Genomic DNA, 57,671 nt, shown 5'->3' with positions numbered 1-57,671 from the left:
TGCCGGAATTCCTGGGTGGCTCCGCTGACCTGGCGCCTTCTAACCTGACTCTCTGGTCTGGTTCTAAAGCGATTAACGAAGATACCGCCGGGAACTACATCCACTACGGCGTGCGCGAATTCGGTATGACCGCTATCGCCAACGGTATCTCCCTGCACGGCGGTTTCCTGCCGTACACCTCTACCTTCCTGATGTTCGTAGAATACGCCCGTAACGCGGTGCGTATGGCTGCGCTGATGAAACAGCGTCAGGTGATGGTGTATACCCACGACTCCATCGGCCTGGGCGAAGATGGCCCGACTCACCAGCCGGTTGAGCAGGTTGCTTCCCTGCGTGTTACCCCGAACATGAGCACCTGGCGCCCATGTGACCAGGTTGAGTCCGCAGTCGCGTGGAAGTACGGCGTTGAGCGTCACGACGGCCCGACCGCGCTGATCCTTTCCCGCCAGAACCTGGCTCAGCAGGATCGTACCGAGCAGCAGCTGAAAGACATCGCTCGCGGCGGCTACGTGCTGAAAGATTGCGCAGGTCAGCCAGAGCTTATCTTCATCGCTACCGGCTCTGAAGTTGAGCTGGCGGTGGCCGCATGGGACAAGCTGACTGCCGAAGGCGTGAAAGCGCGCGTGGTGTCCATGCCGTCTACCGACGCGTTCGACAAGCAGGATGCGGCTTACCGTGAATCCGTGCTGCCGAAAGCCGTTTCTGCTCGTGTGGCTATCGAAGCTGGCATCGCTGACTACTGGTACAAATACGTTGGCCTGAATGGCGCTATCGTTGGCATGACCACCTTCGGTGAGTCTGCACCAGCGGAACTGCTGTTCGAAGAGTTTGGCTTCACCGTGGAAAACGTGGTGAAACAGGCTAAAGCGATTCTGTAATCCGTCTCGCTAACTATCAGGGTCGCTTCGGCGGCCCTTTTTTATGCCGATTATTCCACTTATACCCTGTTCTTTATTCCACCATCGGGGCGCTCAGTTGCAGTTATTCCACCAAAACTGTGATGTACGTCAGAAGTTGAGCGGAGCATGTTGGGGTATCGTTCCTTTTATTCCCGCTTTCGCTTAACATAGCTGAAGCGTTTCAGTCGAATAAATGTTCGACAATTAAGCAAACAAGTGCAGTTTCATGAGTGCGAGGATTCCCCTCAGGCGGTTGCTGGATTACTCTGTCAGCCACTAAATCCCAGGGATTCTGGCAGGAGAGATATGACCGTACGCATCGCTATTAATGGCTTCGGTCGCATTGGGCGCAACGTGGTACGTGCTTTGTACGAATCTGGTCGCCGTGCGGAAATTACCGTGGTAGCAATCAACGAACTGGCAGACGCTGCGGGTATCGCGCATCTGTTGAAGTACGATACCAGCCACGGTCGCTTTGTCTGGGATGTTCGCCAGGAGCGTGAAGTCCTGTTTGTGGGCGACGACAGCATTCGCCTGCTGCATGAACCGACCATTGAAGCGCTCCCGTGGCGTGAACTGGGCGTTGATATCGTGCTGGACTGTACCGGCGTGTTCGGCTCCCGCGCTGACGGTGAAGCCCACCTTGCGGCAGGGGCGAAGAAAGTCCTGTTCTCACACCCTGGCGGTAACGACCTCGATACAACCGTCGTCTACGGCGTGAACCATGAGCAGGTCGAAGACAGCCACCGTATCGTCTCCAATGCCTCCTGCACCACAAACTGTATTATTCCAATCATTAAACTGCTGGATGAAGCGTTTGGCATTGAGTCCGGGACGGTCACTACCATCCACTCGGCCATGCACGATCAGCAGGTGATTGACGCTTACCACCCTGATTTGCGACGCACTCGTGCGGCGAGTCAGTCGATCATTCCGGTGGATACGCGTCTTGCGGCCGGTATCACGCGTATTTTCCCACAATTTAATGACCGTTTTGAGGCGATCGCGGTACGCGTTCCCACGATAAACGTGACGGCCATTGATTTGAGCGTGACGGTCAGAAATTCAGTAAATGCATGTGAAGTCAACCACTTGCTGCAAAAAGCGGCACAGGAAGCATTTCATGGTATAGTTGACTATACGGAATTACCGTTGGTCTCTACTGATTTTAACCACGATCCGCACAGTGCAATCGTCGACGGCACGCAAACGCGGGTCAGTGGGCAACATCTGATTAAAACTCTAGTCTGGTGTGATAACGAATGGGGCTTTGCCAACAGGATGCTCGACACCACGTTGGTTATGGCTCAATGGATTTCAGGTAAGGCGCACGTTGCGTCTGCAAAACTTTAAGAATCAACGAGAGGATTCACCATGTCTGTAATTAAGATGACCGATCTGGATCTGGCGGGCAAACGCGTATTCATCCGTGCCGATCTGAACGTGCCGGTTAAAGACGGGAAAGTCACCAGCGATGCGCGTATCCGTGCATCTCTGCCGACCATTGAACTGGCGCTGAAACAGGGTGCTAAAGTCATGGTGACTTCTCACCTGGGTCGTCCGACCGAAGGCGAGTACAACGAAGAATTCTCTCTGCTGCCAGTGGTTAACTACCTGAAAGACAAGCTGTCTAACCCGGTTCGTCTGGTAAAAGATTACCTGGACGGCGTAGAGGTTGCTGCCGGTGAGCTGGTTGTTCTGGAAAACGTTCGCTTCAACAAAGGCGAGAAAAAAGACGACGAAGCACTGTCCAAAAAATACGCTGCACTGTGCGACGTGTTCGTGATGGATGCTTTCGGGACTGCACACCGTGCGCAGGCTTCTACTCACGGCATCGCTAAATTTGCTGACGTTGCTTGTGCAGGCCCGCTGCTGGCTGACGAACTGGAAGCACTGGGCAAAGCTCTGAAAGAGCCGGCTCGCCCAATGGTTGCTATCGTTGGCGGTTCTAAAGTTTCTACCAAACTGACCGTGCTGGACTCCCTGTCCAAAATCGCTGACCAGCTGATTGTTGGCGGCGGCATCGCGAACACCTTCGTTGCAGCCCAGGGCCACAACGTAGGTAAATCCCTGTACGAAGCAGACCTGGTTGATACCGCTAAAGATCTGCTGACCCGTTGCGACATCCCAGTACCAACCGACGTGCGTGTGGCCACTGAGTTCTCCGAAACTGCGACCGCAACCCTGAAGTCTGTGAACGACATCAAAGACGAAGAGCAGATTCTGGACATGGGCGACGTTTCCGCTGAGAAACTGGCCGTGATCCTGAAAAACGCGAAAACCATTCTGTGGAACGGCCCGGTTGGCGTGTTCGAATTCCCTAACTTCCGTAAAGGGACCGAAATCGTTGCCCGTGCTATCGCAGACAGCGAAGCCTTCTCTATCGCAGGCGGCGGCGACACTCTGGCCGCTATCGACCTGTTCGGTATCGCAGACAAAATTTCCTACATCTCTACCGGTGGCGGCGCATTCCTTGAGTTCGTGGAAGGCAAAGTACTGCCAGCTGTAGCAATGCTCGAAGAGCGCGCTAAGAAGTAATTCCTACGGGCAGGGTAACCTGCCCGTTGATTTATTGCCGCCCGGCAAGATTCAGGACGGTGATTCGATTTTTCCAAGGCCTACAGGACACATCAACATGTCTAAAATTTTTGATTTCGTAAAACCAGGTGTTGTAACTGGCGACGACGTACAGAAAATCTTCCAGGTAGCAAAAGAGAACAACTTTGCTCTTCCAGCCGTTAACTGCGTCGGTACCGACTCTATTAACGCCGTTCTGGAAACCGCTGCGAAAGTAAAATCTCCGGTTATCGTTCAGTTCTCTAACGGCGGTGCTGCATTCATCGCTGGTAAAGGCGTGAAAACTGATGTTCCACAGGGTGCTGCTATCCTGGGCGCAATCTCTGGTGCACACCACGTACATCAGATGGCTGAACACTACGGCGTGCCGGTTATTCTGCACACTGACCACTGCGCTAAGAAACTGCTGCCGTGGATCGACGGCCTGCTGGACGCGGGTGAAAAACACTTTGCCGCTACCGGTAAACCACTGTTCTCTTCCCACATGATTGACCTGTCCGAAGAGTCTCTGGAAGAAAACATCGAAATCAGCTCCAAATACCTGGCTCGCATGTCCAAACTGGGCATGACCCTGGAAATCGAACTGGGCTGCACCGGCGGTGAAGAAGATGGCGTGGACAACAGCCACATGGACGCTTCTGCTCTGTACACCCAGCCAGAAGACGTTGATTACGCTTACACCGAACTGAGCAAAATCAGCCCACGTTTCACCATCGCAGCTTCCTTCGGTAACGTACACGGCGTGTACAAACCAGGTAACGTGGTTCTGACCCCGACCATCCTGCGTGATTCTCAGGAATACGTTTCTAAGAAACACAACCTGCCGCACAACAGCCTGAACTTCGTCTTCCACGGCGGTTCCGGTTCTTCTGCTCAGGAAATCAAAGACTCCGTAAGCTACGGCGTAATCAAAATGAACATCGATACCGATACCCAGTGGGCAACCTGGGACGGCATCCTGAACTACTACAAAGAAAACGAAGCTTACCTGCAGGGTCAGCTGGGTAACCCGAAAGGCGCTGACCAGCCGAACAAAAAATACTACGATCCACGTGTCTGGCTGCGCGCAGCTCAGACCTCTATGATCGTTCGCCTGGAGCAGGCATTCAAAGAGCTGAACGCGGTAGACGTTCTGTAATTTGAGCTAATATTTGCTTCGATAAAAACCCGCCTTGGCGGGTTTTTTTATATTCAAATATAAGCGTAATATTTGCAGCCATTTTTAATTCTTTGTTTTATGCACCTTACTCTGAGTAAATAAACGTCAATATTGATAAGTTTTCAGTCTGAATAAGAGTTTATGGCTGGTTATATGAATTTATTATCTCCATAAATTTCTTTTATTCAGGATGTTTAGGTTGACCTTAATCATGGAAATAGCAAATTATAAAAAATTAACTCATTGTTATTTATGGGTTTATATTCATTTGGTTGCTTGTTGTACTGATGAGGGTTGAGCTCTTGTGAGTCGCCGCACATAACATAGTAGGGAGAATACGTAAGATCGCCGCCATTGATAACTTATTAGGCATGGCGCTTTATGGATAATACGACATTACCTAAAACACAGCACCTGGTTGTATTTCAGGAAGTGGTAAGAAGTGGTTCATTTGGCTCTGCGGCGAAGCAGCTAAGATTGACTCAGCCTGCGGTAAGTAAAATTATCAGCGATATGGAAGCCTTGTTTGGTCTGGAGCTTATCATTCGCAAAAATACCGGTGTTCAGCTTACGGCTGCCGGTAAAGTACTGCTCGGTTACGCCGAGTCGATTACCCGCGAAATGCGCAACATGTGCAACGAAATGAACAGTCTGGTCGGTAGCGAAGCGGTAGATGTTTCATTCGGCTATCCTTCACTTATCGGTTTTACCTTCCTGCCGGGCATGATGAAAGCCTTTAAAGAGCAGTATCCACAGGCTGAAGTTTCAATGTTTGAAGCTCAACTTTGCTCCTTCTTACCGGCGATACGTGACGGCAGGCTGGATTTTGCCATCGGTACGCTGAGCGATGAGATGCTGCTTCAGGATTTGCATATCGAACCCCTGTTTGAATCAGAGTTTGTTCTGGTAGCCGGACGAACACGAACGCGCGGAGGCGTGATGACGCTCCGCTCATTAAGCCATGAGCAGTGGGTGTTGCCTCAAACCGAAATGGGCTACTACAGTGAACTTCTGACCATCCTGCAACAGAACCATATCACCAGCGATAAAATCATTAAAACCGACTCAGTTGTCACCATTTATAACATGGTGTTGACCGCCGGTTTCCTGACGATTATTCCCCGTGAAATGATCGCACCTTTTGGCTCTCAGGAGTTTGTTCAAATTCCATTAACGGATGAATTACCTGTTGCACGCTATGCTGCGGTATGGTCGAAAAATTGCCGTATAAAAAAATCAGCGGCGACTCTGGTTGAATTAGCCAAAGTGCATTCAGTGCGTAGTAAATATCAATTTAATAAATTAACGGTGGTGGCTTAGCTTACTTAGCATAATCACTTTTTATCACTCATTAAATTAAAAAGGCGAGTTTTTTATTATTCGCTACGAATATCTTTTATTGCTTTGATGCGGAGATCAACATGCATATAGATAATGAATTGCCAGTCACAATTAACGATGTTCTTGAAGCGAAAAAAAGAATATCTGGATTTGTGTATAAAACCGGGATGCCTCGCTCTAATTATCTTAGCGAATGCTGTAAGGGCGACATCTATTTGAAATTTGAAAACATGCAACGTACCGGTTCGTTTAAAATGCGCGGTGCTTTCAATAAACTCAGTTCACTGAGTGAAGAAGAAAGAGCCCGGGGCGTGGTGGCCTGTTCTGCGGGTAACCATGCTCAGGGTGTTTCATTGTCATGTGCGCTGCTCGGTATTAACGGCAAAGTGGTGATGCCTAAAGGTGCACCGAAGTCAAAAGTTGCCGCCACGACTGACTATTCAGCTCAAGTGATTATCCACGGCGATAATTTTAACGAAACCATCGCCAAGGTCAGCGAAATTGTTGAGACGGAAGGGCGTATCTTTATCCCACCTTACGATGATGAAAAAGTCATTGCCGGGCAGGGGACGATTGGCCTGGAAATTCTTGAAGACCTTTACGACGTCGATAACGTGATTGTGCCGATTGGCGGCGGCGGCCTGATTGCTGGCATTGCGGTAGCCATTAAATCCATTAATCCGACGATTAATATTATTGGCGTACAGGCAGAAAACGTCCACGGCATGGCGTCTTCTTTCCGTACTGGTGAAATTACCGCGTATCGAGCAAGCAGTACATTAGCTGACGGTTGTGATGTTGCCCGACCAGGAAAGCTAACCTTCGAAATCGTTAAGAAATTAGTCACCGATATTATTTTGGTTAGCGAAGAAGAGATCAGAAACAGTATGGTCGCGCTTATTCAGAGAAATAAAATTGTCACTGAAGGTGCTGGGGCACTGGCTTCCGCTGCATTATTAAGCGGCAAGCTCGACCAGTACATTAAAGGCCGTAAAACCGTGAGTATTATTTCTGGTGGAAATATCGATTTGTCTCGTGTCTCTGAAATTACTGGCGCAGCGGAAGCCTGCCTGGTCTAAATAAGGATCTTCATTATGAGTAATGTAGAAACAACCCTTGTTGGTCAAAAAGAGTCCTCCCTGTGGCGTAAGTCCGATACCACCTGGACTTTAGGTCTGTTTGGTACCGCCATTGGCGCTGGGGTCCTGTTTTTCCCGATTCGCGCGGGCTACGGCGGGCTTATCCCAATACTTATCATGCTTGTTCTTGCCTATCCGATAGCCTTCCTTTGCCACCGCGCGCTGGCACGACTGTGCCTTTCCGGCAGCAATCCGTCGGGGAATATCACCGAAGTTGTCGAGGAGCATTTTGGTAAAACGGGGGGCGTCGTTATCACCTTCCTTTATTTCTTCGCGATTTGCCCGCTGCTGTGGATTTACGGCGTCACCATTACTAACACCTTCATGACCTTCTGGGAAAATCAGCTCCAGCTGATGCCCTTAAATCGTGGGCTGGTAGCGCTATTCCTGCTGATGCTGATGGCCTTTGTCATCTTCTTTGGTAAGGATCTGATGGTGAAGGTGATGAGCTGGCTTGTGTTCCCGTTTATCGCCAGCCTGGTCATTATTTCCCTGTCGCTTATTCCCTACTGGAATTCAGCGGTTATCGATCAGGTGAACCTGAGTGAAATCGCGTTGACCGGCCATGACGGCATCCTGGTGACCGTGTGGCTCGGGATCTCCATCATGGTGTTCTCCTTTAACTTCTCGCCGATCGTCTCTTCCTTTGTGGTGTCGAAGCGTGAAGAGTACGAAGCGGACTTCGGGAAAGCCTATACCGAAGACAAGTGCTCAAAAATCATCTCGCGTGCCAGCATGTTGATGGTTGGCGTGGTGATGTTCTTCGCCTTTAGCTGCCTGTTCACGCTGTCGCCACAGAATATGGCCGAAGCAAAAGCGCAGAACATCCCGGTGCTCTCCTATCTTGCTAACCATTTCTCTTCACTCTCTGGTTCGAAGTCTACTTTTGCCACGGTGCTGGAATATGGCGCGTCGATTATTGCCCTGGTCGCTATTTTCAAATCTTTCTTCGGCCACTATCTGGGCACGCTGGAAGGGTTGAATGGCCTGGTCCTGAAGTTTGGCTATAAGAGTGACAAAACGAAGGTTTCCGAGGGCAAACTTAATCTGATCAGCATGGTGTTTATCATGGGGTCAACCTGGGTTGTCGCCTACGCCAACCCAAATATTCTTGACCTGATTGAAGCGATGGGCGCCCCGATCATTGCCTCGTTGCTTTGCCTGCTGCCGATGTACGCGATTCGCAAAGTGCCGGCGCTGAGCAAATACAAAGGCAGAAGTGAAAATATCTTTGTTACCGTGATCGGCTTACTGACGATCCTTAACATCGTATACAAAATCTTGTAATTAACTGTCATTGGCTCAGGATGAGTGAACGTTAATATGAATGAATATCCGGTAATATTAACCATAAATTGCGGTTCATCTTCGGTTAAATTCTCCGTGCTGGATGAATTAACCATGGAGCCACTTTTAACGGGTATTTGCGAAGGTATAAATACCGAAGCCGCAATGCTTATCGTTAATAGCGGTGAGCCGGTAAAGCTGGCGCATTCTGATTATGAGGATGCGCTGGCGGCAATCTCCCTCGAGCTTGAAAGACGTCATTTGACCGAAAGCGTGGCCTATATAGGCCACCGCATTGCTCACGGCGGGGCGATTTTTGGCGAGTCGGTATTGCTTACGGACGACGTCGTGGAGCAAATCCGCGCGGTCTCGCCTCTCGCGCCGCTGCACAACTATGCCAATCTCAGTGGCGTGGCTTCGGCCAGGCTGCGCTTCCCTGGCGTGCCGCAGGTTGCCGTGTTTGATACCAGCTTTCACCAGACGATGAAACCTGAAGCCTATCTTTACGGCCTGCCATACCGCTATTTCAACGAGCACGGCGTCAGGCGTTATGGATTCCACGGGACCTCTCACCGCTATGTTTCCATGCAGGCAAGCGAGCTACCTGAACTGCAAGGGCGTTCATTGGGGCTGGTGATTGCTCATCTGGGCAACGGGGCTTCAGTGTGCGCGGTTGTTGACGGGCAAAGCGCTGATACCTCGATGGGGATGACGCCGCTGGAAGGTTTGATCATGGGGACACGCTGCGGCGATGTCGACTTTGGGGCGATGGTGTGGCTGGCAAGGCAGACCGGGCAGTCGCTGGACGATCTTGAGCAGGTGGCAAATACCGAGTCAGGGTTGTTGGGGCTTTCAGGTATATCTTCTGACTTACGGACGCTGGAAAAAGCCTGGCAGCAGGGGGATACCCGCGCGGAGTTGGCTATCAACACGTTTGTACATCGTATTGCCAAAACCATCGGCGGGCACGCAACTTCGCTGCCACATTTTGATGGGCTAATTTTTACTGGCGGCATTGGTGAAAACTCAGCTCTTATTCGCCGTCTGGTTATTCAACATTTAAGGGTATTCGGTTTCGAACTGAATGAAGAAAAAAATATGCGGCCTAATTCTGACGGCGAGCGTGTTATTTCAACCCAGAACTCGGCAGTACTGTGTGCAGTTATTCCGACCAACGAAGAAAAAATGATTGCTCTTGATGCCCGTGAATTGGGCAAGGCATCGGAGCTTGCGGCATTCGCTTAATTTTATTTGCGGTACAGAGGATTGAATGCATGAAAATGGATATTGATATTTCCCATGATAATTATGCTCAGGCCTGGCAGCAGTTTCGTGGGGAATGCTGGCAGCATGAAATTAATGTTCGGGATTTTATCCAGCAAAACTACACACCGTATGAGGGGGATGATGCGTTTCTGGCGAGCGCAACATCTGAGACGACGGCGCTCTGGGAAAAGGTGATGGAGGGTATTCGCGTTGAAAATGCCACTCATGCCCCGGTCGATTTTGATACTAACGTGGCCACGTCCATTACCGCCCATGCCCCCGGTTACATTATCCAGCAGCATGAGAAAATTGTTGGCCTTCAGACGGACCAGCCGCTAAAGCGCGCGCTGCATCCTTTCGGCGGCATCAATATGATCAAAAGTTCGTTTGAAGCCTATGGCCGCAAAATGGACCCTGAGTTTGAGTATCAGTTTACCGAGCTGAGGAAAACGCACAATCAGGGCGTGTTCGACGTTTATTCGCCGGATATTCTGCGCTGCCGCAAGTCCGGCGTACTGACTGGGCTGCCTGATGGTTACGGGCGTGGCCGAATCATCGGCGATTACCGCCGCGTGGCGCTGTACGGCATTGCTTATCTGGTTCGCGAACGTGAGCTACAGTTTGCCGATCTGCAGCAAAAGCTTGAACGCGGCGAGGATCTTGAGGCAACGATTCGCCTGCGAGAAGAACTGTCGGAGCATCGCCACGCACTGCTGCAAATACAGGACATGGCCGCTGGCTACGGTTTCGATATCTCGAGGCCGGCGAGCAACGCACAGGAGGCGATTCAGTGGCTTTATTTCGCCTATCTGGCGGCGGTGAAGTCGCAAAACGGCGGAGCGATGTCGCTGGGGCGCACCGCAACCTTTATCGATGTTTATATTGAGCGCGATCTTCGCTCTGGCCTGCTCAATGAGCAACAGGCGCAGGAGCTTATTGACCACTTCATTATGAAAATCCGCATGGTGCGCTTCCTGCGCACGCCGGAGTTTGATTCGCTGTTCTCCGGGGATCCTATTTGGGCAACGGAAGTGTTAGGCGGAATGGGGCAGGATGGTCGTACTCTGGTGACCAAAAGTACCTTCCGCTATTTGAATACGCTTTACACCATGGGGCCTGCGCCGGAGCCGAATTTGACCATCCTTTGGTCTGAGGCGCTGCCGAAAGCGTTCAAGGTTTATGCCGCCAGAGTGTCGATTGAAACCTCGTCATTGCAGTATGAAAATGATGATCTGATGCGCAGCGATTTCGCCAGCGACGACTATGCGATTGCCTGCTGCGTTAGCCCGATGGTGATTGGCAAACAGATGCAGTTCTTTGGCGCTCGCGCCAACCTGGCAAAAACGCTGCTGTACTGCATCAACGGGGGAATGGATGAAAAGCTGAAGATCCAGGTTGGGCCGAAAACGCCAATGTTGCTCGACGATGTGCTGGACTACGACAAGGTGATGACCAGCCTCGACAGCTTTATGGATTGGTTGGCGGTGCAGTACGTGACGGCCCTGAACCTGATCCACTACATGCACGATAAATACAGCTACGAAGCTTCGCTGATGGCCCTGCATGACCGGGATGTTTACCGCACGATGGCCTGCGGCATCGCCGGGCTTTCGGTGGCGGTGGATTCACTTTCTGCCATCAAACACGCCGTGGTTAAGCCGGTGCGCGACCATACCGGGCTGGCGGTGGATTTCGTGATTGAGGGCGACTATCCGCAATACGGCAATAACGACGATCGCGTGGACGCCATTGCCTGCGATCTGGTTGAGCGTTTTATGAAGAAAATTCAGGCGCTGCCAACTTATCGCGATGCCGTGCCGACGCAGTCTATTTTGACCATTACGTCGAATGTGGTTTACGGGCAAAAAACGGGGAACACGCCAGATGGCCGCAGGGGAGGAACGCCGTTTGCACCCGGTGCGAACCCGATGCACGGGCGAGACACTAAAGGAGCTGTAGCCTCGTTAACCTCCGTGGCTAAGCTGCCGTTCAGCTACGCAAAAGATGGTATCTCTTATACGTTTTCCATCGTGCCTGCGGCGCTGGGGAAAGAGGATTCCATTCGCTGCCTGAACCTGGTCGGCTTGCTTGATGGCTACTTCCACCACGATGTCAAAACGGAAGGCGGGCAGCACCTGAACGTCAACGTGTTGAACCGTGAAATGCTGATGGATGCCATCGCGCATCCTGAAAATTATCCGACACTGACCATTCGTGTTTCTGGCTACGCGGTGCGTTTCAACGCGCTTACCCGCGAGCAGCAGCAGGATGTTATTTCCCGGACCTTCACACAAACGTTGTAAGCCCACTTTTAGCCCGGACATTCGTCCGGGCTTTTCCCTTTTTTTGCCGCATTAATACGCAATTTGAGATCAATTTTGTGACGTACTTGGCACATCCATGCGTTTTTGTTTACCCTTTACGGTTTGAACTGCCTTACCGGGCGGAGAAACTTTTCAGACAAGGAACAGTAAATGGAAGATCTCAACGTAGTAGACAGTATTCATAATGCGGGGGGCTGGCTGGTACGCAATCAGGAGCTGCTCCTGAGCTATGCGGTAAATATCGTCGCCGCCGTGGCCATTTTGATCGCCGGGATGATCGTTGCCCGTCTGGTCTCCGGAGCCGTTAATCGCCTGATGCTGGCTCGCAGCATCGACAGCACTGTCGCCGACTTTCTTTCCGCGCTGGTGCGCTACGGGATTATTGCCTTCACGCTGATTGCGGCCCTGAGCCGTGTCGGGGTGCAGACAGCTTCGGTGATTGCCGTGCTGGGTGCCGCCGGTCTGGCCGTTGGTTTGGCGCTGCAGGGTTCCCTGTCCAACCTGGCTGCAGGCGTGTTGCTCGTTACCTTCCGCCCGTTCCGTACCGGGGAGTATGTCGATCTCGGCGGCATTGCGGGCACCGTGCTGAACGTGCAAATCTTCTCCACCACGCTGCGTACCGTGGATGGCAAAATCGTGGTTGTGCCGAACGGCAAAATCATCGCCGGGAATATCATTAACTTCTCCCGGGAACCTGCCCGCCGCAACGAGTTCATCATCGGCGTGGCCTACGATGCCGACATCGATCAAGTTAAGCAGATCCTGACTGACATCATCACCAGCGACGAGCGCGTGCTGAAGGATCGCGATATCACCGTGCGCCTGAACGAGCTTGGCCCTTCATCCGTCAACTTTGTGGTGCGGGCATGGAGCAAAAGCGGTGACCTGCAAAACGTTTATTGGGACGTGCTGGAGCGCATCAAGAAAGCGCTTGATGCCAACGGCATCGGTATTCCTTATCCGCAAATGGACGTTCACGTTCGCCAGATGAAAGACTCTGATAACGCATAACCTCCGGGGCCAGCTTTCGCTGGCCTTATTTTCACCTGCAATTATTAGCCATGATTATAAGCGATTAAAAATATCAATTTCCTCTAATAATTTTTGCGCATTACACTCACGCTCAATGATGAACAGTTAAAGGGTGTGTCGCGTGTTATCTTATTATTTTCAGGGCATTGCATTGGGAGCCGCGCTAATTCTGCCTCTGGGGCCGCAAAATGCCTTCGTGATGAATCAGGGCATTCGTCGCCAGTACCATCTGATGATTGCTTCCCTGTGCGCGTTGAGCGACATCATTCTGATTTGCGGCGGGATTTTTGGCGGCAGCGCCATTCTGATGCAGTCTCCCTGGCTGCTGGCGCTGGTCACCTGGGGCGGCGTGGCATTTCTGCTGTGGTATGGCTGGGGTGCGCTGCGCACGGCGATGAGCAGCAACCTGGAGCTGGCTTCGGCCGAAGTGTTGAAGCAGGGGCGCTGGAAAATCGTGGTCACCATGCTCGCGGTGACCTGGCTCAACCCGCACGTCTATCTGGACACCTTTGTGGTACTTGGTAGCCTGGGGGGCCAGCTTGCGGACGAAGCAAAACGCTGGTTCGCGCTGGGAACCATTAGCGCCTCTATTCTCTGGTTTTACGGCCTGGCTATTCTTGCCGCCTGGCTGGCCCCTCGTCTTCGTACCGCAAAAGCGCAGCGCATTATCAACGGGGTGGTTGGGATTGTGATGTGGTTTATTGCCGCTCAGCTGGCCCGGGATGGCGTGCAGCACATCGCGGCACTCGTGGGCTAATTCGCCATAATCTGATAGACAAGTTACCATTCCAGGCTAAGCTTGCTGGCAGACGTCGGGAGTTTGTTGAACGGCGTAATCACAGTGGAACGTAGCACGGAGGAGTTACAGTGAAGTTTAAAATTTTAGCATTAGCCGCGTTAATGGGATTAGGTTCTGTTTCTGTGCAGGCGGGTGAGTTGCCAAACGGCCCTCACGTGGTCACCTCCGGGACAGCCAGCGTCGATGCCGTTCCTGATATCGCCACGCTTGCTATCGAAGTCAACGTGTCCGCTAAGGACGCCGCTTCTGCCAAAAAACAGGCCGACGATCGCGTGGCGCAATACCTGACCTTCCTGCAGAAAAATGGCGTAGAGAAGAAGGACATCAATGCCGCTAACCTGCGCACACAGCCAGAGTATGACTACCTGAAAGACGGTAAAACTCAGTTGAAGGGCTACCGTGCGGTACGTCAGGTGGAAGTCACGCTGCGTCAGCTGGATAAAATGAACGAGCTGCTGGATGGCGCGCTGAAGTCTGGCCTGAACGAAATCCGTTCCGTGTCGCTGGGCGTTGCGCATCCAGAAGAGTACAAAGACAAAGCACGTAAAGAAGCGATTAACGATGCAACCCGCCAGGCGAAGCTCCTGGCCGAAGGCTTTAACAGCAAGCTGGGCCCGGTCTACAGCGTGCGTTACCACGTGTCTAACTACCAGCCCGCGCCGATGGTTCGCATGATGAAAGCGGACGCGGCCGCACCGGCTTCCGCTCAGGATACCTACGATCAGCAGACTATTCAGTTTGACGATCAGGTCGATGTGGTGTTTGAACTGCAGGGCGCACAAACCCCTGCGGCACCTGCTCAGTAAGATGTGATCTTCACCTTAACCCTCGCCGCAGCCGGCGAGGGTTAATCAAAGCGTTATTCCGTATCCTGCCTCAAGACCTTGTGCCCGTACTCCAGCAACGCATCCGTCACGTTGCGCATCATGCGGCTTTCCGGTGCAAAGCGGTGCCAGTAGAGCATGCGGCGCTGCAGCAGACCCGGTGTCAGGTCGATTAATTCCCCGCTATTTAACTCGCGCTCAATTTGCAGGTGCGGGATCATGCAGCATGTTGTGCCCTGGCGAGCCAGCTGCACAAAGGCCTCCGAAGAGTTAACGATGTGGCACGGCACGCTGCCTGGGGACAGATCAAAGTTCTGCTGTAAAAATGCCTGATGCATATCGTCGAGATGATCAAAGGCTACGGCAGGGGCTTTTAGCAGCGCCGACCGCGTGACGCCATTCGGGAAATAACGCTCGGCAAAATCTTTCGACCCCACAAACAGATAGTCCAGCGCGCCCAGGCGATCCACCAGGCAGCTCGGCAGCGGCTGAGGTTGGATGGATACCGCCCCAACCACTTCCCCGCGACGCAGGCGTTCCTGAGTACGGGTTTCATCTTCCACTTGAAGATTCAGGCGAATGGGGGAGTCGGCCAGAACCGGCGCAAGGGCCGGTAGCAGCCAGGTGGCCAGACTGTCGGCGTTAACTGCCAGCGAAAGCAGCAGCGGCGTGGAGCCGGTTTGCTCATCGCCCAGCCACTCTTCTTCCAGCAGTTCCACCTGGCGTAAAAGTGCCAGCAGTTTTTGGCCCTGCTCGGTGGGGCGGGGCGGCACGGTACGCACCAACAATGGCTGGCCGAACATCGTTTCCAGTTGCTTAATACGTTGTGACACCGCCGACTGAGTAATGCACAGCTTCTGCGCCGCACGCTCAAATCCTCGTTCACGAATTACCGCATCCAGCGCCTGCAGCGTTCTGTAGTCCGGGCGTTTCATTGTTGTTCATCTGCTCCTGATTTCGTCGTGCAGCCACTATGACATAAATTTGCCGCTGATTCAGACCAAATCAGCAAGCTGACATTGTGTTTGAACGTGATGGGGTTTGCAGTGCGGCAAAGCCGGGGACATTTTTCCGCCGCATGCTCTATAATGCGCGTCAGTTTCCACATCACAGGCATAAAATTATGACGCAGGATGAACTGAAAAAAGCAGTCGGATGGGCAGCACTCCAGTATGTGCAGCCGGGCACCATTGTGGGCGTGGGCACGGGCTCAACCGCCGCGCATTTTATTGATGCTTTGGGCACCATCAAACACCAGATTGAAGGTGCTGTTTCCAGCTCCGACGCTTCTACCGCGAAACTGAAAAGTCTTGGGATCCCCGTGTTCGATCTCAACGAGGTGGATTCATTAGGCGTCTACGTCGACGGTGCCGATGAGATCAACCACCAGATGCAGATGATTAAAGGCGGTGGCGCAGCGCTGACTCGCGAGAAAATCATCGCCTCCGTTGCCGACAAGTTTGTTTGCATCGCGGACGCCTCCAAGCAGGTTGATATTCTCGGTAACTTCCCGCTGCCGGTGGAAGTGATTCCTATGGCGCGCAGCGCCGTCGCGCGTGAACTGGTAAAACTGGGTGGTCGCCCGGAGTACCGTCAAGGCGTGGTCACGGACAACGGTAACATCATTCTGGATGTGCATGGTTTGAGCATCATGGAACCGATGAAGCTGGAAAACATCATCAACGGTATGCCTGGCGTTGTTACCGTGGGCCTGTTTGCGAACCGTGGCGCGGATGTGGCGCTGATCGGTACCGCTGACGGCGTAAAAACCATCGTGAAATGATCTGACCGGGGCGCGTTCTGCGCCCCAAAAAACCGTATAAAAAATGACAAATTATTTTAACCGTATTTTTGGTGACATATATCACATTTTGGTAACAGTTCTGTGATTCATGCCTGGTTCACTCTCCCGCTCAGCATTTTATTCTGACTCTCGCCGCCTTATTCCCGCCTGACGATACGGCGACGCAATCGTTCATATTGCCCCAAACGTAGATTTTGATATTTTGACAGAAGGGTAACTTATAGGCGGTGGCGCATCACCGCCTAAAAACGAATACAACAGCACTGAAAATAGGGTCGGGAAATGGCAAAAGTATCACTGGATAAAGACAGAATTAAATTCCTGCTTGTGGAAGGCGTGCACCAGAAGGCGGTAGACAGCCTCCGTGCAGCGGGATACACCAACATTGAATTCCATAAAGGCGCGCTGGATTCCGAAGCGCTCAAAGAGTCGATCCGTGATGCTCACTTCATTGGCCTGCGTTCCCGCACCCATTTGACCGAAGAGATCTTTGCCGCGGCTGAAAAACTGGTGGCTGTAGGCTGCTTCTGCATCGGCACCAACCAGGTTGATCTGGATGCGGCGGCGAAGCGCGGTATTCCGGTGTTCAACGCCCCGTTCTCGAACACCCGTTCCGTTGCTGAACTGGTGATTGGTGAATTGCTGCTGTTGCTGCGCGGCATTCCTGAAGCTAACGCCAAAGCGCACCGTGGCGTGTGGAACAAGCTGGCGGTAGGCTCTTTTGAGGCCCGTGGTAAAAAGCTGGGCATCATTGGCTACGGCCACATCGGTACGCAGCTGGGGATTTTGGCTGAATCCCTGGGGATGCACGTCTACTTCTACGATATCGAAAACAAGCTGCCGCTGGGCAACGCGACTCAGGTTCAGCATCTCTCCGACCTGCTGAATATGAGCGATGTGGTTAGTCTGCACGTGCCGGAAAACGCCTCCACCAAAAACATGATTGGCGCGAACGAGCTGGCCTTGATGAAGCCGGGCTCTCTGCTGATCAACGCCTCTCGCGGTACGGTGGTAGATATTCCTGCTCTGTGCGGTGCGCTTTCCAGCAAGCATCTGTCTGGTGCGGCTATCGACGTCTTCCCGACCGAACCGGCCACCAACAGCGATCCGTTTAACTCTCCGCTGTGCGAGTTTGATAACGTGATCCTGACCCCGCACATCGGCGGCTCAACTCAGGAAGCGCAGGAAAACATCGGCCTGGAAGTGGCGGGCAAACTGGCGAAATACTCGGATAACGGCTCTACGTTGTCTGCGGTTAACTTCCCGGAAGTTTCTCTGCCGCTGCACGGGGGCACCAGCAGCCGCCTGCTGCACATTCATGAGAACCGCCCTGGCATTCTGACCGCGCTTAACCAGATCTTTGCTGAGCAGGGTATCAACATTGCCGCTCAGTTCCTGCAGACTACGCCGCACATGGGTTACGTAGTAATTGATATTGATGCGCCGGAAGATGTGGCTGAGAAAGCGCTGAAGTCAATGAAAGCGATTCCGGGCACCATCCGTGCCCGTCTGCTGTACTGATCTGACCATGGCCTCTTCCCCGAAGGGGGAAGGGGCATCACCACTGCCAAAGGCGCGATGGCGTCACCACGGCAGGCAAAGGAATATCCCACTGTTCTACCGGCAACGTCTCCACCTGCTGGCAATCATGCGCCAGGCCAACCGGGTAGAAACCGTGCTGCTGCCAGTGCTGCAGCGTTCTGTCGTAAAACCCGCCGCCCATCCCCAGACGCTGGCCTGTTTCATCGAAGGCAACCAGCGGCGTGACCAGTACATCCAGCTTATTCAGCGGTAGCACGTCGCGAACATCCAGCTTAGGCTCAAGAATTTTCAGGCGATTGGTGACCAGGTGACTTTGCGGCGTGTAGCGTAAAAACAGCAGGTTGCCGGGGCTAAAAGGATGAAGCACCGGGAGATAAACGTTTTTGCCTGCCCGCCATAAAGCCTGAATCAGCGGAGTGGTATTCAGTTCCCCGTCGAACGAGAGAAACAACGCTACGGTCTGAGCACGAATGACCGGCTCAAACGCCAGCATGCGTTCGGCAGCCTGTAGGGCAAAGGTTTGTTGTTCTGTGGGAGTGAGCGACCGGCGTCGCTGCCGAATCGTTTGGCGAATGTCCTGACGAAGCGTTGAGGTTAACGGGATATGCGTCATGATGGCCGGGTAGTAAAGAGGGAATCTCCGAGATGCCGCCGCAGGCTGTAACCCTTGAACCCTTGGTTCAAGGTGAGTGTGTCGTCATGGTTTTAAGGCTTCTCGGACGGACCGAGCATGCTCACCAACCGCGGAGCGCCACACTCTTGTGGTATGAAATATCGGCTCAGGGGACTGGCCCGCTTGCAAACATCTCAGAGAAATTTTGTCTTCGAAGTTACTCTACCACAGTCAACTGCGAAGTGTTATTCAAACTTTGGACCCTGTCGGTCTGCAATGCGACCTTGCTCAAGCAATGCTTGTTCGATGGTCTGCTGTAGCATCCGAATACGCTCTTCCATATTGGCGGCGTAGTCACGGGTTTTCGACTTTTCCTGAGCCAGTTCGTAGCAAATGTTAAGTGCTGCGATGAACACCAGCTGCTCGGTATTTGTGACTCTAGTGCGAACTTTTAAATCTTGCAACCGCTGATTCAGCTCTTCCGCAGCCTGATTCAGCGCATCCTGTTGTTCAGGCGGACAATTCACGCGCAATGAACGACCGAAAATTTGAATATCGACTGGTTGTGCAGACATGCCACCTTCCTGCTGTTTACTCGCCTGCCTTTACGCTACCGGCCCCGGTAGCGGAAGGGGCGCCACTATAGCTATCCCGATATCAAGATACAAGCCCTTTTCTGGTATCTGCGGGGGTCCTGGTGGTAGCATAACACACACTATTCCTGCCAACGATGACGAATGCGCATGTCAATACAGAACGCAATGCCGGACTACGACTTAGTCGGCCAACTTTTGAACCAACAGGGTGTGGGTCTGACGCCTGCAGAAATGCACGGCTTGATCAGCGGCATGCTGTGCGGTGGTAACAAAGACACCAGCTGGCAAACGCTGCTGCATGACCTGACTAACGAAGGCCTGGCCTTTAGCCAGAACCTCGCTGATCCGCTGCGTCAGATGCACGGCGCCATTGGCGATGCGCTGGAAGACGAAGGCTTCCTGTTCCAGCTTTACCTGCCGGACGGGGATGATGTCTCCGTTTTCGATCGCGCCGATGCGCTTTCCGGCTGGGTAAACCACTTCCTGCTGGGCCTCGGCGTCATGCAGAGCAAGCTCGACAAAGTCACCGGTGAAACCGGCGAAGCCATTGACGATCTGCGTAATATTGCCCAGCTGGGTTACGACGAGGACGAAGACCAGGAAGAGCTGGAGATGTCGCTCGAAGAGATCATTGAATATGTGCGTGTTGCCGCGCTGCTGTGCCACGACACCTTTACTCACGCGGCACCGACCGCGCCAGAGGTACGCAAACCTACGCTCCACTAACGATCAAAAAATCAGGAGATGTGATGACCCAGCAGGAATTTCTTCGCCGCCGCCAGGCGCTACTGGCGAAAATGGTGCCCGGCAGCGCTGCGTTAATTTTCGCGGCTCCGGAAGCGACCCGCAATGCCGACAGCGAATACCCTTATCGGCAGAGCAGCGATTTTTGGTACTTCACCGGCTTTAACGAGCCGGAAGCCGTGCTGGTGCTTATTAAAAGCGATGAGTCGCATAATCACAGCGTGCTGTTCAACCGCCTGCGGGATAAAAGTGCAGAAATTTGGTTTGGCCGCAGGCTTGGCCAGGACGCTGCCCCGCAGAAGTTAGGGGTGGATCGCGCGCTGTCCTTCAGCGAAATCGGTGAGCAATTACATCTCCTGCTAAACGGTCTGGATGCGGTTTACCACGCTCAGGGCGAGTACGAATATGCGGATAACATCGTTTTTGCCGCGCTGGATAAGTTGCGTCGTGGTTCGCGTCAAAATCTCGCTGCGCCCGCAACCCTGACCGACTGGCGTCCGACGGTACACGAACTACGCCTCTTCAAATCCGAAGAAGAGATTGCCGTTATGCGTCGTGCCGGCGAGATTTCCGCGCTGGCGCATACTCGTGCCATGCAGGCCTGCCGCCCGGGAATGTTTGAATATCAGCTCGAGGGTGAAATTCACCACGAGTTTACTCGCCACGGCGCGCGTTATCCTTCGTACACCACTATTGTGGGTGGCGGTGAGAACGGTTGCATTCTGCACTACACCGAAAACGAAAGTGAACTGCGCGACGGAGATCTGGTGCTGATAGACGCCGGATGTGAATACCAAAGCTACGCCGGAGACATCACGCGCACTTTCCCTGTTAACGGCAAATTCAGCCCGGCGCAGCGTGAAATTTACGACATCGTGCTGGAATCGCTCGAAACCTCGCTAAAACTCTACCGGCCGGGCACGTCCATGCAGGAAGTGACGACGGAAGTGGTGCGCATCATGGTTAAGGGGCTGGTGAAGCTCGGTATTCTGAAAGGCGATATCGATCATCTGATCGCCAATAACGCCCACCGCGCGTTCTTTATGCATGGCCTGAGCCACTGGCTGGGGCTGGACGTGCACGACGTGGGCGCTTACGGGCAGGACAGGTCACGCGTGCTGGAGCCGGGCATGGTCATCACCGTCGAACCTGGACTTTATATTGCGCCGGATGCGGACGTGCCCGCGCAGTACCGTGGCATTGGCATCCGCATTGAAGACGACATTGTGATCACCAAAGACGGCAACGAGAACTTGACCGCCAGCGTGGTGAAGTCGGCAGACGATATCGAAGCGCTGATGGCAGCGGCGCGTCAGCCATGAGCGTCATCATTGTTGGCGGCGGGATGGCGGGGGCGACGCTGGCATTAGCCATATCGACCCTCACCCAGGGGAAATTGCCGGTGCACCTCATCGAGGCGATTGCCCCGGACTCAGCCGCTCATCCGGGGTTTGATGCCAGAGCCATCGCGCTCGCCCAGGGCACCCGGCAGCAGTTGGCCCGCATTGGCGTATGGTCTGCGCTCGTCGACTGCGCCACGGCAATTAAAACCGTGCACGTCAGCGACAAAGGCCACGCCGGCTTCGTCACCCTTGAAGCTGAGGATTACCAGATTGATGCGCTTGGGCAGGTTGTGGAGCTGCACGACGTCGGGCTGCGTCTTTTTAGCCTGCTGCGTAAAGCGCCAGGCGTAACGCTGCACTGCCCGCAGCGCGTTTCGTCGTTTACCCGGCATGAGCATAGCGTGCAGGTTGTGCTGGATAACGGCGTCGAGCTGCAGGGCAACGTTTTGGTTGCCGCGGATGGCACTCGTTCTAAGCTGGCGGCGCAGTGCGGCATCACTTGGCAGCCGCAGAGCTACCAGCAGATCGCCGTGATTGCCAACGTCACTACTTCTGAACCCCATCATGGCCGGGCATTTGAGCGCTTTACCGAATACGGGCCAATCGCCATGCTGCCGATGTCCGACGGGCGCTGCTCGCTGGTCTGGTGCCATGCGCTGGATGCCCGTGAGGAGGTTGAAAGCTGGAGCGAAGCAGCGTTTTGTCAGCAGCTTCAGCGTGCCTTTGGCTGGCGGCTGGGGCGAATTACCCATGCAGGCATTCGTCATCATTATCCTCTGGCGTTACAACAGGCTTCTCAGACCGTATCCCATCGCCTGGCGCTGGTAGGCAATGCCGCGCAAACGCTGCATCCGATAGCCGGGCAGGGGTTCAACCTTGGCCTGCGCGACGTTATGTCGCTGGCTGAAGGGTTGGCAGAGGCGCACGCTGCAGGCACGGATGTCGGCAGCTTCCCGGTTTTGGCCGCTTATCAGCAGCGCCGTGCCGCAGATAAAGCGGCAACCATTGGCGTCACTGACGGGCTGGTTCAGCTGTTTGCTAACCGCTGGGCACCGCTAGTGGCGGGCCGTAACCTTAGCCTGATGGCGATGGAACATTTTACTCCGGCACGAGACGTGCTGGCTCAGCGCACCCTGGGTTGGGTGGCGCGTTAAAGGAGAGTCAATTTGCAAAGCGTAGATGTGGCGATTGTCGGCGGCGGCATGGTGGGGCTGGCGGTGGCCTGCGGACTTCAGGGCAGCGGCCTGCGCGTTGCGGTCATTGAAAGTCATCTTCCCCAGCCGCTCGGGCCTGACGCTGCCCCGGAACTGCGCGTTTCGGCTATCAATGCGGCGAGCGAAAAGCTGCTGACGCATTTGGGCGCGTGGCCAAAAATCAGCGAGCGAGCCAGCAGCTATCACGGGATGGAAGTCTGGGAGCGAGACAGCTTCGGGCAAATCGCCTTTGATGATAAGAGCTTCGGTTTTAGCCACCTGGGGCACATCATCGAAAACTCGGTGATCCACCAGGCGCTGTGGCAACGTGCGGAGCAATGCAGCGACATCAGCCTGATGGCCCCCGTGGACATTCACCAGGTCGCCTGGGGTGAAAACGACGCTTTCCTGACCCTGAAAGACGGCACAATGCTAACTGCAAGGCTGGTGGTGGGCGCAGATGGCGCCAACTCCTGGTTGCGGGACAAAGCCGATATCCCGCTGACGTTCTGGGACTATAACCATCATGCGCTGGTAGCGACTATTCGCACCGTCGAGCCGCATCAGGCCGTCGCACGTCAGGTGTTCCACGGCGAAGGCATTCTGGCATTTCTGCCGCTTTCTGACCCACATCTTTGCTCTATTGTCTGGTCGCTGCCGCCGGAAGAAGCTGCTCGTATGCAGCTGGCCGACGATGAAGCGTTTAACCAGGCGCTTTCCGTTGCGTTTAACATGCGTCTCGGCCTGTGTTCTGTTGAAAGCGAGCGCCGCACCTTCCCGTTGACGGGCCGCTACGCCCGCAGCTTTGCCGGCCATCGTCTGGCGCTGGTGGGCGATGCCGCCCATACCATTCACCCACTGGCCGGGCAGGGCGTCAACCTCGGTTTTATGGATGCCGCGGAATTGATTGCGGAAATTCGCCGCCTGCATCGTGAAGGCAAAGATTTTGGACAGCATCTCTACCTGCGTCGCTATGAGCGCAGCCGCAAGCACAGCGCGGCGGTGATGCTGGCCAGTATGCAAGGCTTCCGCGATTTGTTCGCCGGCAGCAACCCGGCGAAAAAACTCCTCAGAGATATTGGCCTGAAGCTTGCCGATACGCTGCCGGGAGTTAAACCTCAGTTGGTTCGCCAGGCGATGGGGTTGCAAGATATGCCATCCTGGCTGCAATAAATACTCGCCATACTTCGCGCTACACGGGGGTGAGCAGTACTCACCCACCTGATGGAATCCATAGTGATAACCCCGTCACATTTCCCTTCCCGATGACCGGGAAGGGTATCTGCTCCCTCGTTTGAAATATTCTAATCTCAGGACAAATCTCGGATTACATTTTCTAATCTTACAAATTATGCGATGTAGTCAATTTGTTTCTGAAATGGTCGTAAATGTTAGCCAGTGCTAAATTCGACACTAAATACCTGCTGTTAATGTGGAGTGAATCGCATTTTTACAGTCAATTACTCTGCACACTTCCTCTCCCATTTTGGTCATAAGCTAATGCAATGGCCGTTTTTCGCTTATGGTTTACGCCCCCGTTCGGTGGTAAGTTCAGGTCAAAGGTAACGTTTGCGTCGCTATCGGGGAACGGTGGCGATGCCGGGTTTCGTCTGACGGTTGGCAAAGCCAAATCCGCCTTGCCACCAGATGGTTAAAGAGGAAAAGATGACTCAACAGACCCCCTTATTTGAACAGCACACGCTCTGCGGTGCCCGCATGGTTGATTTCCACGGCTGGATGATGCCGCTGCACTACGGCTCGCAAATTGATGAGCACCACGCCGTACGCACCGACGCCGGTATGTTCGACGTGTCGCACATGACCATCGTCGATCTGCACGGCAGCCGTACCCGCGAGTTTCTGCGTTACTTAGTCGCCAACGACGTCGCCAAACTCACCCAGCCGGGCAAAGCGCTTTACGCTGCCATGCTCAATGCTTCCGGCGGCGTGATTGACGACCTGATTATCTATTTCCTCACCGAAGACTATTTCCGCCTCGTTGTTAACTCCGCTACTCGTGAAAAAGACCTTGCCTGGATCAACCAGCACGCTGAACCGTTTGGCGTGTCCGTCACCGTGCGTGACGACCTGGCGCTGATTGCCGTTCAGGGGCCGAATGCGAAGGCCAAAGCCGCCACGCTGTTTAGCGAAGCGCAGCGTAAAGCCGTTGAAGGCATGAAACCGTTCTTTGGCGTGCAGTCCGGTGATTTGTTTATTGCTACCACCGGCTACACCGGCGAAGCGGGCTATGAAATTGCGATGCCGAACGACAAGGCCGCGGGATTCTGGGCGCAGCTGGTTGAGGCGGGCGTTAAGCCTTGCGGCCTGGGCGCTCGCGACACGCTGCGTCTTGAAGCTGGCATGAACCTTTACGGCCAGGACATGGACGAAGGCGTTTCTCCACTAGCCGCGAACATGGGCTGGACCATCGCGTGGCAGCCTGAAGATCGTGATTTTATCGGCCGTGAAGCGCTGGAAGCACAGCGCGCGAACGGTACCGAAGAGCTGGTTGGCTTGATCATGACCGAAAAAGGCGTATTACGTAATGAGCTGCCGGTACGGTTTACCGACGCGCAGGGCAATACGCATGAAGGGGCAATCACCAGCGGCACCTTCTCGCCAACGCTCGGCTACAGCATTGCGCTGGCTCGCGTCCCGGCGGGCATCGGTGAAACGGCGATCGTGCAGATCCGCAACCGCGAAATGCCGGTCAAAGTCACCAAACCTATTTTTGTTCGCGCCGGTAAGCCGGTCGCGCTTTAAATTTTGAAATCAGGTATCAGGAGAAAACAATGAGCAATGTGCCGAACGAACTGAAATACAGCAAAGAGCACGAATGGCTGCGTAAAGAAGCTGATGGCAGCTACGCCGTAGGTATCACCGAACACGCACAGGAACTGCTGGGCGACATGGTATTTGTTGACCTGCCTGAAGTGGGCGCCACCGTTTCTGCCGGTGATGATTGTGCCGTTGCTGAATCCGTGAAAGCGGCTTCTGACATCTACGCCCCAATCAGCGGTGAAATCGTTGCGGTCAACGACGCGCTGAGCGACAGCCCGGAGCTGGTCAACAGCGAACCTTACGGCGAAGGCTGGATCTTCAAAATTAAAGCCAGCGACGAAGCACAGGTTGCCGCGCTGCTGGATGCTTCTGCCTATGAAGCACTGTTAGAAGACGAGTAATTTTTAAACCCCTCTCCCTGGTGGGGAGGGGAAACCATTTCAGGAATCACCGCTCATGACCCAGTCTTTACGTCAGTTAGAGAATCACGAAGCGTTTATCGATCGTCACATTGGCCCGGACGCGCAGCAGCAGCAAGAGATGCTGGAGACCGTCGGCGCGAAGACGCTCCCCGACCTGATCGCCAGCATTGTCCCGCAGGATATTCAGCTTGCTGAGCCGCCTCAGATTGGCGCCGCGGCGACCGAGTTTGCGGCCCTGGCAGAGTTAAAAGGCATTGCCAGCCGCAATAAACGCTTCAAAACTTACATTGGCATGGGTTACACCGCGGTACAAACGCCGCCGGTGATTCTGCGTAACATGCTGGAAAACCCAGGCTGGTACACCGCCTACACGCCTTACCAGCCTGAAGTTTCCCAGGGGCGTCTTGAAGCGCTGCTGAACTTCCAGCAGGTCACGCTTGACCTGACCGGCATGGATATCGCTTCCGCTTCTCTGCTTGATGAAGCTACCGCGGCAGCCGAAGCTATGGCGATGGCTAAGCGCGTCAGCAAGCTGAAAAACGCTAACCGTTTCTTCGTGGCCTCTGACGTTCATCCACAAACGCTGGACGTGGTGCGTACCCGCGCGGAAACCTTCGGTTTTGACGTCATTGTCGATGATGCGGCGAAAGTGCTGGACCATCAGGATGTGTTCGGCGTGCTGCTTCAGCAGGTGGGCACCACCGGCGAAGTGCATGATTACACGGCTCTGATTGCCGAGCTGAAACGGCGCAAAGTTGTGGTCAGCGTAGCCGCAGATTTCATGACGCTGGTGATGCTGACCGCGCCGGGCAAACAGGGCGCGGACATTGTCTTCGGCTCTGCCCAGCGCTTCGGTGTCCCAATGGGCTACGGCGGCCCGCACGCGGCGTTCTTCGGCGCTCGCGATGAATTTAAACGTTCCATGCCAGGCCGTATTATCGGCGTTTCCCGCGATGCCGCTGGCCGCACCGCGCTGCGCATGGCGATGCAAACCCGCGAGCAGCACATCCGCCGCGAGAAGGCGAACTCCAACATCTGTACTTCCCAGGTGCTGTTGGCGAACATTGCCAGCCTGTATGCGGTCTTCCACGGCCCGGCTGGCCTGAAACGCATTGCAGGCCGAATCCACCGCCTGACCGACATTCTGGCCGCTGGCCTGCAGCAGAAAGGGCTGGTTCTGCGCCACAAACACTGGTTCGACACCCTTTGTGTTGAAGTGGCTGATAAAGCCGCCGTGCTGGCGCGTGCCGAAGCGCGTGAAATTAACCTGCGTAGCGACATCCTGAACGCGGTAGGCATCACTCTTGATGAAGCCACCACCCGTGAAGATGTTGTTGCTCTGTTCGACGTGCTGCTGGGCGATGCTCACGGCCTGGGTATCGACAAGCTGGATCGTGACGTTGCCAACGACAGCCAGTCCATTCCGGCTCCGATGCTGCGTGATGACGAGATCCTGACCCACCCGGTCTTTAATCGCTACCACAGCGAAACCGAGATGATGCGCTACATGCACTCTCTGGAGCGTAAAGATCTGGCGCTCAACCAGGCGATGATCCCGCTCGGCTCCTGCACCATGAAGCTGAACGCCGCGGCCGAAATGATCCCGATCACCTGGCCGGAATTTGCCGAGCTGCACCCGTTCTGCCCGGCAAACCAGGCCGAAGGCTACCACCAGATGATCGCCCAGCTGTCCGACTGGCTGGTGAAACTGACCGGCTACGACGCGCTGTGCATGCAGCCGAACTCCGGCGCCCAGGGCGAATACGCTGGCTTGCTGGCTATCCGCCGCTACCACGAAAGCCGCAACGAAGGCAGCCGCAACATCTGCCTGATCCCAAGCTCTGCGCACGGTACCAACCCGGCTTCGGCGCAAATGGCGGGTATGGAAGTGATCGTCGTGGCCTGTGATAAACAAGGCAACATCGATCTGCAGGATCTGCGTGTTAAAGCTGAACAGGCGGGCGAAGCGCTCTCCTGCATCATGGTGACTTACCCGTCCACTCACGGCGTGTACGAAGAAACGATCCGCGAAGTGTGCCAGATCGTGCATCAGTTTGGGGGCCAGGTTTACCTGGACGGCGCTAATATGAACGCCCAGGTGGGGATCACCACGCCGGGGTATATCGGCGCGGACGTTTCACACCTCAACCTGCACAAAACCTTCTGCATTCCGCACGGCGGCGGCGGCCCGGGCATGGGCCCAATCGGCGTGAAAGCGCATCTGGCTCCGTTTGTACCGGGCCACAGCGTGGTGCAGATTGAAGAGATGCTGACCCAGCAAGGCGCGGTTTCCGCCGCCCCGTTTGGCAGCGCCTCTATTCTGCCAATCAGCTGGATGTACATCCGCATGATGGGCGCGGACGGCCTGAAGAAAGCCAGCTCCGTAGCGATTTTGAACGCCAACTACATCGCGACCCGCCTGAAATCCGCGTATCCGGTGCTGTACACCGGCGCGAATGGCCGTGTGGCTCACGAATGTATTCTGGATATTCGTCCGCTGAAAGAAGAAACCGGCATCAGCGAGCTGGATATCGCCAAGCGCCTGATCGACTTCGGCTTCCACGCGCCAACCATGTCGTTCCCGGTAGCGGGCACGCTGATGGTTGAGCCAACCGAATCCGAAAGCAAAGTGGAGCTGGACCGCTTTATTAATGCGATGCTGTCCATCCGCAGCGAAATCGACCGCGTCGTTGCAGGCGAATGGCCGCTGGAAGACAACCCGCTGGTGAACGCGCCGCACACTCAGGATGAAATTGTTGCCGAGTGGGCGCACCCGTACACCCGTGAACTGGCGGTCTTCCCGGCAGGTCACGGCAATAAATACTGGCCAACCGTGAAGCGCCTTGACGACGTTTACGGCGACCGCAATCTGTTCTGCTCCTGCGTGCCGATGAGCGAGTACGAATAGTTTTTACAGATTGAATCAAGGGCACTTCGGTGCCCTAAAGACTGCTGACAATCCTCTGGTGATAGTAGAAATGCTAGACGATTCGTCAAAAAAATAAGGAAAATCAATTTATTGATTTTCGGCTGATAATCACAAAGAGGAAAAAACCACGCTTTTTTCCTCTTTGTCATCAACCTTAAGGGCACTTCGGTGCCCTTTCTTGTTTCTGGAGAGTCACATGAAGATAGCTTTGGTTACCGGCGGCAGCCGGGGAATGGGTAAAGCAACCTCGCTTTTGCTGGCTCAGCATGGTTATAAAGTGGTGGTGAACTACCTCCGCAATAAGCAGGCTGCGGATGAAGTGGTCAAGACGATCATTGCCCAGGGCGGAGAAGCGCTGGCGCTGCGGGCGGATATTGCCGATGAGCTGCAGGTGATGGCGATGTTCGCCGAAATCGATAACGCATTTGGGCCGCTGACCGCCCTGGTGAATAACGCCGGCATCTTGTTCCAGCAATCGACCATTGAAAACCTTACGGCGGAACGTATCAATCGCGTGCTGACGACAAACGTTACCGGATATTTTCTCTGCTGCCGGGAAGCAGTGAAGCGCATGGCATGGCGTCACGGTGGGGAAGGTGGAGCCATTGTGAATGTCTCTTCTGCCGCGTCCCGCTTAGGCGCTGCTGGGGAATATGTTGATTATGCCGCGTCCAAAGGAGCCGTCGATACGTTGACCACCGGGCTGGCGGTAGAGGTTGCCGCGCAGGGGATCCGCGTGAACGGCGTGCGGCCCGGTTTTATTTATACCGAAATGCATGCTTCCGGTGGAGAAGCGGGGAGAGTTGATCGGGTGAAAACGGCATTGCCGATGCAGCGCGGCGGTCAGCCGGAAGAGATCGCGGAGACCATTCTATGGCTGCTGAGCGAAAAGGCATCTTACGTGACCGGCACCTTTATTGATGCGGCAGGTGGGAAATGAGTTCGCTACGCCAGAAGAGGGTGAGACTGGCGTAGCGTCAGGCTTATTGCTTGCTCATGCTGTCTTTCGCCATACCGTCTTTGGCCATGCTGTCTTTGCCCATAGGGTCTTTGCTCATCCCGTCTTTCTTCATGCCATCTTTGGACATGCAATCTTTCTTCATGCCGTCTTTGTTCATGCCGTCTTTACAGGTGTGGGTCATTTTGCCCATGCCGTCTTTGGCCATGGAATCCTTGCTCATCGAGTCGGCAGCGTTAGCCCCGGCGATACCGAACAGCATGGTGGAGCACAGCAGGGCAGCGTAGATCTTTTTCATGATGTATTTCCTTGATTTTGCAGTGAGACAGAGAGTTAACTACCACCGAACCAGTTATAGCCCTGGTCTTCCCAGTAGCCGCCGGGGTAGCGATTGGTGACTTCAATGACCTGAATATGCTTCGGGTTCTTGTAGCCGAGTTTGGTAGGGATACGCAGTTTCATCGGGTAGCCATATTTGCGCGGCAGGACTTTGCCATCCCAGGTTAAAGCAATCAGCGTTTGTGGATGCAGCGCGGTGGCCATATCAATGCTGGTGTAGTAGTCATCCGCGCATTTAAAGCTGACGTATTTGGCTCGCAGGTCGGCGCCAATCCCTTTCAGGAACAGGGCAAAAGGGACGCCGCCCCATTTACCGATGGCGCTCCAGCCTTCGACGCAGATATGGCGGGTCACCTGGCTGACCTGCGCCATCTGGTGCAGCTGTGCCAGCGTCCACGGGCGCTTGTCGGTAATTAGCCCGGCAAGCTCCAGGCGGTAGCTGTCGCCGTTGATGTCCGGCGCCTCGTCCTCGCCGTAAAAGGCGTTAAACGGGAAGTTAGCGTCGATCATGCTTTCCGGGTAAACCGGTGCCAGTTGGCTGCCGTTAAACAGCCAGGCCTGAATGCGGTCGTTAAAACGTGAAATCTTGCTGAGCGAACTTTCAACCGTGGCGTTATCGCTGATATCGCAGCCGGTGAGCATCGCGATGCCGCCGAGCGTTAAGCTATGCTTTAAAAAACGACGGCGGCCTTCCTGCGTGAGCTGCTTATTAATCAGTTGCGTCGCTTCTTTAATGATTTCGTTTTTATCGCTCATGTTTCTTCCTCAGCGGCCACGGAGCATGGCGAGCAACGTGCGGGGCACCAGCGCCACCATCAGCAGATGAATCACCACGAAACCGACCAGGGCGGACATGGCATAAAAGTGGATAAACCTCGCTGTGTCATAGCCGCCAAGCAATTCTCGCAGCAGGGCAAACTGCACGGATTTCCACACGACGAGGCCGGAAATAACCAGTAGCAGGCTATCGGCGATAACAAACAGATAGGCCGCCTTTTGCACCATGTTGTAATGGCTCAGGTCAGCGTGGGCTAATTTCCCCCGCAGCGCCGCAAAGGCGTCCTGGAAGAATTCGCGAGGCGATAAGGGCCAGTATTTCTGCTTAAAGCGGCCGCTGAAGAGATTGCACAGCAGATAAATCACGCCGTTGACCGCAAACAGCCACATCCCGGCGAAGTGCCACTGCAGCGCGCCACCCAGCCAGCCGCCGAGTGTCAGTTCGTTGGCAAACTGGAAATGAAACAGCGGAGAGGCGTTATAAATGCGCCAGCCGCTGGTGACCATAATCAGGATCGCCAGCGCATTCAGCCAGTGGCAGAGCCTCAGCCATAGCGGGTGAATGAGCGTTGGGGCGGTATGCAGCGTTGAGCTTTCCATCGTCCGGCTTCCTCGTGATTCGATGCAGCGAGTATTGGCCAGATTTGTTCCCCATTGCCTCACGCAAAGTTAAATTAAATGTGACAACTTAACCGACGCGAGTTGTGTAAACTTTGGCTATGCCAGCGTGTGGGGACAGACAAAGTGAATCAGGCAAAAAAAATACTGATCGTAGAAGACGACGAAAATATCGCCGAGCTTCTGCAGCTGCATTTGCGGGAAGAAGGCTTTGAAATTGTGCATGCCGCCGACGGCAATCTCGGCCTGGAAAAGCTCAGGCAGGGCGGCTGGGATGCGCTGATTCTCGATCTGATGCTGCCCGGCGTCGATGGCCTGGAGATTTGCCGCTTTGCCAGAAGCATGACGCGGTACACGCCGATTATTATGATCAGCGCTCGCTCCAGCGAAACGCATCGCGTGCTGGGGCTTGAGCTGGGCGCGGACGACTACCTGGCGAAACCGTTTTCAATGCTCGAACTGGTCGCCCGCGTGAAGGCGCTGTTCCGCCGTCAGGAGGCCATGAGCCAGAACCTCAAGATAGACGCCGGCACGCTGACGTTTGGCCCGCTCACGATTGATCCGCTGGCCAGAGATGTTCGGCTGAATCAGATGCCGATAGATCTCACCCCGCGTGAGTTTGATTTGCTGTACTTTTTCGCCCGCAACCCGGACAAAGTGTTTTCGCGGCTGCACCTGCTCAACCAGGTTTGGGGCTACCAGCACGAAGGCTATGAGCACACCGTAAACACCCACATCAACCGGCTGCGCATCAAGATTGAAGATAACCCGGCGGAGCCGAATTTTATCCGCACCGTGTGGGGTAAAGGCTATAAGTTTACCGCCCTGATACGTGAGTAACCCTATGCGAATTCTTACGCTTTCCCGCCGCCTGACGCTGGTTTTTGCCGTGTTGCTGCTGACCGCCTGCGCCTTTTTGGGCTGGCTGCAGGTGCGTACCAGCACGCAATACAGCCAGGCCGTGATTCAGCAACTCTCCGGTGACCTGGCGCAGCACATCAACCAGAGCTACCCGCTGCTCGGGCAGGATGGGCTGAACAAAGACTCGGTCCGCACGCTGTTCGACCATCTGATGGCCGTTAACCCCAGTGTGGAAGTTTATCTGCTGGATAAACAAGGCAATATCATTGGTGATGCAGCCCCGGATGGGCATATTAAGCGCCATCAGGTCGATCTCGCTCCGCTACGGGCCGCGCTGAACGGCGGCAAATTCCCGCTTTATGGCGACGACCCGCGCAGCCTGGACGGGCAGAAAGTGTTTAGCGTGGCGCCGATGATGCGAGACGGCAAGCTGGAGGGCTATTTGTATGTGGTGCTGCTGGGGGAAACCTACAATCAGCTTGCCAACAGCGCTCAGTTTGATGCCGTTTTAAAGCTAAGCCTGTTTCTGCTCAGCCTGGTCTGCGTGCTGGGGTTGGTGGTGGGCGGCCTGGCGTTTCGCTGGATCACACGCCCGTTACGCGAACTTTCGCAGCACGTTAAGGCGCTAGAATCAGGAGGGATGGCCGAAATGCAGGCCATGGCGGCTCTGCCGCAAAATCCAGGAGGAGATGGGGATGAGCTGGCCCAACTGCGTCACGGGGTGATTGCTATGGCCGGGCGAATCTCCGAGCAGTGGCATAGCCTGACTCAGCAAGATCAGCTGCGGCGCGAGTTTATCGCCAATATCTCCCATGACCTGAGAACGCCGCTAACGTCGCTGCATGGTTACCTGGAAAGCCTCTCGGTCATGTCGGCTACGCTGAGCGAGGCGGAGAAAAAGCGCTATCTGGATATTGCGCTGGCCCAGAGTCAGAAGGTTGGGGCGCTGGCGCAGTCGCTGTTCGAACTGGCCAGGCTGGAATACGGGGTGGTGAAGCCACACAAAGAGAGCTTCTCCCTGAGCGAATTGCTGCAGGATGTGTTCCAGAAATTTGAGCTTCCGGCGCAAACTCGCCAACTTGAACTTTTAGCTGACATCCAGCCAGGACTGCCGCTGATTGAAGCCGATGTCAGCATGATCGAGCGCGTGTTGACTAATCTGTTGGACAACGCCATTCGCCATACGCCGGACAAAGGCATGATTTCAGTCCGGCTGTGGAAAGAGGTGGATAAAGTCATGGTGCAGGTCAGCGACAGCGGGCCAGGTATTCCGCAGGAGCTAAAAGAGGGGCTGTTTGTGCGGCCTTCGATTGTGAATCAATCCCGGCTCAGGGTTGGCGGGCTTGGACTGATGATTGTGCGCCAGATGCTGCAACTGCACGGCAGCGACATTTCGCTGGTGGACCAGCCAAAGCGCGGGGCCTGCTTCCGGTTTGGGTTGCCCGTTTAAATAAAAAAGGCGCCATGAGGGCGCCTTTTGCTTATCAACGCTAAACCACCTCCTATGGAGGTGGTGATCGTTTAGATATTCTCGCCATTGCTGGCGATCACTTCTTTGTACCAGTTGAAGCTCTTCTTGCGGGAGCGCGACATATCTCCAGTGCCGTCGTCGTGTTTGTTGACGTAGATAAAGCCGTAGCGCTTGCTGTACTGGCCGGTGGTAAACGACACACAGTCGATGCAGCCCCATGGCGTATAGCCCATCAGATCCACACCGTCGTAGGTCACAGCTTTTTTCAATTCTTCAACGTGAGCGCGCAGGTAATCAATGCGGTAGTCATCGTTGATGGTGCCGTCCGCCTCTACTTTGTCGTAAGCGCCAAAGCCGTTTTCTACGATGAACAGCGGTTTCTGGTAGCGTTCATACAGTTCACACAGCGCGTAGCGCAGGCCAACCGGGTCAATCTGCCAGCCCCAGTCGGAGGCTTTGACGTGCGGGTTCGGCACGCTGCCCTGGAAGCCGGAAAGCGCATCGCCGCTGCCGCCTTCGGCCTGAACGGCGTTCGTCATGTAGTAGCTGAACCCGAGATAATCACAGACGCCTTCGCGCAGGATCTGCTCGTCACCGGCTTCCATTTTAATGTTGAACTCGCGGCGTTCCCATTCGTTCAGTACATAAGACGGGTAATAGCCACGCAGCTGGACGTCGGTAAACACATAGCGTTCACGCATCGATTCTTGCGCAAACATTTGGTCTTCAGGCTTACAGGAGAAGGCGTACAGCGGCACCATCGCTAGCATGCAGCCAATCTTCATTTCCGGATTGATGCGATGGCCTATCTTCACCGCCATTGCGCTCGCCACAAACTGGTGATGCAGCACCTGGTACATCACCTCTTCCGGGTTGTCGTGCTCAGTGTAAACCACACCGGAGCAGCAGTAGCCGAACAGCGGCGCGCGCCAGTTACGCTGGTTATTGATTTCGTTAAAGGTCATCCAGTACTTCACTTTGCTCTTGTAACGCTCGAACACGACTTCGGCGAAACGAACAAAGAAATCGACCACTTTTCGGTTGGTCCAGCCGCCGTATTCGGTCACCAGGTGGTGCGGCATTTCGAAGTGGGAGAGGGTGATGACCGGCTCGATATTGTATTTCAGCAGCTCATCGAACATATCGTCGTAGAACTTCAGGCCAGCTTCGTTAGGCTGCTGCTCGTCGCCGTTGGGGAAAATGCGGGTCCAGGCAATGGAGGTACGGAAGCATTTGAAGCCCATCTCGGCAAACAGCTTAATGTCTTCTTTGTAGCGGCCATGAAAATCAATCGCTTCGTGGTTCGGGTAGTATTTCCCGGCTTCGACCTGCAGAGTTATCTCGCGCGGGACGCCGTGGGCGCCGCCCGTCAGTACGTCACAAATGCTTGGGCCTTTACCGTCTTTGTTCCAGCCGCCTTCCACCTGGTGAGCGGCAACCGCACCGCCCCATAAAAAGTCCTTCGGTAACTTAAGTTGTTTCATATTCTTTCATCTCATTGTTAGCGCATGAAATAATGTGCGTAGGTTCACATCGTCGCGCTGAAAGTATTATTTCTGCTTTGGAGTCTAACAAATGAAAACGGATTGTCACGATATAACAAATAGCGTGAATTGTGATTTGTCACAAATATAAAACAAGGTGTTTTTTATAGCATTCTTTTTGCCAGACGGCGGCCAATGGTTTCAAGAATATAAATAACGGGGATTTGTGTAGTGATGTCATACACTCCGGCAATACGTACCGGTGGAATATGCCAGGAAATATTAAAGTCGGCTAACTTAGCCAGCGATGAGTTTTCATGGCTGGTGACAGACATCACTTTACAGTGGTGAAGGCTGAACTGGCTGGCAAAGCGCAGGATCTCCTCCGTCTCACCTGAAACGGAAAGCACAATAGCCAGCGCGTTTCGTGCCATATCATTGGTGACCGGAAAATAAGGATCATCAATATGGTTGCTAAATTTACCAACGTTTGAGAAAAAACGTGCACCATATTTAGCTAAAGCACCGGATGTTCCCGCGCCAACAAAAATAATACGCTCGGAGGAGCAAATAATATCAACGGCGTGGTCGATTAAATTATCGAATTCTTCATTATTGGTACTTTTAAAAAAACTGATAATTTCGCTACTGCCGAAATTAGCGGGCTGAATTTCCGTTTGCTCCAGATATAATTTAAAACGAACGCGAAACTCGGAATACCCTTCACAGTTGAGTTTGCGGCAAAAACGCAACACGGTCGTGGTGGAGACTCCTGCGGCATCCGCCAGCTCTCGAATGGTCATGTACATGACTTTGTCTTTGTTTTTAATGACAAAGTTGTACACCATCATTTCGAGGCCGTTCAGGGTGGCGATTGCCGCATGGGTAAACATACTTTTTCTTCCTGCTGGTACGGTGCTTACGGATGGCTGGAACTAACGCAGCCAGCCTTTCTCGTGCGCCCGATATAATTGACGCTCGACATGTTGCCACAATTCCGGCCAGCTTTCTCCCACCTGCGCATTGCGAGTTAATACCTGCTGCAGGGAAATATTATTCTCTCGCCAGCTCTGCCCTTCGTTATGCAGGTTAAGCAGAATAGGTAAAATGCGATCCAGCGCCCCGGCAAAGCGGGCGTCGGGCGTGGTGCCTGCCTCATATTCTTGCCACAAAGCCAGAAATTGTGGCCCCTGCGGCGCAGGCAACAAACCAAACAGACGCCGTGCCGCCGCCGCTTCTTTTTCGGCGATGGCTTCACGGGCCGCAATGTCATAAACCAGCACATCGCCAACATCGATTTCTACGATGTCGTGCAGCAGCGCCATTTGGATCACGCGCTGAATATTCACCTCTTTTTCGGCCCAGGGGGCGAGGCTCATTGCCGCCATAGCGAAGTGCCAGCTGTGCTCGGCAGAGTTTTCATGTCTTTCATGACCGATGATTTTGGTGCGACGCTGAACCAGCTTCAGCTTATCAATCTCCATCAGGAAATGGATAACTGCACTCATTTCACCAAATGCCTGTTGCATCGTATTTTCCCTGTTTTTTGGCTGTCGTTTGATTGTAAAAGAAATCCTCCAGGCTGACGAAGGGAGTCGTCACAGACGCTCACATATTTATTTTAGCTTACATGTGTTCACTGGAATCATTCTCAGTTAGGATAGGAACGCCGCGTTATTCTTCTTTATCTCGGGAGGAGCCAGATGGCTCGTAAACCACTTGTCGCGCATGGATATTCTCTGGCAGAGGAAGTAGCCAATAGCATTAGCCACGGCATTGGGTTGGTGTTCGGTATTGTTGGCCTGGTGTTGTTGCTGGTGCAGGCGGTCGATGCCAATGCCAGCGCAACGGCAATTACCAGCTACAGTCTTTACGGCGGCAGCATGATCCTGCTGTTTCTCGCCTCAACGCTTTACCACGCTATTCCACATGAGCGGGCCAAGCGGTGGCTTAAAAAATTCGACCACTGCGCCATTTACCTGCTGATCGCCGGCACGTATACCCCGTTTTTGCTGGTAGGGCTCAACTCGCCGCTGTCGAAGGGGCTGATGATTGTTATCTGGAGCCTGGCGCTGGCGGGGATCCTGTTTAAGCTCACCATTGCACACCGGTTTAAGGTGTTGTCGCTGGTGACCTATCTGCTGATGGGCTGGCTGTCGCTGGTCGTCATCTACCAAATGGTCGTCAAACTGGCACCGGGCAGCGTTACGCTGCTGGCGATTGGCGGTATTGTTTACTCGCTGGGGGTGATTTTCTACGTCTGCAAACGTATTCCGTACAATCATGCCATTTGGCATGGGTTTGTGCTGGGCGGCAGCGTCTGCCATTTCCTCGCGATTTATCTCTATATTCGTTAAAGCGTCTGACTCGCCAAAATCAAATTACTGAGCCCCGGTTTCGAGGCTCAGTGTTCGATTAATTTTCTTCCAGAGAATAGGGCAGTGGCGCCAGTGAGAGCTTGCTGTTTGCATCATCACGCACGCGCAAGACGCTGTTCGGTTCAAGATCGTTGTTCATTACCGCCTGCACAACAAGACGGCCATCTTCCAATCGTGAAGCGGCCAGCACGGTGCCGGTACGACGCCAGTTTTCACCCATCTGCAACTCAAGATCTTCGCCTGCTTCAGGCACGCGGCTTGCGCTCCCGGCCAGCAGCCAGAGTGCGCGTTTATTTGCCCCGCGGAACTTGGCTCGGGCAACCATTTCCTGGCCGGTGTAGCAGCCTTTTTTAAAGCTGATACCGCCCAGCGCCTGAAGGTTTGTTGCCTGTGGAATAAACTGAGCGCTGTTTACACTATCAATGACCGGCAATCCACCCTCGATATCCAGCGTCAGCCACTGCTGGCTATCATTACGCTGTGCTTCTTCACTGAGTTTTTCGGTTAACGTCTGAGCTGTTTCTTCATCAGTAACAATCAGGAAGCGCTCCGCCGGCAGGTTCAGCCACAGCAGCGTCGTTGCGCCGTGCTGAACAACCTGAGTCTCTTCATCCGGCAGCGTTTCGAAAATGGCTGCAAGCGCAGAACGCGCCTGGAAACCCGCCAGCCCTAACAGGACGCTGGCGTCATCCGCATTGAAAGTAACTTTGGAGAAAACGGAATATTTCTTCAGCTCTGTAAGCTGGGCGTCACGCAGGTTGCGGCGTTCAATAAACGCAAAGCCTTCGCCCCGATGGAACAGACGCAGGTTACTCCACATCTTCCCTTTGGCATCGCAATGGGCGCAGAGCAGATGCTGGCCCGCGTCAAGTTTCGCGACGTCGGCAGTCACCTGGCCCTGAAGATATTTCTCAGTGTCTGCACCCACGGCAGTCACGAGAGCCCAGTCGTCGAGCGTCATTAGTGTCAGCGGTAGACGGGCGGCGGCACTGGGCTGGCGAGGAGGAAACGGATTAAAAGCCATAACAAAGATCCCGGGTTATCCAACGGTTTAATTTCTCAATGGTAAAAGAGCCAGAGGGCAATGCAAGCAGTTTGATAACGCCATTCGTGCGTTTGCGTGTTGCCTCGGGGAATCTTGTGCAATCGGTGCTGTTACACGGGTTTGTGTGGGGAAAGCGCGCACAATGGAACATTCAGGTAATCCCGGTGACGAAAACACGTTACACTAACTCCGTACCCAACTTGATGGCTAAGCAGGAAAGTGCACATGGATATCAATAATAAAGCCCGAATTCACTGGGCATGCCGCCGTGGAATGCGCGAGCTCGATATTTCGATTATGCCGTTCTTCGAACATGAATACGAAACGCTCAGCGACAGCGACAAACAGCTGTTTGTTCGCCTGCTGGAGTCTGACGATCCAGACCTGTTTAACTGGTTGATGAATCACGGTAAACCAGCAGATGCCGAGCTTCAGCGTATGGTTGCCCTGATTCAGACACGGAATAAAGAACGTGGTCCTGTGGCAATCTGATCTCCGGGTTTCCTGGCGCGCGCAATGGATGTCGTTGCTTCTCCACGGCCTGGTGGCGCTATTCGTGCTGCTAATGCCGTGGCCGATGAGCTACACGCTGGTCTGGATGCTGCTGCTTTCCCTTGTGGTTTTCGACAGCGTACGCAGCCAGCGCCGCATTCACGCTCGCCAGGGCGAAATTAAACTGCTGACGGATTTTCGTCTGCGTTGGCAGGGGCGTGACTGGGATATCGTCGGAAATCCATGGATGATTGACAGCGGGGCGATGCTAAGACTGCGTCGTGCCGGAAAGCATCGTTGCCAGCATCTTTGGCTGGCGGCTGACAGCATGGACATCGGTGAATGGCGCGATCTACGCCGCCTGCTGATGCAACAGCAGGCGAGCGGAAGCGGGCAGATTTAAGCGAAGCGTTCGGCCATTTCGCCAAGAATTTGCTCGCACCAGGTTTCAATGCGTTCGTCGCTCAGGTCGTACTGGTTGGTTTCATCCAACGCCAGGCCAACAAACAGCTGCCCGTCGGCAATGACCGGTTTTGGGCTGGTAAATTCATAGCCTTCTGTTGGCCAGTAGCCGATGAACTGTGCCCCGCGCGGTGCCAGCTTGTCGTGCAGCATGCCTAACGCATCCAGGAACCACTCACCGTAGCCAAGCTGATCGCCCATGCCGTAAAGCGCCACGAGTTTGCCTTCCAGGTTCAGGCCATCCAGCTGCGGCCAGACGGTTTCCCAGTCTTCCTGCAGTTCGCCAAAATCCCAGGTCGGTATGCCCAGGATCAGAACGTCATACTGCTCCATCATGGCCGGAGCATCATCTTTCAGGTTGTGAAGCGTCACCAGTTCAGGACCAATAATGTCGCGAATTTTTTCGGCGGCCATTTCGGTGTAGCAGGTGCTGGAGCCGTAAAAAAGACCAATGTTCATAGCAATAACAACTCATTTTAATCGCGTGCAGATGGCCAAGTGTACCAGATCCCATTCGCCATCATGCATAATGGACACAATTCGCCAAATCAGGAGTGGAGCGTGGAGCAGGATAAGATCCGTATCGAACAGTTTCTGGATGCGCTGTGGCTGGAAAGAAATCTGGCCGAAAATACGCTCAGCTCTTATCGCCGCGATCTCACTATGGTGGCCGAGTGGCTGCAGCGTCAGCAACTCAGTTTTTTGACCGTTCAGGCTTCGGATCTCCAGTCGCTGCTTGCGGAGCGCGTCGAGGGCGGTTATAAAGCCACCAGTTCCGCGCGGTTGCTTAGCGCTATGCGGCGGTTATTTCAGTACCTGTATCGCGAAAAAATGCGGGAAGACGACCCCAGTGCGCTGCTTTCATCGCCCAAACTTCCCCAGCGTTTGCCGAAGGATTTAAGCGAGGCTCAGGTTGAACGGCTGTTGCAATCTCCGTGTGTCGATCAGCCTATTGAACTGCGCGATAAAGCCATGCTTGAAGTCTTGTACGCAACCGGGCTGCGCGTCTCGGAGCTGGTTGGGCTGACAATGAGCGATATCAGCCTGCGGCAGGGCGTGGTGCGAGTGATTGGTAAAGGCAACAAAGAGCGTCTCGTGCCGCTGGGCGAAGAGGCTGTGTACTGGATTGAAGAGTACCTGAAGTATGGCCGCCCGGAGTTGTTAAACGGGCAGTCTCTGGATGTGCTTTTCCCCAGCAATCGCGCACAGCAAATGACGCGGCAAACCTTCTGGCACCGCATTAAGCACTATGCCGTGCTGGCCGGTATCGACAGTGAAAAACTGTCTCCGCATGTGCTACGCCACGCTTTTGCCACGCACCTGCTGAACCATGGCGCGGATCTTCGTGTCGTACAGATGCTGCTGGGCCATAGTGATTTGTCCACCACACAAATTTATACACATGTAGCGACGGCGCGTTTACGCCAGCTGCATCAACAGCACCACCCTCGAGCGTGAGTGCTACAAGAGATAAAGGAATCCTCATGAAAAAAGGTTTTTGGCTGCTTTCGCTGCTGGCCGCTTCCGTTTCCGGTATTGCTCACGCGGATGACGCCGCTATTAAACAATCTTTGGCGAAGCTGGGCGTGCAGGGCGCAGAGATTCAGGCTGCACCGGTTGCCGGGATGAAAACTGTGTTGACCGATAGCGGCGTACTTTATGTCACCGAAGACGGCAAACATGTGATTCAGGGGCCGCTGTATGACGTGAGCGGCGCTCAGCCGGTGAACGTGACCAACCAACTGCTGATCGGCAAGCTGAACGCGCTGGAAAAAGAGATGATTATCTACAAAGCGCCGAAGGAGCAGCATGTGATTACGGTGTTCACCGACATCACCTGCGGCTACTGCCACAAGCTTCATGAAGAGATGAGCGACTACAACGCGCTGGGGATCACCGTGCGTTATCTGGCATTCCCTCGTCAGGGGCTGCAAAGCCAGGCCGAGAGCGACATGAAGTCTATCTGGTGCGCGAAAGACCGTAACAAAGCGTTCGATGCCGCAATGAAGGGCGGTGATGTGGCACCGGCAAGTTGTGACATTAACCTGGCTAACCACTACAACCTGGGCGTGCAGTTTGGCGTGCAGGGGACGCCAGCGATCGTGCTGAGCAACGGCAGCATGATCCCGGGTTATCAGGGGCCTAAAGAAATGAAACAAATGCTGGATGCCCACAAGCAGTTAATGAAAGCGGGTGGTTAATTTCGGGTGAAACAGCAAACGCAACTCCGCCGCCGGGTCGTTGACAGCTCGGTGGCGCTTCCGGCTACGCTGCCTCCTTTGTTACAGCGGCTGTATGCCAGCCGGGGCGTGCGTGGCGAACAAGAGCTGGAGCGCGGCGTAAAAGGAATGCTGCCGTGGCAGCAGCTCAGCGGCATCGATCGGGCCGTGGTCATGCTTTATAACGCCTTTCGCGAAGGCTTGCGCATCATCGTTGTCGGCGATTTTGATGCCGATGGGGCAACCAGTACCGCGCTAAGCGTTCTGGCCCTGCGCAGCATGGGGGCTGAGAATATTGGCTACCTGGTGCCTAATCGCTTTGAGGATGGTTACGGGCTTAGCCCGGAAGTGGTCGATCAGGCCCATGCCCGCGGTGCGCAGGTGATCGTGACCGTCGACAACGGCATCTCATCCCATGCGGGCGTTGAGCGCGCCCATGCACTGGGGATTCCGGTGCTGGTGACCGATCATCACCTACCAGGGGAAACACTTCCCGCTGCCGAAGCTATCATTAACCCGAATCTCGCCGACTGCGCATTTCCATCTAAATCCCTGGCTGGTGTCGGCGTCGCGTTTTATCTGATGCTGGCGCTGCGCACGCATCTGCGTGATAACGGCTGGTTCGAACAGCGTGGGTTGGCCATTCCGAATCTTGCAGAACTGCTAGATTTAGTCGCGCTGGGCACCGTGGCGGACGTTGTGCCGCTGGATGCCAACAACCGCATTTTGACCTGGCAAGGGTTAAGCCGCATTCGCGCGGGGAAATGCCGTCCCGGCATTCGCGCGCTGCTTGAAGTGGCTAATCGTGAGCCGCAAAAGATCGCCGCCAGCGATCTGGGCTTTGCGCTGGGGCCGCGCCTGAACGCCGCAGGCCGACTGGATGATATGTCGGTTGGCGTGGCGCTGCTGCTCAGCGAAAACATTGGTGAAGCGCGTATGCTGGCTAACGAGCTGGACGCGCTGAACCAAACGCGGAAAGAAATTGAACAAGGCATGCAGGTCGAAGCGCTGACCCTTTGCGAACAGCTGGAGCGCAGTAGCGAAGCCCTGCCTTACGGGCTGGCAATGTATCACCCGGAATGGCACCAGGGCGTGGTCGGCATTCTGGCCTCGCGCATCAAAGAGCGTTTCCACCGCCCGGTCATCGCGTTCGCGCCTGCGGGAGACGGCACGCTTAAAGGGTCCGGCCGTTCAGTTCAGGGGCTGCACATGCGTGATGCCTTAGAACGTCTGGATACGCTTTATCCGGGCATGATGCTGAAGTTCGGCGGTCATGCCATGGCCGCAGGCTTGTCGCTGGAAGAGGCTCGCTTTGAGGAGTTTCGCCAGCGTTTTGGCGACCTGGTCGGTGAGTGGCTGGACCCGGCGTTGTTACAGGGGGAAATCTGGTCCGACGGTCAGCTGTCCGCGCAGGAGATGACGCTCGAAGTGGCGGAGATGCTCAGAGACGCCGGGCCGTGGGGGCAAATGTTTCCGGAGCCGCTGTTTGACGGCAAGTTCCGTATTCTCCAGCAGCGCCTGGTGGGCGAGCGTCACCTGAAGGTGATGGTGGAGCCTGTCGGTGGCGGTCCGCTGCTGGACGGTATCGCCTTCAACGTGGATACCACCCGCTGGCCGGACAACGGCGTGCGCGAAGTTGAGCTGGCCTACAAGCTGGACGTGAACGAGTTCCGCGGCAACCGCAGCGTGCAGCTTTTAATCGATCACCTCTGGCCGATATAGCCCGCATTCTCGACGCTGCTGCAGCGTTAATTACTTGGCTATATGTCAGGGAGAATGCTACAAAATGCGGCGTAAATCCGGTAAACTTTCCGGTTTACGACCGCATTTCGTCTTCTGAAATCAACATAAGAAATTACGCATGTTTGAAATTAACCCGGTAAAAAGCCGCATCCAGGACCTCACAGAGCGCAGCGACGTTCTTAGGGGGTATCTTTGACTACGATGCCAAGAAAGAGCGCCTCGAAGAAGTAAACGCCGAGCTTGAACAGCCCGATGTCTGGAACGAACCTGAACGCGCACAGGCATTGGGGAAAGAACGTTCCTCATTGGAAGCCATCGTCGACACGTTAGATCAGATGTCTCAGGGCCTAGAAGATGTCTCCGGCTTGCTGGAGCTGGCGGTAGAAGCCGACGACGAAGAGACCTTTAACGAGGCCGTTGCCGAGCTGGATGTGCTGGACGCCAAACTGGCGCAGCTTGAATTCCGCCGCATGTTCTCTGGCGAGTACGACAGCGCCGATTGCTACATCGATATTCAGGCAGGCTCAGGCGGTACGGAAGCGCAGGACTGGGCGAGCATGCTGGAGCGTATGTACTTGCGCTGGGCAGAAGCTCGCGGTTTCAAAACCGAAATTATTGAAGAGTCCGAAGGCGACGTGGCGGGCATCAAGTCCGTGACCATTCGCATTCAGGGCGATTATGCCTTTGGCTGGCTGCGTACCGAAACCGGCGTTCATCGTCTGGTGCGTAAGAGTCCGTTTGACTCCGGTGGCCGCCGCCATACCTCGTTCAGCTCCGCGTTTGTTTACCCGGAAGTGGATGACAACATTGATATCGACATCAACCCGGCGGACCTGCGCATTGACGTTTATCGTGCATCCGGTGCGGGTGGTCAGCACGTTAACCGTACGGAATCTGCGGTACGTATTACCCATATTCCAACCGGCACCGTGACCCAGTGCCAGAATGACCGTTCTCAGCACAAGAACAAAGACCAGGCGATGAAGCAGATGAAGGCTAAGCTGTACGAGCTGGAAATGCAGAAAAAGAATGCTGAGAAGCAGGCGCTGGAAGACAACAAATCGGATATCGGCTGGGGCAGCCAGATTCGTTCTTACGTCCTCGACGACTCCCGCATTAAAGATCTGCGCACCGGGGTTGAAACCCGCAACACGCAGGCTGTGCTGGACGGCGATCTGGACAAATTTATCGAAGCAAGTTTGAAAGCAGGGTTATGAGGAACCAACATGTCTGAACAACAAGCACAGGGCGTTGACGCAGCAGCCGATCTTAACAATGAACTGAAAGCGCGCCGTGAGAAGCTGGTAGCTCTGCGTGAGCAGGGTATCCCATTCCCGAACGATTTCCGCCGCGATCACACCTCAGACCAACTGCACGCTGATTTCGATGCGAAAGAGAACGAAGAGCTTGAAGACCTCGGCGTTGAGGTAAGCGTGGCTGGTCGTATGATGACCCGCCGTATCATGGGTAAAGCGTCCTTCGTGACTTTACAAGACGTTGGCGGCCGTATTCAGCTGTATGTCTCCCGTGATGACCTGGCGGAAGGCATCTACAACGAGCAGTTCAAAAAGTGGGACCTGGGCGATATCCTGGGCGCGCGCGGTAAGCTGTTTAAAACCAAAACCGGCGAGCTGTCCATTCACTGTACCGAACTGCGTCTGCTGACCAAAGCGCTGCGCCCGCTGCCGGACAAATTCCACGGCCTGGCCGATCAGGAAACCCGCTATCGCCAGCGTTATCTGGACCTGATCGCTAACGAAGAGTCCCGCAATACCTTTAAAGTGCGCTCTAAAATCATGGCCGGCATCCGCCAGTTCATGGTGGGCCGCGACTTTATGGAAGTTGAAACCCCAATGATGCAGGTGATCCCTGGCGGCGCATCCGCTCGTCCGTTCATCACGCATCATAATGCGTTGGACATCGACATGTACCTGCGTATCGCGCCAGAGCTGTACCTGAAGCGTCTGGTGGTGGGTGGGTTCGACCGCGTCTTCGAAATCAACCGTAACTTCCGTAACGAAGGCATCTCCCCGCGCCATAACCCAGAGTTCACCATGATGGAACTCTATATGGCTTACGCGGACTACAAAGATCTGATTGAGTTGACCGAATCCCTGTTCCGTACTCTGGCTCAGGACGTGCTGGGCACCACCGAAGTGCAGTATGGCGAAGAGACCTTCGACTTCGGCAAACCGTTTGAAAAGCTCACCATGCGTGAAGCTATTAAAAAGCACCGTCCAGAAACCGACCTTGCCGATCTGGATAACTTTGACTCTGCGAAAGCCATCGCGGAAAGTATCGGTATCAAAGTTGAGAAGAGCTGGGGCCTGGGCCGCGTAGTGACCGAAATCTTCGAAGAGGTTGCGGAAAGCCACCTGATTCAGCCGACCTTCATCACCGAATACCCGGCAGAAGTCTCTCCCCTGGCGCGCCGTAACGACGAAAACCCGGAAATCACTGACCGCTTTGAGTTCTTCATCGGTGGCCGTGAAATCGGCAACGGCTTCTCCGAGCTGAATGACGCGGAAGACCAGGCGCAGCGTTTCCAGGACCAGGTTGATGCGAAAGCGGCAGGTGACGACGAAGCGATGTTCTTCGACGAAGACTACGTCACCGCGCTGGAGCACGGTCTGCCGCCAACGGCGGGTCTGGGTATCGGTATCGACCGCATGGTTATGCTGTTCACCAACAGCCACACCATCCGCGACGTTATCCTGTTCCCGGCTCTGCGTCCGACTAAGTAACGCCCTCATTCCCCTCCGTAAGGAGGGGGATTTTCCTCAAGTTCATCAACGTTTCCGGGGCCTGGTTTGCGTAAGGAAAGCATTTTAAAACGCTGGCACATCACCGCTTTCATTATCATGACGAGCCTGATGCTGACGGCCTGCTCCTCCTCAAAACCAGCTAAAAGTACCCGAAACGAAGGCACGTTTAGCGGCGCGATTTACACCGTTAAGCGCGGCGATACGCTCTCAAAAATTTCCAGAATGACCGGCAGCAGCGTGGGTGACCTCGCCCGACTGAACGGGATCCCTGCGCCTTATACTATCCAGGTGGGCCAGCGTATTCGGATCAAAGGCTCAGGCTCTGCAAGCCGGCCGAAAAACACCGCCATGGCCAAAAACACCACTGCGTCAGCTCGTTCGCAAAACACGACCATAGCAAAGGTGGCACCGCCGCCGGTGGGAGCACGCTGCTGGCTGTGGCCGACGAAGGGCAACATTGTTGAACCATTCTCCAGCAGCGACGGCGGCAATAAAGGCATTGATATCTCAGGCTCTCGCGGGCAGCCTATTTATGCTTCCGGCGCGGGAACGGTGGTTTATGTCGGTAACCAGCTGCGCGGCTACGGCAATCTGGTGATGATCAAACACAGCGAAGAGTACATCACCGCCTATGCCCACACCGACACGATGCTGGTGAATACCGGAGAGAAAGTGAAGGCCGGGCAGAAAATTGCCACGATGGGCAGCACTGGGGCGGATTCGGTGCGTTTGCACTTTCAGATTCGCTACCGGGCCACAGCAATCGACCCGCAGCGTTACCTAAAACCGTCGTGTTAATTTAAAAAGTGCTTGAAAAACCATCACCTGGACACAAAGGCACTTGCCAGCGAGTGCTGAAAGTCTATAATGCGTAACGCACCTCAAAGCGGGCGTAGTTCAATGGTAGAACGAGAGCTTCCCAAGCTCTATACGAGGGTTCGATTCCCTTCGCCCGCTCCATGACACTTCTTAAAGTTCAATAACTTACTGAATCCTAAGGGATATGGCTTAAAGCCTTCCGATAGTTTTACTCACTGTAACCAACACTGTGACTAACTTTGTTGAAGTAGTGAGCAGACCTAAGGCCTCAGTACATGCTCAACTCAAGAACCTACCTTTATCAGCGTAACGGTGTCTTCTACATCCGTCTTAGGATGAAGAACACAGGTCATCCTAGCGCTTCGCTTCCTTCTCATAACCGTTATAAACTAGCGTCGATATCACTACGGACTAAGGATAGACGTACCGCTATGGCTCACTCTCGACACATTAAGGCAGCACTCAAGGCAATCCATGCAGATAGGCCCAACGCCACCTACGAGGAAATGAGGGACCACCTTAAGGACATCGCTGAGTGTGAACTGTCTATGGGCCGTTCAGATTTCTTTGAGCCTGACATGAGGGATATCTATCGGGACCAGTACGGCGAACTTGGTGAGAATCTTACTGATGCGCTAGCAAGTGAACCGCTGAGCATTGACCAGCATCGTTACATCAATGAGGCCCTAAAGGTACTTAAGGCTTGCATGAGGCGTATCGAAGCGGGAGACAGTCAGCCTCTGATAGATTACGTCGATCGTTTTAATGATATTGATCGGCAAAATGACCAAGCCCCTGTGTCCCTATCTGTTAGTGCTTCAGAAGTAAAACCAGAAGTTACGCCTGGCATCACCGTAGCGAGCCTCTTTGAGCAATACGAAGCGGAGAACGCTCAGAACTGGAAGCCAGCCACCTTAAGGGAAAACAAAGCGTCCCACGCTGCGTTAATCGAAATTTTCGACTATCTGGGCCTTAATGCTGAAGCCAGGAGAGCAGACATGCTCAGGGTCCGTGATGTGCTCCAGCAGTTACCGAAGAACCGCAAACAGCGCTTCAAAGATTCCTCATTGGCTGACCTGTTGAGTCGTGAAGATAAGAACGATTGTCTGGACGTGGTGACTATTAATAATAAGTATCTCATTAAGATGGCGGCTGTCTTTAAGTGGGCCGTGCGTAATGACCTGATTAAAAGGAATATGACTGAGGGGCTAGAACTGAAGGTTCCTCAGCGTAAAGCCTCAGAGGCTCGTAACGCCTTCTCTACGGAGCAGGTAGGGCAACTGCTGGTTGCCGCTGAGTCATACTCTCGGAAGGCTTCCGGTAAGCCGTATCACTACTACGTTACCGCTTTGGCTGCTATCACTGGGGCAAGGCTTAACGAGGTGGCTCAACTTCAGGTCAAGGACATCAGGACCACTGAAGGTGGGACCGTCTATATTCATATCAATGAAGACGATAGCAGCCTGCCGGGTAAGAGCATCAAGAACGCTCACAGTGAGCGCTGTGTGCCTTTGGTTGAAGGAGCCTACGGTTTTGTATTGGATGATTTTATGGCGCTTGTAGAGGCCCGTAGGATTGCTGTCGGTGATGACGCTATGGTTTTTGATGGTCTTCGCCTCATGAAGAACTGTTACGGTGAGCAGGTGAGCAAATGGTTTAACCGGACGTTGTTACCTAAGGTACTCACTGACCGTGACGGATTGGCGTTCCATTCGTTCAGGCATACAGTTGCGACACAGTTAAAACAACATGGTGTCGAATTGGCGTATGCTCAGGCAATTATGGGGCATAGCTCCGGGTCTATTACTTACGACCGATACGCTAAAGAGGTTGAGGTGGAAATACTGAAAGAAAAACTGTCGGCACTCTCCCAGTAAAATAGATTCGCTAAGTAATCCTGTATATAGATATCTGAATGTGAGGACTTAATGGTCAAAGAATTTTTAGTTAGCAAAGAAAATAAGCCGTCCTATGAGTGTATGCACACCGCTGAAACTTGTTTAGGGTTGGCTGGGATGGCAACTGAAGATTGGCAGCGGGACCATCATTGTCGTACAGGTATCATATTCACTGCCTTTGCCATTGAAGCAATGTTCATCTTCTATAGAAAACAGGTTGACCCTAGTTACAATAAAAAACAGAAAGAATGCAGAAAGACAATGCACAAGAATACGCTAATGCTGTGTGGCATTAATAATTATATGGGAACAAAGCAGTACCAACTTATCAAAGAGTGCCTTGATGTGAGGGATGCTATTGCTCACGGAGACTCATACACTTCAGAATTTAATTTTTTAGCGGAGCATTCTGATAACCAAGACGATATTGTAAGAAGTGTCTTGGCGGTAAACTCTGAGCAATTCCGGGGATTAACGGTCGAGCGCCTCAGGACATATATTGAGATGGCAAATCAAATTGACTATGAAATTTATGATAAAGGTTACAGACCTTCTGACATCGACCTCCCGGCAGACGAACGTAATACACTGATGTTGGCTTTCGGTGTCAGTGGGGTATCAATGTGGCCCAGTACATGATCGCTCTATTGATGATCGCTGAATAAACAGGGAGATTGGGAGGCTTTAAGTCGACAGAGGCAATAACGACTCACTATTGGGAGAGAGAGAGACGGCACAAAGTTTCCCCCTCTATGACAACTAACCGTAGCTTATCGCATCCTTTCAGGGGGCGGGATGACCAATTACAGACACCAAGCGTTTATTTAAAGTGAATGCTTCCTGTGTGCTCTGGGTCAGTCGATAAGTGAATGGCCAATGATAAAAAATCATATTTATATGGTCTCTGGTATACAGGGGGCTAAACTTAAAGTATTACTTAAAGATCTTAAAGTTATATTGCTTGTTTACACAAGATAATAATAAGAACTTAGAGTATTACTTAAAGAACACTTAGAGTTATCCCTTGATTTTGTCATTATTAACTCTTTAAATAACTAACAGTGTCTCCGCAAGGCACCTTTCCTATCAATCTCAAAGACATTCTAAATGTGCATCCTTTGTCCTGCTGGTCTCCCTATTGCTTGGGGACTTTGAGTAGGCCTGTAGGGTGCGGCTTATGGTGCATATTTAAAAGGTAATCAAGCAATGAATAATAAACAATTATCGACCAGTCAAATAGCCTATCTTCACCGCGCTATGTCTGACGGTGAGGGGCTTATCGAAATCGGAGAGTTGGCTCGCGGTCTCGGGAAACAGAAAGGCCACATCATCAAGAAACTTGAGAAGGCTTTTGACAAAGAGCGGCTTTCGGAAATGGAAACCCACTTTGAAGTTATGGGGGGGAACCATCGAAATGTTGCGCAGCGTGTCAAAACCTACATGCTGGACTATAAGACTGCTGGTGCTCTGGCTATGAGCTATGACCTTCAGTTGGGCGTTGAGGTCTTAACCATTCTTGAGGATTCCCTGAGCGCCATTCAAGCTATGACCATTGAGGCCGCAAAAGATAACACTGCCGGGGTTCTGAAAGCCGCTGCTGACTTCCGTGAGCGATACCGTGAACGCTTACAGTTCCGCCCCGGTGCCTCTGAGAATGAAGACCGTAGCGTTGCCCTTAAACGCCTTGGACGTAAGGGATTGTAATCATGAACAAGATCGACTCAAGAACACCAGAAGGCCGTAAAGCGTTACGCCTGATGACAGTCGATACAGTCTCAATTGTGTCCGCACTGGGGCTATCTCCTCTCGGTGAGCGCCCTGTCTACACCAAGGCTGCTTTGTGTCTCATGGCGGTTGCCGCTGGGTTATCACCGAAAGATTTTCACCGTAGTTAATACCGCTATAAACACAACCTTTTGAACTGACCGAAATGCGGGGAGACACCGTAGGGATTATTACGCCCTGTGGTCGACCGATAAGTTCAATCAATTCAGACTTCAAAAGGAGAATAATATTATGTCAATTTCATATAGAAAATTAAATATCACCCTGAGTGCTGACAAAGAGACCGTGTTGTTATTTGGTCAGGAGTTATCTACAAAGTATTTCACGGAAATTATCGTTACGACCATGCTCAATTCCATTGGGTCTGACATGGCGAAATCAAATCGTATTCTTAACGATATTCATGCCGCTGGTCTTAATGCAGGTGATTACGGAAAGTATTCCCGTTGGTGGGCTGAAAGTAATGTACAGGAACGCCAAGAGGCCGAGCGTCGACGTAAAGATGCCGAGGAACATCAAGAGCGTATGGCTGCTATTCATGCGACGCCAGCAGAGATTGCTAAAGCTGCCGCTGAACGTAGAGCACGCGACGAAGACCTGATTAAACGCTTCGGCAATAAAGGGGCCGCTTTCGGGTACTAACAGATCACTTTCGGCGGCGCTGCTTGGATTCTGAGAAAAAGACCAAGGGTGTCGCCAGTTACTTTTCACATAGCGCACTCATATACTTTAGGAGATATTTATCATGGCTATTACAAATCAAATTAACAAAGTATCCTCATTGGCTTCTCTGCGTCAGCCTCAGCGCGATAAAGATGGTCAAATTATCAAGGGTTCCGTATGGGGTACTGACACCTCGCGTACTGACTACGTTGAGATGACCAACGGTCAAGACGCCCAGATTCTCAACGTTGGCTTTACGGACCGCTCAGGTCGTCCTATGGCCTTCGGGAATGACTCACATGATTACATTCAGGCACTGGAAGACTCTTTGGACGAGACCTTCAACGATGGCGATTTCCGCACTGCTGTAATGGAGCATGTTTTCCCCTGTGAGTTTCGCCCATACGGCACTGACCCTACGCCTATCCGTCGTCAGGCCCTCCAGAATCGTACAGTCCGCTTTAAGCATAATGGTGCGTTTAATCCAGATAAGGATGCTCCGTCTACTACAGCCATCACCGGGGCAAGTGTAACTGTCACCCCAGTGTTGAACCCTGAGACCAATAAGACGGGCATTCTGTGTTCTGCTGCTACTCATGTATCTGACTTCGACATGATGGGGGGCTGGACTGAAGGAGCACTAACCCAGACTGTAGGCGACATGCAGATTCAATACTGCCGACAGATGTTTGCCGCTGTAGTCGATGTGCTGAAAGATACACCAGACCTACAAGTCATCGAAGCGGCCCCTTTGAGTGGTAAACCATCTGACCAAGCTGAGGACCTTCTGGACATCCTAGCGCTGAATCTTCCGGTTGAGTTAGGGAACACATTGTCTGACTATGCCGTATTGGTCCCTGAGAAACTCGAAGCAGTCTTGGACCGAGCGGCTCAGCGTGCAGGTCATGAAGACATTAGCGACCTGCTGGGCTGCACAGTATGCGGCTACGCTGGTGATGATACAGGTGTCTATCTCCTGCCTAAGCGATTTGCTTCTATCTCTTTCCGGTCCACGACTGGTGGTAAGACTGTAGATGTTAAAGTTACCCGAAATAGTAATGCTGCCGGGTATGACCTTGAGTTAATCAGCGTGGTTGATGTGCTGGCTACTGGTTCCGTTAAGGTGAAGACCGGAGAGTTCAACGTTGAAGCCGATGTTTCTTTCCCGTTAGTCCACGTTATCCGCTTTACTGCCACAGAGTAGCTATAAAATCCAAAGTGAACACCGGGGAGGGACCCATGAGCTTACAAGAGTTATATGTGATCGTTCTCTGTGTTTACTTGGCCTGCCAGATACCCCTACGACCATGATAGATACCAGCGATCAATTCCAGATTACCGATCGAGACAAACGATCAGCGTAATGGTTGCAATCGGGCTATCCTTTAGTCTCCATCTTTTTTGTTATTTCAAAGGATTTCAGAATGTTGAAGGGGATTGGGTCATTTATTGTAGGAGCCGTACTATTGCTGGCTATGGGATATATGACTGGGTATATTTGCGGGAGCGTAAAGGCCCCCACGTATCGCACAATCGGTAGGGCGATAGATGCCTTTTGGTTAGCCTCGGGAGCCTTGTTCATCGCTGGGGTAGTCTTCCGTATAGCCTTCAAGAGACTATCGTCAGTATGTGGTGTACTTTTCTGTGTTTCCCTTGTGGTGGCCTTAGTGCTCAGTGGCTTCTACCATGCTACATGGAGTAATGGTTCATGGTTATAACCCTTTAAAATTTCCCACAAAAATCTGAGCGCCTATCTAATAATTAATCCTCCCGCGTTGTCCCCCGTGGTCCTCCCAAAGTTTGCTGTGGACCGAGGGAGGCTATAACCTCTTGAAGTTGAAACATTGAGGTTCTGGTCAGAAGTCCCTGCCTTGATTCTATTCCTCCGAGGGGAACATTACGGTCATTCAACCTTGACCAGAGATCACTCGATGTGTAACCATTACTGTAACCACAAGGATTCATCAGTCTTTAAGAAACAAGAAGTTAGCTGGTTGTCCTCGGCTCCCTTCGCCCGCTCCAACCTCCTTAGAATATAAAGAAACTTTTCTTCAGACAGTGAATCAGTCTCGCTAAAGCAGATACAACTTTCACTACCCATTTTTCTTCGCCAGTACTTGTTGCGTGATTGTGACCCTGACCCAAAATCCTGCTCCATTCAGAAACAGAATTCCGGCATGATGAATACTTCCCTGAACGGAGGTGGTGCCGATGAAAAAGTCACGATTCACCGAAGAGCAGATTGTCTTTGCCCTGAAACAGGCCGAACCGGGTACGAGCGTGCCCGAAGTTTGCCGTAAGCTGGGTATCTCCGATGCCACGTTTTACACCTGGCGAAAAAATACGGCGGGATTTCCCCTTCTGAGCTGAAGCACATGCGGCAGCTTGAGGAAGAGAATCTCAGGCTGAAGACGCTGGTTGCCGATCTGAGCCTCGACAAGGCCATGCTGCAGGATGTGCAGGCAAAAAAGAACTGACGCTGGCGTGTCTGCTTGAATGGGGCCGGGATTTGCAGGCACGTTACGGGGCCAGCGAGCGGCAGATCTGTTTTGCACTACGGATCAGCCGCAGCGCTTTCCGCTACCGTGCTGTGGCGGCAGACGACAGCGCGCTCCGCCTGCGTATCAGGGAGATCACTGAAACCCGGGTCCACTATGGCTACCGCAGAGTTCACGTCATGCTCAGGTGGGAAGGCTGGCGGGATAATCACAAACGCATTTACCGGCTCTATCGCGAGCAGGGTCTGTCCCTGCGCCTCAAACGCCCGCGCCGAAATAAATCGGCACAGCGGCGACAGCCCCAGCCTCAGGGGTTGTATCCGAACTATGTCTGGAGCATGGATTTTGTATCTGACGCCTTATTTGACTGGCGTCGGCTACGTCTGCTGACGGTCATTGATCTCTACACGCGCGAATGTCTGGGGATTTGCGTGGGTCAGAATCTGCGCTCAACTGAGGTCGCAGAGATGCTGAACGCCATTGCGCTCAGGCGTCCCTTACCACAATGGCTGAAAACCGATAATGGCTCTGAACTTGCAGGGAAAATGCTGTACAAATGGGTGTACGAAAGAGGGATCCGCATCGACTTCTCACGACCGGGAACGCCCACGGACAATGCGACCGTGGCGTCGTTCAACGGCAGGCTGCGGCAGGAGTGCCTGAACGAAAACTGGTTCATGTCGCTGGAGGATGCCCGGTGCAAAATCGAAGCCCGGCGCATATACTATAACCAGAGACGTCCTCATTCTGCGCTGGGCTGGATGACCCCGTCCGAATTTGCTGAAAAGTCTGCCGGTTGCCAGAACATGCAACCAACATGAAGCCGGTTATTCCTGATTATGACTGGAGCATATTCGGGGTCAATCTTACTTTAGGCCAACAAGTCAGTCATCATAGAAAAGGGGGGAAGTGTAGTGAATTAAATTTCGTGATTTAAAATAATGATGTTACACCAATGGCTTTCAATAATATTAACTGTGATCTCTTACTGATAGACTGCACTATCTTCCACGTAGCAGAGCGTAAATAACAGATTAAAAGTATATTGATTCAATTGCGTATCATTAGATATTAAAGAAACGTAAAATATTGACGCGTACAGAAACATCCAGTAACTTGATTGAGGTGTATGATGGTATCAATTTTACTTTTAAGGATAAATTATGAGCGCATGGAAAAAAACTAACGTACGCATTTTGTTGTGGGCGACTTTCATTGGTGGTGCGATAAGCTCATTAGTTAAATCAGGTACTGAAGTTAATATGCCACCTCGTCTCGCAGGGGAAGTTTCTCCTCCCGCGTTGAACATTGATGCCTGGTTGGGCTGGCTGGGGGTTAACTCGCACTCGATGGATTACGTATACCAAGGAATTACTATTCCCGGTGCTGTAATGCTCTATCATTGGCTATTTAGTTTTATCTTTGCTGGCATTTATATTTTACTCTCAGCTTATGTGCCAAAAGTTAGACTTTGGTATGGTGCGGCTTATGGAGTCATCATTACGTTTGTTATGCACGGATTCCTTATACCTGCACTGGGTTTCCGTTATCCAGTTTACCTTGGCGGAAAAACTGGTTGGCTGTGGAATTTGAACGGTTACGAATTCTGGAGTGAACTATTAGGGCATATTTGTTGGTCTGTATCAATTGAGTTTAGCCTCATTGCAGTATTGGCAATTTTTTCTCGGCCTATTATTGGTGTATGGACGAAAGATATCGTTAAGTAAATATATTTGGCAGGCTTAGGCCTGCCAAGGATAGATTTTTACAGTATGGTAGTGGGGTTTTATTATTGTACGATTGAAAATGTTTCCAGAACTATAGTTACCCAGCCAAGTGTGTTTTTGTTAGTTTAGTTAAAGTGAGTTATTTTAAAGTCAACAGCTTGTATTTAATCTCTTTGAAGGGGTGTCAGTTTAATCAAATCTTGTTTTTATCTTTTTTACGAAGAATGATTTTCCGCATGTCCCAAGGTTAATATTCAAAATTAACGAATTTCAATTTATTTAACTAGTTTTTTTTCAATTTTCGTAACTTTCAAAAAATTAAATGTAAATTGATATTGTTGCATATACATATCTAAATATGGCTATATGAAATATATCCTTTGATTATTTATTCTTAACCTGCAAGGGGGGTGTAACTTCCGCTGTAATAAAGTAATTTCCTGAAAACAGATCTCATTTGTAGCCCTTGAGTAGTAATTAATTTCTTTTTTTTCTAATTTGAAAGTTGGCATCATTTATTTGTGAAGGCGCGCAGTCTGGAGTCTGAATATTGATGTGGCTCATTAATTATATTTTTTTGTGTAAGGAGCGACTTTTATTTTGCAATTAATTCAGTATATCAATTTTTTTGTTTTAACCACTTTGAGTATGCGGCGATTAATTTATTATAAAATACTGGGTATCTACAGAGCTATAGTTCACTAGCGCAACAAAATTTATTAGCCTGTGATGCTAAATAATAAATTCTAATTATTATTTAATGTTTTTTCTTTTTGTGCTGTTGTTTGCTATTGATATTTATGTAAATAGATGAGAGTGTTCACGCTCGTCAATATATGAAACAGTTATTAAGCAGTTGTGTGATTTTATTGTATAATGAGGATGAAGGATGATTTTAATTACCAAACATGTTGAAAAAGGTTTTGAATATGGAGCTGAAATTAAAGGTTTACAACAGGATACAGCATCTCTATAAAATTATCTCAAGAGATAGTCTATTTATTCCTGCAGTTGAAACGCATTGTAGACTTATGATTGAAGAGTTCAAGAAAGATAGATTATATTATAAATATATATTTAGTAATAATCGCTTTGTCATTTCGACTGTGACTGCATCTGTTTTTTTTAATAAGGATGAAGCTTTTTTGTCTGACGTTGTGAGCGAGTGTTTGACTACGGGGTTGGTTAGTCATAATACAATTACATCTTTGTTGTTGTTATTTAATGTTAGTGGAAGGATTTCACTTGGGGAGAGTGATAATGACAAAAGGAAAAAAAATTTTAAGATAACAAGAAAAGGTAGGTTAGATATTATAAAATTGTTGAACACAATGGTTCCTGCACTAAGCTTGATGTTTGAAGGTCCATATAATCCTAAGATTATATCTGATGATCAGATTTCTGTTTTTTTTAAATCATACGCAAAAATCCACAGATCTTCACTATTTATTATTAATTTTGTCAATGATTTGGATGTTTTTATTTCAAAAGATTCCGGCCATATGATTCTTGTTTATCTCTATATGCTTGCCATAGAGGATAATAAGCCAAAAGCGATATTAAGCTTAGTGTCTAAAGAATGTGGTGTTTCTAGAACGCACTTGAGAAATATACTAATTGCGGCCGAAGAAATAAACATGCTCTCTTTTAACAAAAAAACTGGTGAGATAACTATTTATGAGTCTTTTGTTAAAATGTTTACTTCGTATATGGCTTATTACTTTTCTTTCGTGCAGTTTGGGCTGGAAGGCGGGCATCTTTCAGACAATGCTGATTAAGTCTGTTCTGGCTATTATTATAATGACTCATCTCTGTATGATTTTTTTAGGTTGGCGCCTCCAGAGAGGCGCTTTAGAGTTCTACCGTATTCCTTCTTGTCAGAAGGCGTATTTCACTCCCAGCATACCCTGAGTGTCCCGGTAACTACCTGACCCCATCTGTTGTGCCACGTTGCCCCATGCGCTCAGATTTTCGCTTATGTGGCCCTCAACACCAGTTTTTAGCTCTGCCACATTGCGTTGCCCCTGAAGATATGCACTGCTTTCACCCATCTTC

The 57,671-nt window shown here is 52.6% G+C and carries 53 protein-coding genes, 1 tRNA gene, 1 other RNA gene and 1 pseudogene (1 of these 56 running past the window's edge); 43 read left to right on the top strand and 13 right to left on the bottom strand.

The features are described 5' to 3' along the window. The 12 genes from tkt to WFN87_RS20865 all read left to right on the top strand — a co-directional run. Window positions 1–878 carry the end of a transketolase gene (gene tkt, locus WFN87_RS20920; RefSeq protein WP_166995250.1) on the top strand. The gene continues 1,114 nt to the left of window position 1, outside the view, so 878 of the gene's 1,992 nt are visible here — the last part of the coding sequence; its start codon lies beyond the left edge, outside the window; its stop codon occupies window positions 876–878. A gap of 327 nt (window positions 879–1,205) precedes the next feature. After that, complete coding sequence (gene epd / locus WFN87_RS20915) at window positions 1,206–2,252, top strand: erythrose-4-phosphate dehydrogenase (protein ID WP_336983653.1); 1,047 nt, start codon at window positions 1,206–1,208, stop codon at window positions 2,250–2,252. 21 nt (window positions 2,253–2,273) lie between these two features. Beyond that, window positions 2,274–3,437 (top strand): phosphoglycerate kinase, encoded by a 1,164-nt coding sequence (gene pgk, locus WFN87_RS20910; protein ID WP_008461573.1) that lies wholly within the window; start codon window positions 2,274–2,276, stop codon window positions 3,435–3,437. 97 nt (window positions 3,438–3,534) lie between these two features. Then, entirely contained in the window at window positions 3,535–4,614 is a 1,080-nt protein-coding gene (gene fbaA, locus WFN87_RS20905) for a class II fructose-bisphosphate aldolase (protein WP_008461574.1), read from the top strand. A gap of 402 nt (window positions 4,615–5,016) precedes the next feature. After that, window positions 5,017–5,955 carry a transcriptional regulator TdcA gene (gene tdcA, locus WFN87_RS20900; RefSeq protein WP_336983652.1) on the top strand — a complete coding sequence of 313 codons (939 nt, stop codon included), beginning with the start codon at window positions 5,017–5,019 and terminating at the stop codon, window positions 5,953–5,955. Between the two features lie 101 nt (window positions 5,956–6,056). Continuing rightward, window positions 6,057–7,055 (top strand): bifunctional threonine ammonia-lyase/L-serine ammonia-lyase TdcB, encoded by a 999-nt coding sequence (gene tdcB / locus WFN87_RS20895; protein ID WP_039287573.1) that lies wholly within the window; start codon window positions 6,057–6,059, stop codon window positions 7,053–7,055. A 15-nt stretch (window positions 7,056–7,070) separates the two neighbouring features. Beyond that, window positions 7,071–8,402 carry a threonine/serine transporter TdcC gene (tdcC, locus tag WFN87_RS20890; RefSeq protein ID WP_008461579.1) on the top strand — a complete coding sequence of 444 codons (1,332 nt, stop codon included), beginning with the start codon at window positions 7,071–7,073 and terminating at the stop codon, window positions 8,400–8,402. Between the two features lie 36 nt (window positions 8,403–8,438). Continuing rightward, window positions 8,439–9,647, top strand: coding sequence for a propionate kinase (gene tdcD, locus WFN87_RS20885; protein WP_336708744.1), 1,209 nt, complete (start codon window positions 8,439–8,441; stop codon window positions 9,645–9,647). A gap of 29 nt (window positions 9,648–9,676) precedes the next feature. After that, complete coding sequence (pflB, locus tag WFN87_RS20880; RefSeq protein WP_166995254.1) at window positions 9,677–11,971, top strand: formate C-acetyltransferase; 2,295 nt, start codon at window positions 9,677–9,679, stop codon at window positions 11,969–11,971. Window positions 11,972–12,142: 171 nt separating this feature from the next. Next, entirely contained in the window at window positions 12,143–13,003 is an 861-nt protein-coding gene (locus WFN87_RS20875; RefSeq protein WP_008461586.1) for a small-conductance mechanosensitive channel MscS, read from the top strand. Window positions 13,004–13,145: 142 nt separating this feature from the next. Continuing rightward, the gene (argO, locus tag WFN87_RS20870) at window positions 13,146–13,781 is read left to right on the top strand and encodes an arginine exporter ArgO (protein WP_166878159.1); all 636 of its coding nucleotides are present in this window, start codon (window positions 13,146–13,148) and stop codon (window positions 13,779–13,781) included. Window positions 13,782–13,891: 110 nt separating this feature from the next. After that, window positions 13,892–14,629, top strand: a complete 738-nt coding sequence (locus tag WFN87_RS20865; protein ID WP_008461590.1) for an oxidative stress defense protein — start codon at window positions 13,892–13,894, stop codon at window positions 14,627–14,629. Between the two features lie 53 nt (window positions 14,630–14,682). Here the strand turns inward: WFN87_RS20865 and argP are convergent, their stop codons facing one another. Beyond that, window positions 14,683–15,582: a DNA-binding transcriptional regulator ArgP gene (argP, locus tag WFN87_RS20860; protein WP_008461592.1), complete on the bottom strand. Its 900-nt coding sequence runs from the start codon at window positions 15,580–15,582 to the stop codon at window positions 14,683–14,685. A gap of 188 nt (window positions 15,583–15,770) precedes the next feature. Here argP and rpiA point away from each other — a divergent pair, with 188 nt between their 5' ends. After that, on the top strand, window positions 15,771–16,430 hold the full coding sequence (gene rpiA / locus WFN87_RS20855) for a ribose-5-phosphate isomerase RpiA (RefSeq protein WP_008461594.1): 660 nt from the start codon (window positions 15,771–15,773) through the stop codon (window positions 16,428–16,430). A 303-nt stretch (window positions 16,431–16,733) separates the two neighbouring features. Further along, window positions 16,734–17,972 (top strand): phosphoglycerate dehydrogenase, encoded by a 1,239-nt coding sequence (gene serA, locus WFN87_RS20850; protein WP_008461595.1) that lies wholly within the window; start codon window positions 16,734–16,736, stop codon window positions 17,970–17,972. A gap of 37 nt (window positions 17,973–18,009) precedes the next feature. On the opposite strand, the gene WFN87_RS20845 is transcribed toward serA, so the two are convergent. From WFN87_RS20845 to zapA, 3 genes are all read right to left on the bottom strand, one after another. Then, window positions 18,010–18,606 carry a 5-formyltetrahydrofolate cyclo-ligase gene (locus WFN87_RS20845; protein WP_336983651.1) on the bottom strand — a complete coding sequence of 199 codons (597 nt, stop codon included), beginning with the start codon at window positions 18,604–18,606 and terminating at the stop codon, window positions 18,010–18,012. A gap of 20 nt (window positions 18,607–18,626) precedes the next feature. Beyond that, window positions 18,627–18,810: non-coding RNA, 6S RNA (gene ssrS, locus WFN87_RS20840), on the bottom strand. A 41-nt stretch (window positions 18,811–18,851) separates the two neighbouring features. After that, complete coding sequence (gene zapA, locus WFN87_RS20835; RefSeq protein ID WP_008461599.1) at window positions 18,852–19,181, bottom strand: cell division protein ZapA; 330 nt, start codon at window positions 19,179–19,181, stop codon at window positions 18,852–18,854. 168 nt (window positions 19,182–19,349) lie between these two features. Between zapA and WFN87_RS20830 the strand changes: the two genes are divergently transcribed. The 8 genes from WFN87_RS20830 to WFN87_RS20795 all read left to right on the top strand — a co-directional run bounded on the left by WFN87_RS20830 (window position 19,350) and on the right by WFN87_RS20795 (window position 29,554). Then, complete coding sequence (locus tag WFN87_RS20830; protein ID WP_008461600.1) at window positions 19,350–19,928, top strand: YecA/YgfB family protein; 579 nt, start codon at window positions 19,350–19,352, stop codon at window positions 19,926–19,928. Between the two features lie 23 nt (window positions 19,929–19,951). Then, window positions 19,952–21,268 (top strand): Xaa-Pro aminopeptidase, encoded by a 1,317-nt coding sequence (pepP, locus tag WFN87_RS20825; protein ID WP_336983650.1) that lies wholly within the window; start codon window positions 19,952–19,954, stop codon window positions 21,266–21,268. Then, a complete protein-coding gene (ubiH, locus tag WFN87_RS20820) occupies window positions 21,265–22,443 on the top strand; it encodes a 2-octaprenyl-6-methoxyphenyl hydroxylase (RefSeq protein ID WP_336983649.1) in 1,179 nt (392 codons plus the stop codon). The genes pepP and ubiH overlap by 4 nt, the downstream gene beginning before the upstream one ends. A 12-nt stretch (window positions 22,444–22,455) precedes the next feature. Then, the gene (gene ubiI / locus WFN87_RS20815; RefSeq protein ID WP_336983648.1) at window positions 22,456–23,655 is read left to right on the top strand and encodes an FAD-dependent 2-octaprenylphenol hydroxylase; all 1,200 of its coding nucleotides are present in this window, start codon (window positions 22,456–22,458) and stop codon (window positions 23,653–23,655) included. A 492-nt stretch (window positions 23,656–24,147) separates the two neighbouring features. Next, complete coding sequence (gcvT, locus tag WFN87_RS20810; RefSeq protein ID WP_336983647.1) at window positions 24,148–25,245, top strand: glycine cleavage system aminomethyltransferase GcvT; 1,098 nt, start codon at window positions 24,148–24,150, stop codon at window positions 25,243–25,245. Between the two features lie 29 nt (window positions 25,246–25,274). Then, window positions 25,275–25,664, top strand: coding sequence for a glycine cleavage system protein GcvH (gene gcvH / locus WFN87_RS20805; protein WP_336983646.1), 390 nt, complete (start codon window positions 25,275–25,277; stop codon window positions 25,662–25,664). Window positions 25,665–25,719: 55 nt separating this feature from the next. Further along, on the top strand, window positions 25,720–28,593 hold the full coding sequence (gcvP, locus tag WFN87_RS20800) for an aminomethyl-transferring glycine dehydrogenase (protein WP_336983645.1): 2,874 nt from the start codon (window positions 25,720–25,722) through the stop codon (window positions 28,591–28,593). A gap of 217 nt (window positions 28,594–28,810) precedes the next feature. Beyond that, the gene (locus WFN87_RS20795; RefSeq protein WP_336983644.1) at window positions 28,811–29,554 is read left to right on the top strand and encodes an SDR family oxidoreductase; all 744 of its coding nucleotides are present in this window, start codon (window positions 28,811–28,813) and stop codon (window positions 29,552–29,554) included. A 43-nt stretch (window positions 29,555–29,597) separates the two neighbouring features. Here the strand turns inward: WFN87_RS20795 and WFN87_RS20790 are convergent, their stop codons facing one another. From WFN87_RS20790 to WFN87_RS20780, 3 genes are read right to left on the bottom strand one after another with little or no spacing between them, the layout of a single operon-like run. Further along, window positions 29,598–29,870: a pentapeptide MXKDX repeat protein gene (locus WFN87_RS20790; protein WP_008461611.1), complete on the bottom strand. Its 273-nt coding sequence runs from the start codon at window positions 29,868–29,870 to the stop codon at window positions 29,598–29,600. A gap of 35 nt (window positions 29,871–29,905) precedes the next feature. After that, window positions 29,906–30,667, bottom strand: a complete 762-nt coding sequence (locus WFN87_RS20785; RefSeq protein WP_336983643.1) for a molybdopterin-dependent oxidoreductase — start codon at window positions 30,665–30,667, stop codon at window positions 29,906–29,908. Between the two features lie 9 nt (window positions 30,668–30,676). After that, the gene (locus WFN87_RS20780) at window positions 30,677–31,288 is read right to left on the bottom strand and encodes a cytochrome b/b6 domain-containing protein (RefSeq protein WP_008461613.1); all 612 of its coding nucleotides are present in this window, start codon (window positions 31,286–31,288) and stop codon (window positions 30,677–30,679) included. 144 nt (window positions 31,289–31,432) lie between these two features. Between WFN87_RS20780 and WFN87_RS20775 the strand changes: the two genes are divergently transcribed. Next, the gene (locus WFN87_RS20775; protein WP_008461615.1) at window positions 31,433–32,146 is read left to right on the top strand and encodes a response regulator transcription factor; all 714 of its coding nucleotides are present in this window, start codon (window positions 31,433–31,435) and stop codon (window positions 32,144–32,146) included. Between the two features lie 4 nt (window positions 32,147–32,150). Beyond that, window positions 32,151–33,617 (top strand): sensor histidine kinase, encoded by a 1,467-nt coding sequence (locus tag WFN87_RS20770; RefSeq protein ID WP_336708725.1) that lies wholly within the window; start codon window positions 32,151–32,153, stop codon window positions 33,615–33,617. A 71-nt stretch (window positions 33,618–33,688) separates the two neighbouring features. Here the strand turns inward: WFN87_RS20770 and WFN87_RS20765 are convergent, their stop codons facing one another. The 3 genes from WFN87_RS20765 to WFN87_RS20755 form a co-directional block, all read right to left on the bottom strand. Next, entirely contained in the window at window positions 33,689–35,122 is a 1,434-nt protein-coding gene (locus WFN87_RS20765; RefSeq protein ID WP_336983642.1) for a 6-phospho-beta-glucosidase, read from the bottom strand. Window positions 35,123–35,286: 164 nt separating this feature from the next. Further along, entirely contained in the window at window positions 35,287–36,015 is a 729-nt protein-coding gene (locus WFN87_RS20760) for a MurR/RpiR family transcriptional regulator (protein ID WP_336708727.1), read from the bottom strand. Between the two features lie 42 nt (window positions 36,016–36,057). Next, window positions 36,058–36,651 carry an HD domain-containing protein gene (locus tag WFN87_RS20755; protein WP_166878201.1) on the bottom strand — a complete coding sequence of 198 codons (594 nt, stop codon included), beginning with the start codon at window positions 36,649–36,651 and terminating at the stop codon, window positions 36,058–36,060. A 174-nt stretch (window positions 36,652–36,825) separates the two neighbouring features. Between WFN87_RS20755 and trhA the strand changes: the two genes are divergently transcribed. Further along, window positions 36,826–37,479 carry a PAQR family membrane homeostasis protein TrhA gene (trhA, locus tag WFN87_RS20750; protein WP_008461624.1) on the top strand — a complete coding sequence of 218 codons (654 nt, stop codon included), beginning with the start codon at window positions 36,826–36,828 and terminating at the stop codon, window positions 37,477–37,479. Window positions 37,480–37,537: 58 nt separating this feature from the next. Here trhA and ygfZ read toward each other — a convergent pair whose 3' ends face one another. Next, window positions 37,538–38,524 carry a tRNA-modifying protein YgfZ gene (gene ygfZ / locus WFN87_RS20745; RefSeq protein WP_336708729.1) on the bottom strand — a complete coding sequence of 329 codons (987 nt, stop codon included), beginning with the start codon at window positions 38,522–38,524 and terminating at the stop codon, window positions 37,538–37,540. A 246-nt stretch (window positions 38,525–38,770) separates the two neighbouring features. On the opposite strand from ygfZ, the gene sdhE reads away from it, so the two are divergent. Together sdhE and WFN87_RS20735 are read left to right on the top strand one after the other, a co-directional pair. Next, the gene (gene sdhE, locus WFN87_RS20740; RefSeq protein ID WP_008461626.1) at window positions 38,771–39,037 is read left to right on the top strand and encodes an FAD assembly factor SdhE; all 267 of its coding nucleotides are present in this window, start codon (window positions 38,771–38,773) and stop codon (window positions 39,035–39,037) included. Further along, window positions 39,018–39,440 (top strand): protein YgfX, encoded by a 423-nt coding sequence (locus WFN87_RS20735; protein ID WP_166878208.1) that lies wholly within the window; start codon window positions 39,018–39,020, stop codon window positions 39,438–39,440. The genes sdhE and WFN87_RS20735 overlap by 20 nt, the downstream gene beginning before the upstream one ends. Here the strand turns inward: WFN87_RS20735 and fldB are convergent. Next, complete coding sequence (fldB, locus tag WFN87_RS20730) at window positions 39,437–39,958, bottom strand: flavodoxin FldB (RefSeq protein ID WP_166995287.1); 522 nt, start codon at window positions 39,956–39,958, stop codon at window positions 39,437–39,439. The two genes, WFN87_RS20735 and fldB, sit on opposite strands and share 4 nt — an antisense overlap. A 102-nt stretch (window positions 39,959–40,060) precedes the next feature. On the opposite strand from fldB, the gene xerD reads away from it, so the two are divergent. The 16 genes and pseudogenes from xerD (at window position 40,061) to WFN87_RS20650 (ending at window position 57,394) form a co-directional block, all read left to right on the top strand. Continuing rightward, window positions 40,061–40,957, top strand: coding sequence for a site-specific tyrosine recombinase XerD (xerD, locus tag WFN87_RS20725; protein ID WP_008461629.1), 897 nt, complete (start codon window positions 40,061–40,063; stop codon window positions 40,955–40,957). A gap of 26 nt (window positions 40,958–40,983) precedes the next feature. Continuing rightward, complete coding sequence (gene dsbC, locus WFN87_RS20720) at window positions 40,984–41,700, top strand: bifunctional protein-disulfide isomerase/oxidoreductase DsbC (protein WP_008461630.1); 717 nt, start codon at window positions 40,984–40,986, stop codon at window positions 41,698–41,700. A 6-nt stretch (window positions 41,701–41,706) separates the two neighbouring features. Then, window positions 41,707–43,440: a single-stranded-DNA-specific exonuclease RecJ gene (gene recJ / locus WFN87_RS20715; protein WP_008461632.1), complete on the top strand. Its 1,734-nt coding sequence runs from the start codon at window positions 41,707–41,709 to the stop codon at window positions 43,438–43,440. 139 nt (window positions 43,441–43,579) lie between these two features. Continuing rightward, window positions 43,580–44,678, top strand: a protein-coding gene (gene prfB / locus WFN87_RS20710) for a peptide chain release factor 2 (RefSeq protein ID WP_156107000.1) whose coding sequence is annotated in 2 segments (ribosomal slippage) — window positions 43,580–43,654 and window positions 43,656–44,678 — 1,098 coding nt in all. Because the reading frame shifts where the segments join, the coding sequence is not laid out codon by codon here. 9 nt (window positions 44,679–44,687) lie between these two features. Beyond that, entirely contained in the window at window positions 44,688–46,205 is a 1,518-nt protein-coding gene (gene lysS / locus WFN87_RS20705; protein ID WP_166995291.1) for a lysine--tRNA ligase, read from the top strand. 66 nt (window positions 46,206–46,271) lie between these two features. Then, the gene (gene actS / locus WFN87_RS20700; RefSeq protein ID WP_336983641.1) at window positions 46,272–47,024 is read left to right on the top strand and encodes an amidase activator ActS; all 753 of its coding nucleotides are present in this window, start codon (window positions 46,272–46,274) and stop codon (window positions 47,022–47,024) included. 88 nt (window positions 47,025–47,112) lie between these two features. Next, window positions 47,113–47,186: transfer RNA gene (locus WFN87_RS20695), tRNA-Gly, on the top strand. Window positions 47,187–47,320: 134 nt separating this feature from the next. Then, window positions 47,321–48,922 (top strand): site-specific integrase, encoded by a 1,602-nt coding sequence (locus WFN87_RS20690; protein ID WP_336983640.1) that lies wholly within the window; start codon window positions 47,321–47,323, stop codon window positions 48,920–48,922. Window positions 48,923–48,973: 51 nt separating this feature from the next. Further along, the gene (locus WFN87_RS20685) at window positions 48,974–49,582 is read left to right on the top strand and encodes a hypothetical protein (protein ID WP_336983639.1); all 609 of its coding nucleotides are present in this window, start codon (window positions 48,974–48,976) and stop codon (window positions 49,580–49,582) included. Between the two features lie 567 nt (window positions 49,583–50,149). Further along, window positions 50,150–50,647: a hypothetical protein gene (locus WFN87_RS20680; protein WP_336983638.1), complete on the top strand. Its 498-nt coding sequence runs from the start codon at window positions 50,150–50,152 to the stop codon at window positions 50,645–50,647. 2 nt (window positions 50,648–50,649) lie between these two features. Then, window positions 50,650–50,838 (top strand): hypothetical protein, encoded by a 189-nt coding sequence (locus tag WFN87_RS20675; RefSeq protein WP_336983637.1) that lies wholly within the window; start codon window positions 50,650–50,652, stop codon window positions 50,836–50,838. Between the two features lie 121 nt (window positions 50,839–50,959). Beyond that, the gene (locus WFN87_RS20670; protein ID WP_336983636.1) at window positions 50,960–51,370 is read left to right on the top strand and encodes a DUF6971 family protein; all 411 of its coding nucleotides are present in this window, start codon (window positions 50,960–50,962) and stop codon (window positions 51,368–51,370) included. A gap of 103 nt (window positions 51,371–51,473) precedes the next feature. Then, window positions 51,474–52,595 (top strand): hypothetical protein, encoded by a 1,122-nt coding sequence (locus WFN87_RS20665; RefSeq protein WP_336983635.1) that lies wholly within the window; start codon window positions 51,474–51,476, stop codon window positions 52,593–52,595. Between the two features lie 1,007 nt (window positions 52,596–53,602). Then, window positions 53,603–54,710 (top strand): annotated as a pseudogene (locus WFN87_RS20660) (IS3 family transposase). 342 nt (window positions 54,711–55,052) lie between these two features. Beyond that, on the top strand, window positions 55,053–55,616 hold the full coding sequence (locus WFN87_RS20655; protein WP_336983634.1) for a DUF1440 domain-containing protein: 564 nt from the start codon (window positions 55,053–55,055) through the stop codon (window positions 55,614–55,616). A gap of 929 nt (window positions 55,617–56,545) precedes the next feature. Beyond that, complete coding sequence (locus WFN87_RS20650; RefSeq protein ID WP_336983633.1) at window positions 56,546–57,394, top strand: hypothetical protein; 849 nt, start codon at window positions 56,546–56,548, stop codon at window positions 57,392–57,394. 99 nt (window positions 57,395–57,493) lie between these two features. On the opposite strand, the gene WFN87_RS20645 is transcribed toward WFN87_RS20650, so the two are convergent. Continuing rightward, window positions 57,494–57,667 (bottom strand): autotransporter outer membrane beta-barrel domain-containing protein, encoded by a 174-nt coding sequence (locus WFN87_RS20645; protein WP_336983659.1) that lies wholly within the window; start codon window positions 57,665–57,667, stop codon window positions 57,494–57,496. Window positions 57,668–57,671 lie beyond the last annotated feature (4 nt).

Origin of the sequence: Cedecea sp. AS113 (assembly GCF_037152415.1) — a bacterium.
Taxonomy (GTDB): domain Bacteria; phylum Pseudomonadota; class Gammaproteobacteria; order Enterobacterales; family Enterobacteriaceae; genus Cedecea.
This window is presented reverse-complemented; position numbering and strand designations above follow the sequence as displayed.

Bases quoted from the DNA above. Each gene is read 5' to 3' on its own strand.
- epd (WP_336983653.1), top strand. From the start codon at position 1,206: ATGACCGTACGCATCGCTATTAATGGCTTCGGTCGCATTGGGCGCAAC.
- pgk (WP_008461573.1), top strand. From the start codon at position 2,274: ATGTCTGTAATTAAGATGACCGATCTGGATCTGGCGGGCAAACGCGTA.
- fbaA (WP_008461574.1), top strand. From the start codon at position 3,535: ATGTCTAAAATTTTTGATTTCGTAAAACCAGGTGTTGTAACTGGCGAC.
- tdcA (WP_336983652.1), top strand. From the start codon at position 5,017: ATGGATAATACGACATTACCTAAAACACAGCACCTGGTTGTATTTCAG.
- tdcB (WP_039287573.1), top strand. From the start codon at position 6,057: ATGCATATAGATAATGAATTGCCAGTCACAATTAACGATGTTCTTGAA.
- tdcC (WP_008461579.1), top strand. From the start codon at position 7,071: ATGAGTAATGTAGAAACAACCCTTGTTGGTCAAAAAGAGTCCTCCCTG.
- tdcD (WP_336708744.1), top strand. From the start codon at position 8,439: ATGAATGAATATCCGGTAATATTAACCATAAATTGCGGTTCATCTTCG.
- pflB (WP_166995254.1), top strand. From the start codon at position 9,677: ATGAAAATGGATATTGATATTTCCCATGATAATTATGCTCAGGCCTGG.
- WFN87_RS20875 (WP_008461586.1), top strand. From the start codon at position 12,143: ATGGAAGATCTCAACGTAGTAGACAGTATTCATAATGCGGGGGGCTGG.
- argP (WP_008461592.1), bottom strand. From the start codon at position 15,582: ATGAAACGCCCGGACTACAGAACGCTGCAGGCGCTGGATGCGGTAATT.
- rpiA (WP_008461594.1), top strand. From the start codon at position 15,771: ATGACGCAGGATGAACTGAAAAAAGCAGTCGGATGGGCAGCACTCCAG.
- serA (WP_008461595.1), top strand. From the start codon at position 16,734: ATGGCAAAAGTATCACTGGATAAAGACAGAATTAAATTCCTGCTTGTG.
- WFN87_RS20845 (WP_336983651.1), bottom strand. From the start codon at position 18,606: ATGACGCATATCCCGTTAACCTCAACGCTTCGTCAGGACATTCGCCAA.
- zapA (WP_008461599.1), bottom strand. From the start codon at position 19,181: ATGTCTGCACAACCAGTCGATATTCAAATTTTCGGTCGTTCATTGCGC.
- WFN87_RS20830 (WP_008461600.1), top strand. From the start codon at position 19,350: ATGTCAATACAGAACGCAATGCCGGACTACGACTTAGTCGGCCAACTT.
- pepP (WP_336983650.1), top strand. From the start codon at position 19,952: ATGACCCAGCAGGAATTTCTTCGCCGCCGCCAGGCGCTACTGGCGAAA.
- ubiH (WP_336983649.1), top strand. From the start codon at position 21,265: ATGAGCGTCATCATTGTTGGCGGCGGGATGGCGGGGGCGACGCTGGCA.
- gcvT (WP_336983647.1), top strand. From the start codon at position 24,148: ATGACTCAACAGACCCCCTTATTTGAACAGCACACGCTCTGCGGTGCC.
- gcvH (WP_336983646.1), top strand. From the start codon at position 25,275: ATGAGCAATGTGCCGAACGAACTGAAATACAGCAAAGAGCACGAATGG.
- gcvP (WP_336983645.1), top strand. From the start codon at position 25,720: ATGACCCAGTCTTTACGTCAGTTAGAGAATCACGAAGCGTTTATCGAT.
- WFN87_RS20795 (WP_336983644.1), top strand. From the start codon at position 28,811: ATGAAGATAGCTTTGGTTACCGGCGGCAGCCGGGGAATGGGTAAAGCA.
- WFN87_RS20790 (WP_008461611.1), bottom strand. From the start codon at position 29,870: ATGAAAAAGATCTACGCTGCCCTGCTGTGCTCCACCATGCTGTTCGGT.
- WFN87_RS20785 (WP_336983643.1), bottom strand. From the start codon at position 30,667: ATGAGCGATAAAAACGAAATCATTAAAGAAGCGACGCAACTGATTAAT.
- WFN87_RS20780 (WP_008461613.1), bottom strand. From the start codon at position 31,288: ATGGAAAGCTCAACGCTGCATACCGCCCCAACGCTCATTCACCCGCTA.
- WFN87_RS20770 (WP_336708725.1), top strand. From the start codon at position 32,151: ATGCGAATTCTTACGCTTTCCCGCCGCCTGACGCTGGTTTTTGCCGTG.
- WFN87_RS20765 (WP_336983642.1), bottom strand. From the start codon at position 35,122: ATGAAACAACTTAAGTTACCGAAGGACTTTTTATGGGGCGGTGCGGTT.
- WFN87_RS20760 (WP_336708727.1), bottom strand. From the start codon at position 36,015: ATGTTTACCCATGCGGCAATCGCCACCCTGAACGGCCTCGAAATGATG.
- WFN87_RS20755 (WP_166878201.1), bottom strand. From the start codon at position 36,651: ATGCAACAGGCATTTGGTGAAATGAGTGCAGTTATCCATTTCCTGATG.
- trhA (WP_008461624.1), top strand. From the start codon at position 36,826: ATGGCTCGTAAACCACTTGTCGCGCATGGATATTCTCTGGCAGAGGAA.
- ygfZ (WP_336708729.1), bottom strand. From the start codon at position 38,524: ATGGCTTTTAATCCGTTTCCTCCTCGCCAGCCCAGTGCCGCCGCCCGT.
- sdhE (WP_008461626.1), top strand. From the start codon at position 38,771: ATGGATATCAATAATAAAGCCCGAATTCACTGGGCATGCCGCCGTGGA.
- fldB (WP_166995287.1), bottom strand. From the start codon at position 39,958: ATGAACATTGGTCTTTTTTACGGCTCCAGCACCTGCTACACCGAAATG.
- dsbC (WP_008461630.1), top strand. From the start codon at position 40,984: ATGAAAAAAGGTTTTTGGCTGCTTTCGCTGCTGGCCGCTTCCGTTTCC.
- lysS (WP_166995291.1), top strand. From the start codon at position 44,688: ATGTCTGAACAACAAGCACAGGGCGTTGACGCAGCAGCCGATCTTAAC.
- WFN87_RS20690 (WP_336983640.1), top strand. From the start codon at position 47,321: ATGCTCAACTCAAGAACCTACCTTTATCAGCGTAACGGTGTCTTCTAC.
- WFN87_RS20685 (WP_336983639.1), top strand. From the start codon at position 48,974: ATGGTCAAAGAATTTTTAGTTAGCAAAGAAAATAAGCCGTCCTATGAG.
- WFN87_RS20680 (WP_336983638.1), top strand. From the start codon at position 50,150: ATGAATAATAAACAATTATCGACCAGTCAAATAGCCTATCTTCACCGC.
- WFN87_RS20675 (WP_336983637.1), top strand. From the start codon at position 50,650: ATGAACAAGATCGACTCAAGAACACCAGAAGGCCGTAAAGCGTTACGC.
- WFN87_RS20670 (WP_336983636.1), top strand. From the start codon at position 50,960: ATGTCAATTTCATATAGAAAATTAAATATCACCCTGAGTGCTGACAAA.
- WFN87_RS20665 (WP_336983635.1), top strand. From the start codon at position 51,474: ATGGCTATTACAAATCAAATTAACAAAGTATCCTCATTGGCTTCTCTG.
- WFN87_RS20655 (WP_336983634.1), top strand. From the start codon at position 55,053: ATGAGCGCATGGAAAAAAACTAACGTACGCATTTTGTTGTGGGCGACT.
- WFN87_RS20650 (WP_336983633.1), top strand. From the start codon at position 56,546: ATGGAGCTGAAATTAAAGGTTTACAACAGGATACAGCATCTCTATAAA.
- WFN87_RS20645 (WP_336983659.1), bottom strand. From the start codon at position 57,667: ATGGGTGAAAGCAGTGCATATCTTCAGGGGCAACGCAATGTGGCAGAG.